General features: G+C 70.6%; 40 protein-coding genes (1 of these 40 running past the window's edge). 20 read left to right on the forward strand and 20 right to left on the reverse strand.

The window, feature by feature from the left end; all coding sequences use genetic code 11:
• A protein-coding gene (locus tag ABT063_RS07805) for a glycoside hydrolase family 3 protein (protein ID WP_351056301.1) crosses the window boundary here: on the reverse strand, window positions 1-1,443 show its 5' portion. 369 nt of this gene lie to the left of the window's left edge; the window shows 1,443 of its 1,812 coding nt (coding positions 1-1,443); it begins with the start codon at window positions 1,441-1,443; its stop codon lies beyond the left edge, outside the window.
• 500 nt (window positions 1,444-1,943) lie between these two features.
• Between ABT063_RS07805 and aroA the strand changes: the two genes are divergently transcribed.
• Together aroA and ABT063_RS07815 are read left to right on the forward strand one after the other, a co-directional pair.
• Window positions 1,944-3,206, forward strand: coding sequence for a 3-phosphoshikimate 1-carboxyvinyltransferase (gene aroA / locus ABT063_RS07810; RefSeq protein ID WP_351056302.1), 1,263 nt, complete (start codon window positions 1,944-1,946; stop codon window positions 3,204-3,206).
• Window positions 3,207-3,218: 12 nt separating this feature from the next.
• Window positions 3,219-3,848, forward strand: a complete 630-nt coding sequence (locus ABT063_RS07815) for a GNAT family N-acetyltransferase (RefSeq protein ID WP_351056303.1) — start codon at window positions 3,219-3,221, stop codon at window positions 3,846-3,848.
• 109 nt (window positions 3,849-3,957) lie between these two features.
• Here ABT063_RS07815 and ABT063_RS07820 read toward each other — a convergent pair whose 3' ends face one another.
• The 3 genes from ABT063_RS07820 to ABT063_RS07830 all read right to left on the reverse strand — a co-directional run bounded on the left by ABT063_RS07820 (window position 3,958) and on the right by ABT063_RS07830 (window position 7,281).
• Entirely contained in the window at window positions 3,958-4,758 is an 801-nt protein-coding gene (locus ABT063_RS07820; protein ID WP_351056304.1) for a sugar phosphate isomerase/epimerase family protein, read from the reverse strand.
• 111 nt (window positions 4,759-4,869) lie between these two features.
• Entirely contained in the window at window positions 4,870-5,799 is a 930-nt protein-coding gene (locus ABT063_RS07825; protein ID WP_351056305.1) for a bifunctional helix-turn-helix transcriptional regulator/GNAT family N-acetyltransferase, read from the reverse strand.
• 435 nt (window positions 5,800-6,234) lie between these two features.
• Complete coding sequence (locus ABT063_RS07830) at window positions 6,235-7,281, reverse strand: LacI family DNA-binding transcriptional regulator (protein ID WP_351056306.1); 1,047 nt, start codon at window positions 7,279-7,281, stop codon at window positions 6,235-6,237.
• A 293-nt stretch (window positions 7,282-7,574) separates the two neighbouring features.
• Between ABT063_RS07830 and ABT063_RS07835 the strand changes: the two genes are divergently transcribed.
• The 3 genes from ABT063_RS07835 to ABT063_RS07845 are packed head-to-tail and all read left to right on the forward strand — an operon-like array spanning window position 7,575 to window position 10,719.
• Window positions 7,575-8,726 (forward strand): Gfo/Idh/MocA family protein, encoded by a 1,152-nt coding sequence (locus ABT063_RS07835; RefSeq protein WP_351056307.1) that lies wholly within the window; start codon window positions 7,575-7,577, stop codon window positions 8,724-8,726.
• Window positions 8,723-9,892 carry a dihydrodipicolinate synthase family protein gene (locus tag ABT063_RS07840; RefSeq protein ID WP_351056308.1) on the forward strand — a complete coding sequence of 390 codons (1,170 nt, stop codon included), beginning with the start codon at window positions 8,723-8,725 and terminating at the stop codon, window positions 9,890-9,892. The genes ABT063_RS07835 and ABT063_RS07840 overlap by 4 nt, the downstream gene beginning before the upstream one ends.
• Before the next feature lie 29 nt (window positions 9,893-9,921).
• Window positions 9,922-10,719, forward strand: a complete 798-nt coding sequence (locus ABT063_RS07845) for a sugar phosphate isomerase/epimerase family protein (RefSeq protein ID WP_351056462.1) — start codon at window positions 9,922-9,924, stop codon at window positions 10,717-10,719.
• 384 nt (window positions 10,720-11,103) lie between these two features.
• Here ABT063_RS07845 and rbsD read toward each other — a convergent pair whose 3' ends face one another.
• The 6 genes from rbsD to ABT063_RS07875 form a co-directional block, all read right to left on the reverse strand.
• Window positions 11,104-11,493, reverse strand: coding sequence for a D-ribose pyranase (gene rbsD / locus ABT063_RS07850; RefSeq protein ID WP_351056309.1), 390 nt, complete (start codon window positions 11,491-11,493; stop codon window positions 11,104-11,106).
• Entirely contained in the window at window positions 11,490-12,392 is a 903-nt protein-coding gene (locus ABT063_RS07855) for a ribokinase (RefSeq protein WP_351056310.1), read from the reverse strand. The genes rbsD and ABT063_RS07855 overlap by 4 nt, the downstream gene beginning before the upstream one ends.
• A 67-nt stretch (window positions 12,393-12,459) precedes the next feature.
• Complete coding sequence (locus ABT063_RS07860) at window positions 12,460-14,406, reverse strand: ABC transporter permease/substrate-binding protein (RefSeq protein WP_351056311.1); 1,947 nt, start codon at window positions 14,404-14,406, stop codon at window positions 12,460-12,462.
• Window positions 14,396-15,919, reverse strand: coding sequence for a sugar ABC transporter ATP-binding protein (locus ABT063_RS07865; RefSeq protein ID WP_351056312.1), 1,524 nt, complete (start codon window positions 15,917-15,919; stop codon window positions 14,396-14,398). The genes ABT063_RS07860 and ABT063_RS07865 overlap by 11 nt, the downstream gene beginning before the upstream one ends.
• Complete coding sequence (locus ABT063_RS07870; RefSeq protein ID WP_351056313.1) at window positions 15,916-16,974, reverse strand: LacI family DNA-binding transcriptional regulator; 1,059 nt, start codon at window positions 16,972-16,974, stop codon at window positions 15,916-15,918. Before ABT063_RS07870 ends, ABT063_RS07865 begins: the two co-directional genes overlap by 4 nt.
• A 236-nt stretch (window positions 16,975-17,210) precedes the next feature.
• On the reverse strand, window positions 17,211-18,383 hold the full coding sequence (locus ABT063_RS07875; protein WP_351056314.1) for a mannosyltransferase family protein: 1,173 nt from the start codon (window positions 18,381-18,383) through the stop codon (window positions 17,211-17,213).
• 788 nt (window positions 18,384-19,171) lie between these two features.
• Here ABT063_RS07875 and ABT063_RS07880 point away from each other — a divergent pair.
• From ABT063_RS07880 to ABT063_RS07890, 3 genes are all read left to right on the forward strand, one after another.
• Window positions 19,172-19,537, forward strand: coding sequence for a cupin domain-containing protein (locus ABT063_RS07880; protein ID WP_351056315.1), 366 nt, complete (start codon window positions 19,172-19,174; stop codon window positions 19,535-19,537).
• Between the two features lie 30 nt (window positions 19,538-19,567).
• Window positions 19,568-21,811, forward strand: a complete 2,244-nt coding sequence (gene recD2 / locus ABT063_RS07885) for an SF1B family DNA helicase RecD2 (RefSeq protein WP_351056316.1) — start codon at window positions 19,568-19,570, stop codon at window positions 21,809-21,811.
• Between the two features lie 243 nt (window positions 21,812-22,054).
• A complete protein-coding gene (locus ABT063_RS07890; RefSeq protein ID WP_351056317.1) occupies window positions 22,055-23,344 on the forward strand; it encodes a citrate synthase in 1,290 nt (429 codons plus the stop codon).
• A 603-nt stretch (window positions 23,345-23,947) separates the two neighbouring features.
• Here ABT063_RS07890 and ABT063_RS07895 read toward each other — a convergent pair.
• Window positions 23,948-26,173, reverse strand: a complete 2,226-nt coding sequence (locus ABT063_RS07895) for a heavy metal translocating P-type ATPase (protein ID WP_351056318.1) — start codon at window positions 26,171-26,173, stop codon at window positions 23,948-23,950.
• Between the two features lie 74 nt (window positions 26,174-26,247).
• Entirely contained in the window at window positions 26,248-26,487 is a 240-nt protein-coding gene (locus tag ABT063_RS07900) for a heavy-metal-associated domain-containing protein (protein WP_095750238.1), read from the reverse strand.
• Between the two features lie 160 nt (window positions 26,488-26,647).
• On the opposite strand from ABT063_RS07900, the gene ABT063_RS07905 reads away from it, so the two are divergent.
• Window positions 26,648-27,691: a zinc-dependent alcohol dehydrogenase family protein gene (locus tag ABT063_RS07905; protein ID WP_351056319.1), complete on the forward strand. Its 1,044-nt coding sequence runs from the start codon at window positions 26,648-26,650 to the stop codon at window positions 27,689-27,691.
• A 58-nt stretch (window positions 27,692-27,749) separates the two neighbouring features.
• On the opposite strand, the gene ABT063_RS07910 is transcribed toward ABT063_RS07905, so the two are convergent.
• The 3 genes from ABT063_RS07910 to ABT063_RS07920 all read right to left on the reverse strand — a co-directional run bounded on the left by ABT063_RS07910 (window position 27,750) and on the right by ABT063_RS07920 (window position 30,491).
• Window positions 27,750-27,950 (reverse strand): helix-turn-helix transcriptional regulator, encoded by a 201-nt coding sequence (locus ABT063_RS07910; protein ID WP_351056320.1) that lies wholly within the window; start codon window positions 27,948-27,950, stop codon window positions 27,750-27,752.
• Window positions 27,951-28,444: 494 nt separating this feature from the next.
• A complete protein-coding gene (locus ABT063_RS07915) occupies window positions 28,445-29,386 on the reverse strand; it encodes a helix-turn-helix domain-containing protein (protein WP_351056321.1) in 942 nt (313 codons plus the stop codon).
• A gap of 187 nt (window positions 29,387-29,573) precedes the next feature.
• Window positions 29,574-30,491 (reverse strand): sugar phosphate isomerase/epimerase family protein, encoded by a 918-nt coding sequence (locus tag ABT063_RS07920; protein ID WP_351056322.1) that lies wholly within the window; start codon window positions 30,489-30,491, stop codon window positions 29,574-29,576.
• Window positions 30,492-30,616: 125 nt separating this feature from the next.
• On the opposite strand from ABT063_RS07920, the gene iolC reads away from it, so the two are divergent.
• From iolC to mmsA, 5 genes are read left to right on the forward strand one after another with little or no spacing between them, the layout of a single operon-like run.
• On the forward strand, window positions 30,617-31,591 hold the full coding sequence (gene iolC / locus ABT063_RS07925) for a 5-dehydro-2-deoxygluconokinase (protein WP_351056323.1): 975 nt from the start codon (window positions 30,617-30,619) through the stop codon (window positions 31,589-31,591).
• Window positions 31,588-32,469 carry a Cgl0159 family (beta/alpha)8-fold protein gene (locus ABT063_RS07930; RefSeq protein ID WP_351056324.1) on the forward strand — a complete coding sequence of 294 codons (882 nt, stop codon included), beginning with the start codon at window positions 31,588-31,590 and terminating at the stop codon, window positions 32,467-32,469. Before iolC ends, ABT063_RS07930 begins: the two co-directional genes overlap by 4 nt.
• 7 nt (window positions 32,470-32,476) lie before the next feature.
• Window positions 32,477-33,292: a 5-deoxy-glucuronate isomerase gene (gene iolB, locus ABT063_RS07935; RefSeq protein ID WP_351056325.1), complete on the forward strand. Its 816-nt coding sequence runs from the start codon at window positions 32,477-32,479 to the stop codon at window positions 33,290-33,292.
• Window positions 33,289-35,181: a 3D-(3,5/4)-trihydroxycyclohexane-1,2-dione acylhydrolase (decyclizing) gene (iolD, locus tag ABT063_RS07940; RefSeq protein WP_351056326.1), complete on the forward strand. Its 1,893-nt coding sequence runs from the start codon at window positions 33,289-33,291 to the stop codon at window positions 35,179-35,181. The genes iolB and iolD overlap by 4 nt, the downstream gene beginning before the upstream one ends.
• 14 nt (window positions 35,182-35,195) lie before the next feature.
• The gene (mmsA, locus tag ABT063_RS07945) at window positions 35,196-36,698 is read left to right on the forward strand and encodes a CoA-acylating methylmalonate-semialdehyde dehydrogenase (protein ID WP_351056327.1); all 1,503 of its coding nucleotides are present in this window, start codon (window positions 35,196-35,198) and stop codon (window positions 36,696-36,698) included.
• A 104-nt stretch (window positions 36,699-36,802) separates the two neighbouring features.
• Here mmsA and ABT063_RS07950 read toward each other — a convergent pair whose 3' ends face one another.
• Together ABT063_RS07950 and ABT063_RS07955 are read right to left on the reverse strand one after the other, a co-directional pair.
• The gene (locus tag ABT063_RS07950; RefSeq protein WP_351056328.1) at window positions 36,803-37,936 is read right to left on the reverse strand and encodes a methyltransferase domain-containing protein; all 1,134 of its coding nucleotides are present in this window, start codon (window positions 37,934-37,936) and stop codon (window positions 36,803-36,805) included.
• Between the two features lie 13 nt (window positions 37,937-37,949).
• A complete protein-coding gene (locus ABT063_RS07955) occupies window positions 37,950-38,732 on the reverse strand; it encodes a radical SAM/SPASM domain-containing protein (RefSeq protein WP_351056329.1) in 783 nt (260 codons plus the stop codon).
• Between the two features lie 148 nt (window positions 38,733-38,880).
• Between ABT063_RS07955 and ABT063_RS07960 the strand changes: the two genes are divergently transcribed.
• From ABT063_RS07960 to ABT063_RS07975, 4 genes are all read left to right on the forward strand, one after another.
• Window positions 38,881-40,329 (forward strand): tyrosine-type recombinase/integrase, encoded by a 1,449-nt coding sequence (locus ABT063_RS07960; protein WP_351056330.1) that lies wholly within the window; start codon window positions 38,881-38,883, stop codon window positions 40,327-40,329.
• Window positions 40,323-42,071 carry a hypothetical protein gene (locus ABT063_RS07965; RefSeq protein WP_351056332.1) on the forward strand — a complete coding sequence of 583 codons (1,749 nt, stop codon included), beginning with the start codon at window positions 40,323-40,325 and terminating at the stop codon, window positions 42,069-42,071. The genes ABT063_RS07960 and ABT063_RS07965 overlap by 7 nt, the downstream gene beginning before the upstream one ends.
• Before the next feature lie 62 nt (window positions 42,072-42,133).
• Window positions 42,134-44,293: a hypothetical protein gene (locus tag ABT063_RS07970; protein WP_351056333.1), complete on the forward strand. Its 2,160-nt coding sequence runs from the start codon at window positions 42,134-42,136 to the stop codon at window positions 44,291-44,293.
• A 2-nt stretch (window positions 44,294-44,295) separates the two neighbouring features.
• A complete protein-coding gene (locus ABT063_RS07975; RefSeq protein WP_351056334.1) occupies window positions 44,296-44,802 on the forward strand; it encodes a hypothetical protein in 507 nt (168 codons plus the stop codon).
• A 78-nt stretch (window positions 44,803-44,880) separates the two neighbouring features.
• On the opposite strand, the gene ABT063_RS07980 is transcribed toward ABT063_RS07975, so the two are convergent.
• Genes ABT063_RS07980 through ABT063_RS07990 form a run of 3 tightly spaced genes read right to left on the reverse strand, consistent with a single transcriptional unit; the run spans window position 44,881 to window position 45,868 of the window.
• Window positions 44,881-45,075, reverse strand: coding sequence for a hypothetical protein (locus tag ABT063_RS07980; protein WP_351056335.1), 195 nt, complete (start codon window positions 45,073-45,075; stop codon window positions 44,881-44,883).
• Window positions 45,072-45,581 (reverse strand): hypothetical protein, encoded by a 510-nt coding sequence (locus tag ABT063_RS07985; protein ID WP_351056336.1) that lies wholly within the window; start codon window positions 45,579-45,581, stop codon window positions 45,072-45,074. Before ABT063_RS07985 ends, ABT063_RS07980 begins: the two co-directional genes overlap by 4 nt.
• On the reverse strand, window positions 45,578-45,868 hold the full coding sequence (locus ABT063_RS07990) for a hypothetical protein (protein WP_351056337.1): 291 nt from the start codon (window positions 45,866-45,868) through the stop codon (window positions 45,578-45,580). The genes ABT063_RS07985 and ABT063_RS07990 overlap by 4 nt, the downstream gene beginning before the upstream one ends.
• A gap of 369 nt (window positions 45,869-46,237) precedes the next feature.
• Here ABT063_RS07990 and ABT063_RS07995 point away from each other — a divergent pair, with 369 nt between their 5' ends.
• Both ABT063_RS07995 and ABT063_RS08000 read left to right on the forward strand, forming a co-directional pair.
• A complete protein-coding gene (locus tag ABT063_RS07995) occupies window positions 46,238-46,570 on the forward strand; it encodes a hypothetical protein (RefSeq protein WP_351056338.1) in 333 nt (110 codons plus the stop codon).
• A gap of 271 nt (window positions 46,571-46,841) precedes the next feature.
• On the forward strand, window positions 46,842-49,031 hold a 2,190-nt coding region (locus tag ABT063_RS08000; protein ID WP_351056339.1), incomplete at its 3' end, for a tetratricopeptide repeat protein.

Below are 49,031 nucleotides of genomic sequence, written 5' to 3' on the forward strand. Positions count from 1 at the left end.
CAGGGCGGTGGCCGTGAAGCCGAGCTCGGTGAGGGCGGCGGCGAGCACGCCGGTGGGCGGGCCGGTCGTCCCGGAGGGCGAGGCGGGGTCGGCGCCGACGACGAGGAGCTTGGGGTGCTCGCGGCGGGACAGGGGCAGCAGTCGCCGCCGGTTGACCAGCAGCGTCGTCGTCCGCTCGGCGATCCGGTCGGCGGCCGCCAGGTGTGCGGCGGTGCCGACTGTCCGGCTGACGCCGGCCTGGCTGACGTACGGGGACTCGAACAGCCGCAGTTTCGCCTTGAGCCGCAGAATCCGCAGGATGGACGCGTCGAGCCGCTCCTCGGTCAGCTCCCCGTCCTGTACGGCCTTCAGGACGGCGTTCCAGGCGACGGCCAGGGAGGGCGGGTTGAGGAGCTGGTCCACGCCGGCCTTGAGCGCGAGCACGGGGACGCGGTCGTCGCCGTACTTGGTCCGCACGCCCTCCATGCCGAGCGAGTCGGTCACCACGACCCCGTCGTAACCGAGCTCCTCGCGCAGGATGCCGGTGAGGATCGGGCGGGAGAGGGTGGCCGGGTCGCCGGAGGCGTCGAGGGCCGGGAACTGGATGTGCGCGGTCATGATCGAGTCGATGCCGGCACGGATGGCGGCCCGGAAGGGCGGCGCGTCGAGTTCGTCCCACTGCGCACGCGTGTGGGTGATGACCGGGAAGCCGTAGTGGCTGTCGACGGCGGTGTCGCCGTGCCCCGGGAAGTGCTTGGCGGTCGCGGCGACGGACGAGCGCTGGTACCCGGTGACTTCGGCGGCGACCAGGCCGGCCACGGCGTCCGGTCCGGAGCCGAAGGAGCGTACGCCGATGACCGGATTGGCCGGGTTGACGTTCACGTCGGCGACGGGGGAGTAGTTCTGCCGGACGCCGATCGCGCGCAGCTCCGCGCCGGCGATACGGCCGAGGGTGCGGGCGTCGGCGCGGGAGCCGCCGGCGCCGATGGCCATGGCACCGGGGAAGAGGGTGGCGGGCTCGCCGACGCGGCAGACGATGCCGTGCTCCTGGTCGGTGGAGATGAGCACGGGCAGGCCTCGGGGCTGGGTGAGGGAGGCCTGCTGGATGCCGTTCGACAGGTCGGCGATCTGGTGCGGAGAGCGGGTGTTGTGCGCCCAGGAGAAGTAGATGATCCCGCCGACCCGGTACCGGGCGACCAGCTCGGCGGCCGTGCGGACGCCGAGCTCCTTGAGGTTGGCGTCGATGTCGGCCTGGTCGGGGGCGGTGGCGGAGTGGCCGTACACCCGCGTCACGAAGAGCTGGCCGACCTTGTCGGGGAGGGGCATGCGGGAGATCAGGGCGCGGAGTTGCGTGTCGTTCTCGTCGCTCTTGTCGTCGGGGGTGCCCGCGTAGGCGTGGCTGCCGATCGTCAGGGCCGTGGTGATGCCTGCGGTACCGGCGAGAAAGGTGCGTCTGGAGGGCATGTGCGCTCCTTCCGGAATCCATTGAAGGAAACTTCCGAGGAGCCAGCAGTATCCGGGAAGTTTCCGCCAGTCAAGGGAGCGCACAGTAACGCGGGAAGGGGCCCGGAACCGGAAGGCGGGGCTCTCGGTGCTCTCGGGGAGGGGCCGCCATCGGCGCTGTTGGAGGGGGGCGCGCCGATGGCGGCATGCTGCCGGCCGCGGCGCGGCGGAGAGGGTTGGTCAGCGATCGCAGCCAGCAGCGAGGGCCGACACCGCACCACGGTGACTCTCCGGCAGCTCGCGGGTTGGACGAGCGGGAGCGGGGCGGGGTTCCCGGCTCCGTCCGGATTTACCGAAGTTGGTGAGGGCGGGGGTGGTGGGTTCAGAGGGTGGTGGGTTCAGGGAGTGGCGGGTGCAGGGGGCGGGTCGATTCAGCGGGGTGGTGGGGGCGCTGCGCGGGACCGGGTCCATCTCGTGGACTTCCCGCCGCGGGAGGTGGCCGGCGGGCGATCATGAGGGGCATGCCCGTAGTCGTCATCCCCGGTTCCAAGTCCATCACCGCCCGCGCCCTCTTCCTGGCGGCCGCGGCCGACGGTGTCACCACCCTCGTACGCCCCCTCCGCTCGGACGACACGGAGGGCTTCGCCGAGGGGCTGGTACGGCTGGGCTACCGGGTCGGACGAGCCCCGGAGGCCTGGCAGGTCGACGGCCGCCCGCGGGGCCCCGCGGCCCCGGAGGCGGACGTGTACTGCCGGGACGGCGCGACGACGTCCCGCTTCCTGCCGACCCTCGCGGCGACCGGCCACGGCACCTACCGCTTCGACGCCTCGCCCCAGATGCGGCGACGCCCCCTGGGCCCGCTGTGCAGGGCCCTGCGCGACCTCGGCGTGGACCTGCGGCACGAGGAGGCGGAGGGACACCATCCGCTGACGGTGCGGGCGGCCGGCGTGGAGGGCGGCGAGGTGACGCTCGACGCGGGCCAGTCCTCGCAGTACCTGACGGCGTTGCTGCTGCTGGGCCCGCTGACGCGGAAGGGACTGCGGATCGTGGTGACCGACCTCGTCTCCGCGCCGTACGTCGAGATCACGATCGCGATGATGCGGGCGTTCGGGGTCGAGGTGGGCCGGGAGGGAGACGTGTTCGTCGTCCCGCCGGGCGGCTACCGGGCGACGACGTACGCGATCGAGCCGGACGCGTCCACGGCCAGTTACTTCTTCGCCGCGGCGGCCGTGACGGGCGGAGAGGTGACGGTTCCGGGACTGGGCTCGGGGGCCCTCCAGGGCGACCTGGGCTTCGTGGACGTACTGCGGCGGATGGGGGCGGAGGTGTCCGTCGGCCCGGAGAGCACGACGGTCCGGGGCACGGGCGAACTGCGCGGCCTCACGGTCAACATGCGGGACATCTCCGACACCATGCCGACACTGGCGGCGATCGCACCCTTCGCGTCCGGCCCGGTACGGATCGAGGACGTGGCGAACACGCGGGTGAAGGAGTGCGACCGCCTGGAGGCGTGCGCGGAGAACCTGCGGCGGCTCGGGGTGGAGGTGGCGACGGGCCCGGACTGGATCGAGATCCACCCGGGGACGGTCGCGGAAGGGACCGCCTCGGAGCGGGCGGTCTCGAAGGGGGCGGAGATCAAGACGTACGGCGACCATCGCATCGTGATGTCCTTCGCTGTCACCGGCCTGCGGGTACCGGGTATTTCGTTCGACGACCCCGGCTGCGTACGGAAGACTTTCCCGGGTTTCCACGAGGAGTTCGGGGCGCTGCGCGCACGACGGTGAGGGACGGCGAGGGTGAGCTTCAGGCTGGAGGGGCCGGTTCTGGAGGGCGCGTTGGTGCGCCTGGAGCCGCTGGAGCACCGGCACGCCGCTGAGCTGGCGGTCGCGGCGGAGGAGGACCGGGGGACGTACGCGTACACGTGGGTGCCCAGGGCCGACGAGGTGGGGTCGTACGTGGACCAGCAGCTGGCCCGTGCGGCGACGGGACGGCTGGCGCCGTACGCGCAGGTGTCGGTCGCCACGGGGCGGGCGGTGGGCGCCACGTCGTACTGGGAGCCGCGTTCCTGGCTGACGGACGATCAACTCGACGCGGTCGAGGTCGGATTCACCTGGCTCGCCCGGTCGGCCCAGGGGACGGGAATCAACGCCGAGGCCAAGCTCCTCCTCTTCCGGCACGCCTTCGAGGAGTGGGGCGTGTCCCGGGTCGACCTGAAGACGGACGCCCGCAACGAGCGCTCGCGCGCCGCGATCCAGAGCGTGGGGGCCCGCTTCGAGGGCGTGCTGCGCAACTGGTCCCGCTCCTGGGCACCGGGCGAGGCCGGCCGACTACGCGACTCCGCGATCTTCTCGCTCACGGCGGCGGAGTGGCCGGCCCGCAAGGCGCGCCTGGAGCAGCGGGTGGCGAGCTTCCTGTCGCGGGCGTAGGTGTGCGGGGGGAATTGGCAGAACTGTTCCACCTCGCGAGGGGAAAACCCCAGGTCACGTGGTGGTGCCGGTGGAACAGATCTGCCAATCGCCGGTGCTGCTCAGGCGGTCACGCTGAGTCGTTGAGGAGGCGGGACAGGTGGTCGTGGCCTGCGGCCAGTAGGTCGGGCAGCGGGGTGGCCGCCTCGTACCAGCGCTTCTCGTACTCCCAGCACAGCCAGCCGTCCCACTGGTGGCGGGAGAGGACGTCCACGCACTCGGTGAGCGGCAGGACGCCGGTGCCCAGCGGGAGCGGGGTCGTGTCGTCGGCCGAGGCGATGTCCTTGACCTGGACGTATCCGAGGTACGGCGAGAGCGCCGCGTACGTCTCCGAGGGCTGCTCGCCGCCCAGCCAGGTGTGCATGATGTCCCAGAGCGAGCCGACGTGGCGGTGGCCGACCAGTCCGAGGATCCGGATCGCGTCGGCGCCGGTGCGGTGCGAGTCGTGGGTTTCGAGGAGTATGCGTACGCCGAGGTCGGCGGCGTACTCCGCGGCCGTGCCGAGCCTCCGGGCGGCCGTGGCGTCGGCCTCCTCCCGGCTCTGTTCGGCTGCGGCGCCGGGGAATACCCGGACGAACGGGGCGCCGAGGTCGCGGGCGAGTTCGAGCAGGCGGTGGATCTCCTCGATGACGGGCTCGTCGTCGCCCGGCGCGGCCACGCGCGCGTACCCCGCGAGGCCGAGGAGCTCCACTCCCGCTGCCTTGAATGCGGCCGCCGTATCGGTACGTCCGGTCAGGTCGAGGCCGGTGTGCACCGGCTCCTCCGGATGCGCGCGCAGTTCGACGCCGTGGTAGCCGTGGGTGGTCGCGAGCCGCAGCACTTCCGGGAGGGGGAGGCCGGGGACGCCGAGGGTGGAGAACGCCAGTTTCATGGTCCCTACTGTCACTCGCCGGTGTGCTCGGGTCCAGACGGGGGCCGCCTCGTGTCGGTCCCGACCCTCGCTCGCCCCCGCCGCGCGGGCCCGGACGGGGCGGCTCGCCGGTCACTCTTCCGCGCCGTGCAGCTCCAGACGCCAGTCCTGGCCGGTGAGGTCCTTGCCGAAGGAGCGGTGGGGTTTCTCGGCGACGAGGACGAAGCCGTGGCGCTGGTAGATGCGGCGGGCGGACGTGAGGACGTCGTTGGTCCACAGGACGAGATCGCGGTAGCCGACCCCGCGGGCGAAGTCGATGACGGCCCGGACGAGCCGGTCGCCGATGCCGAGGCCGCGGGCGTCCGGTTCGACGAGCAGGAGCCGCAGGCGGGCGGTGGCGGGCGCCTCGTCCCGTACGCACATCACGCACCCCACCGGACGCCCGTCCAGCTCGGCGATCCACACCCTCTCCAGATGCGGATCGTGATCCTCGGCGAAGTCGGCGACGATCCTCGCGACCAGCCCCTCGTAGTCGGTGTTCCAGCCGTACTCGGCGGCGTACAGGGCGGCGTTGCGCTGCACGATCCAGCCGAGGTCGCCCGGGCCCGGTTCGCGCAGGACGGCGTCCTCGCGGCGTGGGCGGCCGTCGGAGAGGATCTCGCGGACGGTCCGCATCGCCTCGGACAGGCGGGGGCGGTCGGCGGACGGGACGGTGGCGAGCAGCGCGCCGACGCTCTCGTTCGCGCGCTCGGCCAGCAGGTCGGCGGTCTCGCGCCCGCGCGCGGTGAGCGTGATGCGGCGACGGCGGGGGTCGCGCAGGGACGGGGCGCGCTCGACGAGCCCGTCCTGCTCGAACTTGTTCAGGATGCGGCTCAGGTACCCGGCGTCCAGGGAGAGCTCGGTGCGCAGATCGGCCGCGTCCGTGCGCGGGGAGTGCGCGAGCTCGTACAGGACGCGGGACTCGGTGAGGGTGTAGGGGGCGTAGAGGTGGCGGCTGTAGTCGAGGGCGCCGATGACGTTCGTATAGAAACGGTTGAAGGCACGGATGTCCTGGACGCTCATGATCGTCGACCCCAGTGGTAGTCCTGGCTACGTTTCCGGATGGTTGACTCAGTCAGAGATACCGTTGGGTCGAGCGTAGGACGAGGGGCGCCGTGCGTCCATGGTTTTACGGTTTTACGGCGCCCGGTGCCCCGCCGTCGCTCTCCGTGCCGGGGGGGGCTGGGGTGGGCGCGGACCGACGGCGGGGGCGCGGTCCCCGGCGCAGCGGCAACTTCTCGGCCGGCCGAGTCCGGCGGCGGCCATCGCGCTGCGGGGGGTCTGGAGGCGGAGCCCCCAGGGCACGGCAGCTTCTCGGCCGACCGAGTCGGCTGGTGGGGTGGGCATAGGCCCGGGGTTCTGGGGGCGTAGCCCCCAGCGAGGCCCGCACCAACGCCGGCCACCCCTCAAAGCAGCGGCGTGATCATTCCCGCAGCGCCCCGGAGGGCAACGGCACGATCAGTCCCGCGGCCCCCCGGAGGACCCCCGCACCATCAGCTCCCCCCGAACCGTCGCGATCCCCCCGGGCGGCGGCTCCTCCCGCCCCATCGCGATGCGCCCGGCCCGCGCCCCCGCCTCCGCCAGCGGCAACCGCACCGTCGTAAGAGAAGGCACCGCGTCGATGCTGAACGGCAGGTCGTCGAAGCCCGCGACCGACACGTCCTCCGGAATCCGCAGCCCGGAGTCCCGCAGCGCCGCGCACGCCCCCAGCGCGACGGAGTCGTTCGCCGCGACCACGGCCGTCAGGGACGGGTCCCGCCGCACCAGCTCCAGCGTGGCCTCGTAGCCGGACTGCCGGTCATACCGCCCGTGCACGGTCCAGCGCGGGTCCTCCTCGATTCCGTGGGCCTCCAGCGCCGACCGGTGTCCCTCCAGGCGGTGGCGGGTGGTCGTACGCTCCTCCGGACCCGCGATGTAGCCCAGCCGCCGGTGCCCCAACCCGATCAGGTGTTCCGTCAACTCCCGCCCGCCCCCGCGGTTGTCGAAGGTCAGCGCGATCGCCCGGGTGTCCGGCGCCGGCGGCCGCCCGCACAGCACCACCCGCGTCCCCGCGTCCTCCAGCCTCCGCAGCTTCGCCGACATCGCCGCCCTGTGCGCCGCGTCCTCGATGGCCCCGCCGGTCAGCACGACCGCCGCCGCCCGCTGCCGCTGGAGCAGCGTCAAGTACGTCAGCTCCCGCTCGGGAGAGCCCCCGGTGTTGCACACCACCGCCAGCCGTTCCCCGCCGGCCCGCCCGCCCGGTCCCCCGATCTCCGACTGGATCGCACCGGCCATGATCCCGAAGAACGGGTCGGCGATGTCGTTCACCAGGATCCCGACCAGGTCGGACGTGGCCGCGGCCAGCGAGCTCGCCGGGCCGTTCAGTACGTAGTCAAGCTCGTCCACCGCCCGTAGCACCCGCTCACGGGTCGAGGCGGCGACGGGATAGTTCCCGTTCAGTACGCGCGACACCGTCGCAGGGGAGACCTGGGCGCGGGCCGCCACGTCCGCCAGGGTCACCGTCATCTCGTCGTCCTCCGGTCGCGCATCTCGTCGTACCTCGTCGTACCTCGTCGAACACGGGCCAACGGCCCCCACCGGTTCCCTCACCCATGGTGTCGAGCAGACCTTAAAGCCCCCGACCCCCGCTGTTCGTCCCCTCGAACAACTCAACCTCGTCACGGTCTTGTCCAGACCGCTGGTCAGAGGCTAGCTTCTCATTGGATAGAAAGCGCTTGCTGCAACGCTCATCAGTGGGGGCGTACGCGGCGCACACACTCGCGTACGACGCTGCGTACGACGCCTACGAAGGGAACGACGTGACACGCAAGACGGTGCGTATCGCCATGAACGGTGTGACCGGGCGCATGGGCTACCGCCAGCACCTGGTCCGCTCCATCCTGGCCCTCCGCGAGCAGGGCGGCCTCGACCTCGGCGACGGCACCGTGCTGTGGCCGGAGCCGATCCTGGTCGGCCGCCGCGAGCACGCCCTGAGGGCGCTCGCCGAGCAGCACGGTCTGGAGCACGTCTCGACGGACGTGGACGCGGTCCTCGCCGACCCGACCGTCGACCTCTACTTCGACGCCCAGGTCACCTCCGCCCGTGAGGAAGCGATCAAGAAGGCGATCGCCGCGGGCAAGCACATCTACACCGAGAAGCCCACGGCCACGGGGCTGGAAGGCGCCCTGGAGCTCGCGCGCCTCGCCGCCGACGCCGGCATCAAGCACGGCGTCGTCCAGGACAAGCTCTTCCTCCCGGGCCTGCTCAAGCTCAAGCGCCTCATCGACGGCGGCTTCTTCGGCCGCATCCTGTCCATCCGCGGCGAGTTCGGCTACTGGGTCTTCGAGGGGGACTGGCAGGCGGCCCAGCGCCCCTCCTGGAACTACCGCTCCGAGGACGGCGGCGGCATCGTCGTCGACATGTTCCCGCACTGGGAGTACGTGCTCCACGAGCTGTTCGGCCGCGTGAAGTCCGTCCAGGCCATCGCCACCACCCACATCCCGCAGCGCTGGGACGAGAACGGCAAGCCCTACGACGCCACCGCCGACGACGCCGCCTACGGCATCTTCGAGCTCGAGGGCGGCGCCATCGCGCAGATCAACTCCTCCTGGGCGGTCCGCGTCAACCGCGACGAGCTGGTGGAGTTCCAGGTGGACGGAACCGAGGGCTCGGCCGTCGCGGGCCTGCGCAACTGCCGCGTCCAGCACCGCTCGGCCACCCCCAAGCCGGTCTGGAACCCCGACATCCCCGCCACCGAGGTCTTCCGTGACCAGTGGCAGGAAGTGCCCGACAACGCCGAGTTCGACAACGGCTTCAAGGCCCAGTGGGAGCTGTTCCTCAGGCACGTCTACGCCGACGCCCCCTACCACTGGGACCTGCTCGCCGGCGCCCGCGGCGTCCAGCTCGCCGAGCTGGGTCTGGCGTCGTCTGCCGAGGGCCGCCGTATCGACGTACCGGAGATCGCGCTGTGACCATCCAACTGCCGGGTGCCGACGGGGTGCTGAGGTCCTACACCCCGCGCACCGAACCCCTCGCCCTCGCCACGGGCGCCCCCTTCACTTCCCGTACGGTCTTCTCCGCCGCCCACGTCGTGGCCGACCCGTACGCCGACGTGTCCCCCGACTCGCCCGCCGCCGTCGACTGGGACGCCACCCTCGCCTTCCGCCGCCACCTGTGGTCGCACGGGCTGGGCGTGGCGGAGGCCATGGACACCGCCCAGCGCGGAATGGGCCTGGACTGGGCGGGCGCGGCCGAGCTGATCCGCCGCAGCGCCGCCGAGGCGAAGGCGGTCGGCGGCCGGATCGCGTGCGGCGTGGGTACGGACCAGCTGGCCCCCACGGAGATCGGCTACCCGTACAGCCTCGACGAGATCCGGGCCGGGTACGAGGAGCAGCTCGCGGTGGTCGAGGAGTCGGGCTCCCAGGCCATCCTCATGGCCTCCCGGGCCCTGGCCGCCGTGGCCAAGAGCCCCGAGGACTACATGGAGGTCTACGGCCATCTCCTGCGCCAGTCCTCCGAGCCCGTGATCCTGCACTGGCTGGGCCCGATGTTCGACCCGGCGCTGGAGGGCTACTGGGGTTCGACCGATCTGGACGCGGCCACGAACACCTTCCTGGAGGTCATCGCCGCCCACCCCGACAAGGTCGACGGCATCAAGGTCTCCCTCCTGGACGCCCAGCGCGAGATCGACCTGCGCCGCAAGCTCCCCGACGGCGTCCGCTGCTACACCGGCGACGACTTCAACTACCCCGAGCTGATCGCGGGCGACGAGCAGGGCTTCAGCCACGCGCTGCTCGGCATCTTCGACCCGCTGGGGCCGCTGGCGGCCGAGGCGGTACGAGTCCTGGACACGGGCCACGTGCAGGGCTTCCGCGAACTCCTCGACCCCACCGTCGAGTTGTCCCGCCACCTCTTCCAGACCCCCACCCGCTTCTACAAGACCGGCGTGGTGTTCCTGGCGTGGCTCGCGGGCCACCAGTCGCACTTCACGATGGTCGGCGGCCTCCAGTCGGCCCGCTCCCTCCCGCACTTCGCCCGCGCCTACGAACTCGCCGACGGCCTGGGCCTGTTCCCGGACCCGAAGCTGGCGGAGGAGCGGATGAAGAGCCTGCTGAGCCTGTACGGAGTGAGCCAGTGACCGGCCTTGAACGCTTCTCCATCAACCAGATGACGGTCAAGCAGCTGTCGATGCCCGAACTGGTCGACGCCTGCGGCCAGTTGGGCGTCGCGAACGTCGGCCTCTGGCGTGAACCGGTCCAGTCGTACGGCCTGGAGGCGACGGCCAAGCTGGTCCGCGACGCGGGCCTGACCGTCACGACCCTCTGCCGCGGCGGCTTCTTCACGGCGATCGACCCGGCCGAGCGGGCCAAGGCGCTGGACGACAACCGCCGGGCGGTCGACGAGGCCGCCGCCCTCGGCACCGAGGTGCTGGTCCTGGTCTCCGGCGGTCTGCCGGCCGGCTCGAAGGACCTGCACGGGGCTCGGGAGCGGATCGCGGACGCCCTGGGGGAGCTGGGCCCGTACGCGGAGGACCGCGGCGTGAAGCTGGCCATCGAGCCGCTGCACCCGATGTACGCCTCCGACCGCTGTGTCGTCTCGACCCTCACCCAGGCCCTGGACCTCGCGGAACGCTTCCCGGCGCACCAGGTCGGCGTCACGGTGGACACGTACCACATCTGGTGGGACGACACGGCCCCGGAACAGATCGCCCGGGCCGGTGCCTCCGGCCGCATCCACACCTTCCAGCTCGCCGACTGGACCACGCCGTTGCCGGAGGGCGTCCTGACCGGCCGCGGCCAGATCGGCGACGGCTCGATCGACATGCGGGAGTGGAAGGGGTACGTGGAGGCTGCGGGGTACTCCGGGCCCATCGAGGTGGAGCTGTTCAACGACGGGCTGTGGGCGCGGGACGGGCGAGAGGTGCTCGCGGAGACGGCGGAGCGGTTCGTGGAACACGCGGGGTAACCGCTGCGCGTCCAGGAGGGAAGTCCCGCCCGCTGTTCTCCCGAGGACGGCGGGCGGGGCTTTCAGCCGCACCACGATCCGCCCGCCGGGCACGGCACGGGGACGACGACGGGACCGCTCTCCGATCCGTGGCAGTAGTGCCGACGACGCGTCGAACCAGCCCGTGACGACCGCCCGAGAAAAATTCCGCGGAGACAGTGCAACCCTCCCCCCACCCCGCGGGTCGTACTTGGCATCAGGACTTCTCGGAGGGGGATCTGGGGGGATCGCGGGGGTTCTGATGGGGGAGGGAAAGCCCGAGGGAGCCCGGTCGACGTACCGGGCTCCCTCGAAGCATCTGAGGCCGTCGGCATAGGACGGGGCCGTCAGAGGGGACGGGCGCCGTCAGAAGAAGACCCCGCACCTCAGCAGCACATTCGCGTACGGCCGCGCCTCCCCGGTGCGTACGACCAGACGCGCACCCCCCGACAGCTCCTTGAGCTTCTCGTGCGGAACCAGCGTCAGCTCGGGAAAGTGAGCGGACAGCAGCGCCGAAGCCGCCGGATTGGCGTGCCGTACCTCCGCCGCCGCCGTCGCGCCCTCCACCACCAGCTCGGCCAGCAGACCGTCCAGCACCTCGGCGAAGGACGGCACCCCGGCCCGGAAGGCGAGGTCCACGACCCGCGGGCCGTCGGGTATCGGCATGCCGGCGTCGCACACCAGCACCCCGTCCCCGTGGCCCAACTCGGCGAGCGCGCCGGAGAGATGGCGGTTCAGGATTCCTGACTTCTTCACGGCGCCTCGACCTCCGCCGCCGTAGGAAAGGAGTCCTGCGCGCCCTGCTTGGTGACGGCCGCCGCCCCGACCCGGGCCGCGTACGCCGCCGCCTCCGGCAGGGACGAGCCCGCGCCCAGCCGCCAGGCCAGCGCCGCGGTGAACGCGTCGCCCGCGCCGGTCGTGTCCACGGCGTCCACCCGCACGGACGGGACCCGGGTCACGCCCTCCGCGGAGGCCACCAGCGCGCCCTCCGCGCCCAGCGTCACCACCACCGACCGCGGCCCGCGCGCGAGCAGGATCCGCGCCCAGTCCTCGGGGGCCTCACCCACCCGCGCCTCGCCCAGGATCACCTTCGCCTCGTGCTCGTTGACGATCAGCGGGTCGCAGGCCGCCAGCACCTCCGGGGGCAGGGGCCGCGGCGGCGACGGGTTCAGCACGAAGCGGCTGTCCGGCGCCAGGTTCCGTACGACCTCCACGACCGTCTCCAGCGGGATCTCCAGCTGCGTCGAGACCACCCGGGAGGCGTGGAAGAGGCTGCCCGCTGCCCGGACGTCCTCGGGCGTCAGCCGGCCGTTCGCGCCCGGCGAGACCACGATGCTGTTGTCTCCCGACGGGTCCACCGTGATCAGCGCGACCCCGGTCGGCGCCCCGCCGACCAGCACGCCCACCGTGTCCACGCCGGCCGCCCGCTGCGAGTCGAGCAGCAGCCGGCCGTACGCGTCGTCGCCGACCCGGGCCAGCAGGGCCGTACGGGCCCCGAGCCGGGCGGCCGCGACCGCCTGGTTCGCGCCCTTGCCGCCCGGGTGGACGGCCAGGTCGGAGCCGAGCACGGTCTCCCCGGCCTCGGGCCGGCGCTCGACACCGATCACCAGGTCGGCGTTGGCCGACCCTACGACCAGGAGGTCGTAGTCGTACATGAGATGTCTCCCCGCATAGATGGCTTGGGGCGGACGGCCGAAGCGACCGCCCGCCCGTTCCCCGATGTCAGCCGCTGAACCCGGCCACGTTCGCCTCCGTGACCACCTTCACCGGCACCTTCACCGTCTGCTCGACCTTCTTGCCCTGGAGCGCCTTCAGCGCGTTGTCCACGGCGATCTTCCCCAGCTGGGTCGGCTGCTGTGCCACTGACGCGTACAGCGTGCCGTCCTTGACCGCGTTCAGGCCGTCGGGCGTGCCGTCGAAGCCGACCACGGAGACCGACTTGCCGGCCTTGGAGCCCAGCGCCTTGATCGCGCCGAGGGCCATCTCGTCGTTGGCGGCGATGACGCCCTGGACGTCCGGGTGCGCCTGGAGCAGGTTCGACATCACGTCGAGGCCCTTGGTGCGGTCGAAGTCGGCCGGCTGCTGGGCCACGACCTGGATGCCCGGGTAGGCCTTCAGGCCCTGGGCGAAGCCCTCGGCGCGCTCGCGGGCTGCGGACGTACCCGCCTGGCCCTGGAGGATCACGATCTTGCCCTTGCCGCCGAGCTTGTCCGCGATCGTCCTGGCGGCGAGCTCACCGCCGGCGACGTTGTCGGAGGCGACCAGCGCCTCCGTCGTGGCCTTGTTGACGACTCGGTCGACGGCGATGACCGGGATCTTCGCCTTGTCGGCGGCCCGCACCGACGGGCCCGCCGCGTCCGAGTCCACCGGGTTGACGATGATCGCGTCGAAGCCCGAACTGGTGAAGTTCTGCAGCTGGTTGGCCTGCTGGGAGGCGTCGTTCTGGGCGTCCGTGACGGTCAGGTCCACGCCCTGCTTCTTCGCCTCGGCCTGGGCACCCGCCCGGATCTGCACGAAGAAGGGGTTGTTGAGGGTGGACAGGGACAGACCGACCTTCGGCGTCGACGCGGACGAGGAGCCGTTGTGCAGGAAGGAGGTCGCGCCGACGATCGCCACGGTGACCACGGCGGCCAGCGCGTATGTCGTCGCCTGCTTGCCCTTGCCGCCACCCGTGCCCGCGGCCACCGGGGTCGCCCCGGCCTTGCGGCGCAGGGTGTCGAGCAGCACCGCCAGCGCGATCACGACACCGATGACGACCTGCTGCCAGAAGGCGGACACCGACAGGAGGTTGAGCCCGTTCCTCAGCACCGCCAGGATCAGCGCGCCGATCAGTGTGCCGGACGCCTTGCCGGTGCCGCCCGCGAGGGAGGCGCCGCCGATGACGACCGCGGCGATCGCGTCCAGCTCGTAGCCGTCGGCTGCCTGCGGCTGCGCGGACGACAGCCGGGAGGCGAGCACGACACCCGCGGCGGCGGCGAACACGCCGGACAGGGCGTAGATGGCGAGCTTCTGCTTCTTCACGCGCAGGCCGGACAGCCGGGCGGCCTCCTCGTTGCCGCCGATCGCGTACATGGAGCGGCCGATGTACGTCCGGCCGAGCACGAACGCGGCGATCAGACCCATCACGACCATCACGAGCACCGGCACCGGCAGCCAGCCGCCGAGCGTGTCCCCGAGGTGCGAGACGGAGTCGGGGAAGGCGATCGGCGAGCCCTCGGAGATCACCAGCGACAGACCGCGGGCCACCGACAGCATGGCGAGCGTCGCGATGAACGGCGGCAGCTTGCCGTAGGCGATGAGGAAGCCGTTGACCAGGCCGGCCGCGATGCCGGTGGCGACGGCCAGGACGACCGCTATGACGACCGGGACGCCGTGCGAAGTGGCGCTCCAGGCGAGGACGGTGGCCGACAGGGCCGCCACCGAGCCGACCGACAGGTCGATGCCCGCCGAGACGATCACGAAGGTCACGCCGAAGGCGAGGATGGCGGTCACGGCCGCCTGGACGCCGACGTTCAGGAGGTTGTCGGTGGTCAGGAAGTCCCCGGACAGCACCGACATGGCGACGACGAGGACGATCAGCGCGGTGAGCGCGCCGTTGTCGAGGAGCAGACGGCGGACCGCCGCGGCGCCACCGGCGCCCGATGTGCTCTTGAGCGTGTCAGCGGCCACGGCCGGCCTCCGGTTCAGTGGTAGTGGGTGTACTGACGGCGAGTGCCATGACCGCGTCCTGCGTGGCCTCGTCGGCGGACAGCTCGCCCGCGATCCGGCCCTGCGCCATCACCAGCACCCGGTCGCTCATGCCGAGCACCTCGGGCAGATCGCTGGAGATCATCAGGACGGCGGCACCGGCGGCCGTCAGTTCGTTGATGAGCTGGTAGATCTCGACCTTGGCGCCGACGTCGATCCCGCGCGTCGGCTCGTCGAGGATCAGCACCTTGGTGTCGGCGAGGAGCCACTTGCCGATGACGACCTTCTGCTGGTTGCCGCCGGAGAGGGTCCGCACGTGCTGGCCGAGTCCGGCCATCCGCACACCCAGCTGCTCGGCGATCCGCGCCGCCGACTCGCGCCGGCCCCTGAGGTCGACGAGCCCCGCGCGGGTCGCGGCGCGCATGGTCACCAGCCCGAGGTTCTCCTCGACGGAGGCGTCCAGTACCAGCCCCTGGCCCTTGCGGTCCTCGGGTACCAGGCCGATGCCCGCGGTCATCGCCGCGTTGACGTCGTACCGGGGGACCGAGGCGCCCAAGACCTTGACGGCCCCCTTGTCGTACGGATCCGCCCCGAACACGGCCCGCACGACCTCCGTACGGCCGGCCCCGACGAGCCCCGCGATGCCGACGACCTCGCCCGCGTGCACCTCGAAGGTGACGTCGTGGAAGACACCGTCCCGGGTCAGCCCCTCGACGGTGAGCAACGCGGCCCCGGCGTCGGCCCGTTCGCGCGGGTACTGCTGCTCGATCGACCGCCCCACCATGAGCCGTACGAGCTCGTCCTCGGGCGTGTCGGCGGAGACCTGCCCGACGCTCCTGCCGTCGCGGATGACGGTCACGCGGTCGCCGAGGGCGGCGATCTCCTCCAGGTGATGCGTGATGAAGACGATCCCGACCCCGTCCTCGCGCAGCTTGCGCACGATCGCGAAGAGCTTCTCCACCTCCTCGGAGGTGAGCACGGCGGTCGGCTCGTCCATGATCAGCACGCGGGCGTTCAGGCTCAGCGCCTTGGCGATCTCGACCATCTGCAGGCGCGCGATGCCGAGTTCACGCACACGCGCGCGTGGGGACACGTTCACGCCGACCCGCTCCAGGAGGACGGCGGCGTCGGCCTCCATCCTCTTGCGGTCGATCATCCCCAGGCGGCGCGGCTGCCGTCCCAGGAAGATGTTCTCGGCGACCGTCAGATCGGGAACGAGGTTGAACTCCTGGTAGATGGTGGCGATCCCGAGGCGCTCGGAGTCCTGCGCACCGTGGATGCGCACCTCCTCGCCGCCGGCCAGGATCCGCCCGGCGTCGGGGGTGTAGGCGCCGGAGAGCATCTTGATGAGGGTGCTCTTGCCCGCGCCGTTCTCACCGAGGAGCACATGAACCTCGCCCCGGCGCAGGTCGAAGTCGACGCCGTCGAGCGCGACCACGCCCGGGAAGGCCTTGCGTATGCCCTCGATGCGCAGCAACTCGTCCGGGTTGCTCACGAGTGACTCCTTCTTACGGGGGACCGCACAGCGGGGGACTGTGCGGGGGGCGGCTCGGGGGGAGCCGGTTCGCCGCACGAGCGGCGGACGACGAGACGGGCGGGGAGGGTGACGGACTCGGGGGGCCGTCCCTCGATGAGGTCGACCAGCGCGCGCACGGCGGCGCGCCCCAGCTCGCCCGTGGGCTGGGCGATCGCGGTGATCGGCGGATCGGTGTGCACGAACCACGGGATGTCGTCGAAGGCGGCCAGAGCGATGCCGTCCGGAACACGCATCCCACGCGCGCGTACGGCGTCCAGCGCGCCCAGTGCCATCAGGTTGTCGGCCGCGAAGACGACCTCGGGCGGCTCGGGCAGGTCGAGGAACCCCTCGGTGACCCGCCGCCCGCTCTCGGCCTGGAAGTCGCCCTGGCCTATGTAGGTGTCGGGGAGGGGGATGCCGTACTCGGCCAGGGCTTCTCGAAAGGCATCGACGCGCTCGCTGCCGGTGGTGGTGGCCGCCGGCCCCGCGATGATCGCGAGCCGCCGGTGTCCCAGCCCGTGCAGATGGGCGACGAGGTCCCGTACGGCGGCCCGCCCGTCCGCCCGTACCACCGGCACGTCCACCCCCGGGATCCACCGGTCCACGAAGACCATCGGCGTTCCCCCGCGCGCGGCGTCCAGCATCAGCGGCGAGCCGCCGTCGGTGGGGGAGACCAGCAGCCCGTCGATACGGCGGTCCAGCAGGTTCCGTACGTGGTGGTCCTGGAGGTCGGGCCGCTCGTCGGCGTTGCCGATGATGACGCTGTAGCCCAGCGCCCGGGCCTCCTCCTCGACGGAGCGGGCCAGTTCGGTGAAGTACGGGTTCATCACGTCGCTGATGACCAGGCCGAGGGTGTGGGTCTGGTCGGTGCGCAGCGAACGGGCGACGGCGTTCGGGCGGTAGCCCAGCGTCTCGACGGCGGCCAGGACGCGCGTGCGTGCGTCCGCGCTGACGGACGGGTGGTCGTTCAGCACGCGCGACACCGTGGCGACGGAGACCCCCGCCTCGGTGGCGACGTCCTTGATGCTCGCCATCGCCGGTCCACCTCCTCGTGGAATCGATTACATCGACGCTCGTGGAGGATTGGAATCGATTACAGGCGATGGGGCAAGACCCCGAGACCGGATCGTGACCTGGGGGTGTGTCAGGCGAGAGCCGTCAGCATCGCAGGCTGTAACTGGCCGGTTACCCTCGCCGGGGGGTGGCATCACTCCTCGTCTCTTTGTCCTGCTTTTCCTGTCGTGAACTTTTGGGCCGGCGGTGGACTGTTCTAAATGGCGTAGCCCCATACGGTGACCATGTAAGCGCCGTACCAGGATCCGAAAAGCGCCACGACGGCCAGCGTGATGATGGCGGTTCGCGCGCGTACGCGGGCGAGGGCGCGGGCGACGGGAATGACGAAGACCAGCGCGGGAATCAGCAGGCGCAGCTTGGAGTGGTAGTAATTGCTCTGCCCGAGCGTGGTGATCAGGACGGCGGTGCCGTAGACCACCAGGGGTGGCCAGATGTCGTCGGACCAGGCGATCACGGTGGCGGCCACGAGGGCGAGGATCAGCAGGGCCGTGCTGACGGGGACCCAGCCGTCGCCGCCGGAGAGGGTCCTGACGAGGAATTCGGTGAAGGCGTTGCCGTTGTCCCAGCGGGTGCTCCAGCCCGCCTCCTGGATCCTGAACCAGGCGTCGGACTGTCCGGTGCGCAGACCCACCCATCCCACGTACGCGGGAATGCCGCAGTAGGACAGCAGCAGGGCGGTCGGCGGGCGCCAGGTGATGCGGCGCTCACGGCGCAGGTGCAGGACGACGGCGACGCCCAGGGCCACGATCAAGGCGACGGCGACGGGCCGGGTCAGGCCGGCCAGCAGCGTGAGCACGCCCGCTGTCAGCCAGGCCTTCCGGTGGGTCGCCAGCAGCGCACCGGCCGCCAGGGCGAGGAAGAGGGACTCGCTGTAGGCCATGAAGAACACCAGCGCCATCGGCTGGGCGCAGGCCAGCAGGAAGGTCGCGATGCCCGCGGTCCGCCGGTCGTACAGGCGGAGCAGGAGCCGGTGGACGCATATGAGCCCGGCCAGCAGGGCGGCATGGGAGGCGACGAGTGCGGCGGCCTCGTAGTCGAGTCCGGTCAGGGTGTGAACGACGCGGACGAGGAACGGGTAGGCCGGGAAGAAGGCCAGGGTGCCGCCGGTGAGGCCGTCCGCCGTGAAGGAGAAGTCCCGGGGATAGCCGTTGCGCGCGATGTCCAGGAACCACTGGCCGTCCCACGACAGCAGCCGGTCGTGGACCCCCGGGCCGTCCGGCGGGTTCATCACGGCCAGCATCACGAGGTGCAGCAGGAGCGCCGCTCCGTAGACGGCGAGGGGGAAGCGCGACGCGTGAGCGATCCGGAGCCATCGTTCCCGGTACGGCGGTACCGGCGGTGGCGCGTCGGACGGCTCGGTCCGCGGCACCGCGGGCGGGGCCGGTTCAACCGGGGCCGGTTCAGCGTCTGTCGCTGTGACGGGGGACGCGGTCGCGGCAGGAGGGGGAACGGTACTTCCGGCCGGTCGCTTCTGTTCGGCGAGGCAGGGGTGTGACGACATGTGGGGGGTTCACGTTTCTTGCTTCGGAATGCGCTGATCTAGTGCTTCGAATTCACTGGAAAATGCTGAGTCAACCCGGTCCGGGACTTGGAGCGGGGCGCGCTTTTGCGTTCGGCGTGAGAGGCGCGGGGAGAGTTCCGGGGGTGTTCTCATTTAGTGCGGAACGCCCCGGGGCCACGGTCGATGGGTTCTTCGAAAGCGCCGGTGATATCACGAGAAAGATCAGCGTGACGGCTGCGCACAAGCCGACGAGAAAGACCCCTGTGGCGTATCTGCGCCGACGCTTCTGACGGCTCGCAGGGAAAGTGTCGTCCCGGCTCTGTGGAGGCAGTGGCATTGCGGCTTCTCCGGGTGTGGATCGGCGGGGGGATCCTCCAAGGGCCGGATTCCGCTTGGAGGCGATCGCGAGTCTGCTCCTCTTGGTGAGCCCTTGAAGCCTCTCATAGGAAGGTCGAAAGAAAGGCGTAAATTGATTGCTTGAAGTGTAAAGTTGTGAGTTCTAATTGTGAATTGATTGTGAAAGGCAAGCCTCTTTCCGGTTACTGACCGGTCGTTTTCCATGGGTCGCTTTCCGGTCGCCTGCCGGGCGGAGGCGGTCCACGCTGGAGGTATGGAGCGGTTTCCTCGAGGTCCTGAGGGGCCGGAGCGGAGGAGTCATGACGGCGGCGACTCGCGACGACGTACCCGTCGCTCTCGAAGGCGACGGCGTGGAACTGCGGCTGATGCCGATCGGCGGCGGCCTGTCGGTCGGCTACATCCGCCTCCCACAGGGCACGGACATGGGCCCGGCCCTCAAGGGCATGCCCGACGACGCGTGCCAGTGTCCGCACTGGGGCTACCTGTTGAAGGGCCGGCTGAGGATGCGGACGGCCGAGGGTGAAGAGATCTACGAGGCGGGGCAGGCGTACTACTGGGCGCCCGGCCATGTCCCGACAGCCCTGGAGGACTGCGAGTTCGTGGAGTTCTCCCCGACGGACGACTTCAAGAAGGTGATCGACCACGTGGTGGCCCAGTCCGGATGAGCTGTCGGTGCCGGGCGGTACCGTCGGATCATGGCCCAACCAACGGGGAGCGAAGAGCGTCGACCGGCCGTGCTCGAAGGCGTCCTGGAGCGGATCACGTACGCCAACGAGGAGAACGGCTACACGGTCGCGCGCGTGGACACCGGCCGAGGCGGCGGCGACCTTCTCACGGTCGTCGGCGCGCTGCTCGGGGCCCAGGTCGGCGAGGCCCTGCGCATGGAGGGCCGCTGGGGCTCCCATCCGCAGTACGGCAAGCAGTTCACCGTCGAGAACTACACGACCGTCCTCCCGGCCACCGTCCAGGGCATCCGCCGCTACCTCGGCTCCGGCCTGGTCAAGGGAATCGGCCCGGTCTTCGCCGACCGCATCACCCAGCACTTCGGCCTGGACACCCTGAGGATCATCGAGGAGGAGCCGAAGCGGCTGATCGAGGTCCCCGGCCTCGGCCCCAAGCGCACCAAGAAGATCGCCGACGCCTGGGAGGAACAGAAGGCGATCAAGGAGGTCATGCTCTTCCTCCAGACCGTCGAGGTGTCCACCTCGATCGCGGTGCGCATCTACAAGAAGTACGGCGACGCCTCGATCTCGGTCGTCAAGAACCAGCCCTACCGCCTGGCCGCCGACGTCTGGGGCATCGGCTTCCTCACCGCCGACAAGATCGCCCAGTCCGTCGGCATCCCGCACGACAGCCCGGAGCGCGTCAAGGCGGGCCTGCAGTACGCCCTGTCGCAGTCCACCGACCAGGGCCACTGCTACCTCCCCGAGGAGCAGCTGATCGCGGACGCGGTGAAGCTGCTCCAGGTCGACACGGGCCTGGTCATCGAGTGCCTCGCCGAGCTCGCGGCGCCCCCGGAGGAGGGGGAGGACCCCGGTGTCGTACGGGAGAAGGTCCCCGGACCGGACGGCGATCCCGTCACGGCCGTCTACCTCGTCCCCTTCCACCGGGCCGAACTCTCCCTCTCCGCCCAGCTGTTGCGCCTGCTGCGCACCGACCAGGACCGGATGCCCGGCTTCAGGGACGTGGCCTGGGACAAGGCGCTGGGCTGGCTCGCCTCCCGCACGGGGACCGACCTCGCCCCCGAGCAGGAGGCCGCCGTCAAGCTGGCGCTCACCGAGAAGGTCGCGGTCCTCACCGGCGGCCCCGGCTGCGGCAAGTCCTTCACCGTCCGCTCGATCGTGGAGCTGGCCCGCGCCAAGAAGGCCAAGGTCGTGCTCGCCGCCCCCACCGGCCGCGCCGCCAAACGCCTGTCCGAGCTCACCGGCGCCGAGGCCTCCACCGTCCACCGCCTGCTGGAGCTCAAGCCCGGCGGCGACGCGGCCTACGACAAGGACCGCCCGCTGGACGCCGACCTGGTGGTGGTCGACGAGGCCTCCATGCTGGACCTGCTGCTAGCCAACAAGCTCGTGAAGGCCGTACCCCCGGGCGCCCGTCTCCTCTTCGTCGGGGACGTGGACCAGCTGCCCAGCGTCGGCGCCGGCGAGGTCCTGCGCGACCTGCTCGCCGACGGCGGCCCCATCCCGGCCGTGCGCCTCACGCGCGTGTTCCGTCAGGCCCAGCAGTCGGGGGTGGTGACCAACGCGCACCGGATCAACTCCGGGCAGCACCCGGTCACCGACGGCATGAAGGACTTCTTCCTCTTCGTCGAGGACGACACGGAGGCGGTCGGCCGGCTCACGGTGGACGTGGCGGCCCGGCGGATTCCGGCCAAGTTCGGCCTCGACCCGCGCCGGGACGTGCAGGTGCTCGCGCCCATGCACCGGGGGCCGGCCGGCGCGGGCACCCTCAACGGCCTGCTCCAGCAGGCCATCACCCCGGGCCGCCCCGACCTGTCGGAGAAGCGGTTCGGCGGCCGGGTCTTCCGCGTCGGCGACAAGGTCACCCAGATCCGCAACAATTACGAGAAAGGCGAGAACGGCGTCTTCAACGGCACCGTGGGCGTGGTCACCTCGCTCGACCCGGTCGACCAGCGCCTGACGGTGCTGACGGACGAGGACGAGGAGGTGCCGTACGAATTCGACGAGCTGGACGAACTGGCCCACGCGTACGCGGTGACGATCCACCGTTCACAGGGAAGTGAATATCCGGCGGTGGTGATCCCGGTCACCACCAGTGCCTGGATGATGCTTCAGCGCAACCTGCTGTACACGGCGGTCACCCGCGCCAAGAAGCTGGTCGTGCTCGTCGGTTCACGCAAGGCGATCGGCCAGGCGGTGCGCACGGTGTCGGCGGGACGACGCTGTACGGCCCTGGACTTCCGGCTCTCGGGCGCCTGACCCGACGGCTTCCGGCCACTTCGGACAGGCATCCCCAAAAAATGATCGATCAAATGAGTCGTGAAGGTCACAGAGCCTTTCCAGATGGGGAACAGAGGGGGCAGGATGAGGTAGTTGGCGGCACTGAGTGCCGCCGATAAGCCCAATGGCCGACCCCGAGTGCACTCTCCTGCGCCAAATGGGGGATGGTAGAGACAGTCAGGGCAACCTCGAAGATGAGGCACAACGTCGGTGAGGGAAGACGTGAGCGACAACTCTGTAGTACTGCGGTACGGCGACGGCGAGTACACCTACCCGGTGATCGACAGCACCGTCGGCGACAAGGGCTTCGACATCGGCAAGCTCCGCGCCCAGACCGGTCTGGTGACGCTGGACAGCGGCTACGGCAACACCGCCGCCTATAAATCCTCCATTACGTACCTGGACGGCGAGGCCGGCATCCTCCGGTACCGCGGCTACCCGATCGAGCAGCTGGCCGAGCGCTCCACCTTCCTGGAGGTCGCCTACCTGCTCATCAACGGCGAGCTGCCGACCGTCGACGAGCTTGCCACCTTCAGGAACGACATCACGCAGCACACCCTGCTGCACGAGGACGTCAAGAACTTCTACAAGGGCTTCCCGCGCGACGCTCACCCGATGGCCATGCTGTCGTCGGTCGTCTCGGCGCTGTCGACGTTCTACCAGGACAGCCACAACCCGTTCGACGAGCGCCAGCGCAATCTCTCCACGATCCGTCTGCTCGCCAAGCTCCCGACGATCGCGGCGTACGCGTACAAGAAGTCGATCGGTCACCCGTTCGTCTACCCGCGCAACGACCTCGGCTACGTCGAGAACTTCCTCCGCATGACCTTCTCGGTCCCCGCGCAGGAGTACGAGCTCGACCCGACCGTGGTCTCCGCCCTGGACAAGCTGCTGATCCTGCACGCGGACCACGAGCAGAACTGTTCGACGTCGACGGTCCGCCTGGTGGGTTCGTCCCAGGCCAACATGTTCGCGTCGATCTCGGCCGGTATCAACGCGCTCTGGGGCCCGCTGCACGGCGGCGCCAACCAGTCCGTCCTGGAGATGCTCGAGGGCATCCGCGACGCCGGCGGCGACGTCGACTCCTTCATCCGCAAGGTGAAGAACAAGGAGGACGGCGTCCGTCTGATGGGCTTCGGCCACCGGGTCTACAAGAACTTCGACCCGCGCGCCAAGATCATCAAGGCGGCGGCGCACGACGTGCTCTCGGCCCTCGGCAAGTCCGACGAACTGCTGGACATCGCGCTGAAGCTGGAGGAGCACGCGCTCTCCGACGACTACTTCGTCTCGCGCAGCCTCTACCCGAACGTCGACTTCTACACCGGCCTGATCTACCGCGCCATGGGCTTCCCGACCGAGATGTTCACGGTCCTGTTCGCCCTCGGCCGCCTCCCCGGCTGGATCGCCCAGTGGCACGAGATGATCAAGGAGCCCGGCTCCCGCATCGGCCGCCCGCGCCAGATCTACACGGGCGTGGTGGAGCGCGACTTCGTTCCGGTCGAGGCCCGCTGAGCCGTACACCCTGGGCCCCGCGCCCGACTTCGGTCGGGTGCGGGGCCTTGTCGGTTGTCACCGCACGCATCACCGCTGTCACCGCATACAGCAGAAGGCGCCCTGGCGTCGGTCCCCCCACGGGCCGACGTCCAGGGCGCCTTCCCGTGTCCCGGTACGGATTCCCCCCACGGGATCCGGCCGGGCGTCTGGAGAACCAGCGCCTGAATCGCTGTGTTGCGGTACTGCTTGGTGCTGCCGTTGAGCAGAACGAGCAAAACTCCTCGTACTACTCGTGTGTGCGGTCTGCCGGGACAGCGCACGCCGGGAGGGCCGCTCAAAGCTTCCCGGTGTACGTGCCCCGGCAACGCATCTCTGGGGAAGTCCCCCAAGACATCCCCAGATGCCAGTCTGCGCCCCCCAAGACGCTTCCTGACATCGTCAACTTAGACCTTCGAACCCCTTCGATGGTTACGTTCACATCACTGTGATCTGCGTCTCTTGCATATGTCCGTTAGATACGCAAGAGCCCGGTTACGTCGAACGGGACCCAAGCGTAAGGATGATGCGCGAGCCTTGTGAAGAGCTTATGTGAGGGCGGCGCCGGACTCCAGAGGGGGTCCTTCATCGGAATGCCCGCAACCGGAGGCTGTTGGTCACCACGAACACCGACGAGAAGGCCATCGCCGCCCCCGCGATCATCGGGTTCAGCAGCCCCGCGGCGGCCAGCGGCAGCGCGGCCACGTTGTAGCCGAAGGCCCACACGAGGTTGCCCTTGATCGTGGACAGCGTCCTGCGGGACAGCCGGATCGCGTCCGCGGCCACCCGCAGGTCCCCGCGCACCAACGTCAGATCGCCCGCCTCGATCGCCGCGTCGGTCCCGGTGCCCATCGCCAGGCCCAGATCGGCGGTGGCGAGCGCGGCCGCGTCGTTGACCCCGTCACCGACCATGGCGACGGTCCGGCCCTCGGCCTGGAGCCGCTTGACGGCGTGCACCTTGTCCTCGGGCAGAACGTCCGCGACGACCTGGTCGATCCCGACGGCCCGGGCGACCGCCTCCGCCACCACCCGGTTGTCCCCGGTCAGCAGCACGGGCGTGAGCCCCAGCGCGCGCAGCTCGCGCACCGCCTCGGCGCTGGTCTCCTTGACCGCGTCCGCGACGGCCAGCACGCCGCGTGCCGCTCCGTCCCAGCCGACCACGACGGCCGTACGACCGCTCCTCTCGGCCTCGTCCTTCGCGCGGGCCAGCTCCTCGGGCAGGTCGTCGAAAAGGCGGCCCACGGCCACCTCACGGCCCTCCACGCGCCCGCGTACACCTCGACCGGGCACGTTCTCGAAGTGTTCGACGTCCGGCAGCGGCCCGACCCGTTCCTCGGCGCCCACGGCGACCGCCCGGGCGACGGGATGCTCGGAGGCGTGCTCCAGGGCGCCCGCGAGCCGCAGTACCTGCTTCTCGTCGGCCTCCTGGGCGGCGTGGACCTCCTGGAGGGTCATGCGGCCGGTGGTGACGGTGCCGGTCTTGTCCAGGACGACGGTGTCGACGCGGCGAGTGGACTCCAGTACCTCGGGTCCCTTGATGAGGATGCCGAGCTGGGCCCCGCGCCCGGTGCCGACCATCAGCGCGGTCGGTGTGGCCAGGCCCAGCGCGCAGGGGCAGGCGATGATCAGCACCGCGACGGCCGCGGTGAACGCGGCGACCGTGTCACCGGTGGCGCCGAGCCACCCGCCGAAGGTGGCCACCGCGATCGCGATGACCACCGGCACGAAGACCGCGGAGATCCGGTCGGCCAGCCGCTGCACCTCGGCCTTGCCGTTCTGCGCGTCCTCCACCAGCTTCGCCATCCGCGCGAGCTGCGTGTCGGCGCCGACACGGGTGGCCTCCACGACCAGCCGGCCGCCGGCGTTGACGGTGGCGCCGGTGACGGTGTCGCCGACCGTGACGTCCACCGGGACGGACTCGCCGGTCAGCATGGACGCGTCCACCGCGGAGGCGCCCTCGACGACCGCGCCGTCGGTGGCGATCTTCTCCCCGGGCCGGACGACGAACCGGTCGCCGACGGCCAGTCGCGCCACCGGAATCCGCACCTCCCGCCCGTCCCGCAGGACGGACACGTCCTTCACGCCCAGCTCCATCAGCGCCCTGAGCGCCGCCCCCGCGCGGCGCTTGGCGCGGGCCTCCAGCCAGCGGCCGAGCAGGATGAAGGCGGTGACTCCGGCGGCGACCTCCAGGTAGATCGTGGAGGCGCCGTCCATGCGGGAGACGGTGAACTCGAAGCCGTGACGCATGCCCGGCATGCCCGCGTCGCCGAAGAACAGCGCCCACAGCGACCAGCCGAACGCGGCCAGCGTGCCGACCGAGACGAGCGTGTCCATGGTGGCCGCGCCGTGCCGGACGTTCGCCCAGGCGGCCTTGTGGAACGGCCATGCGCCCCAGACCACGACCGGCGAGGCCAGTGTGAGCGACAGCCACTGCCAGTTGTCGAACTGCAGCGCCGGGACCATGGAGAGCAGCACGACGGGGACGGCGAGGAGGACGGAGACGAGGAGCCGCTGCCGGAGGGAGGCGAGCTCGGGGTCCTCCTCGGGGGCGGGGGCCTCCTGGGGCGGCGCCGGCTCCTGAGCCGTGTACCCGGTCTTCACCACGGTCGCGATCAGATCGGCGACTCCGACGCCCGCGGGATAGGTGACCTTCGCCTTCTCCGTGGCGAAGTTCACCGTGGCGGTGACCCCGTCGATGCGGTTGAGCTTCTTCTCGACGCGGGCCGCGCAGGAGGCGCAGGTCATGCCGCCGATGAGGAGTTCGACCTCCGACGTGTCGGTTATCGGGGTCTGTGCGGTGGTGCTGGACATGTCCGTGACTCCAGGGAGCGGACCGGGTCGTGCCGTGCCCGTGTCGGCCGGCACGACCCGGGGGTCAGTGTGCGTCAGGCCTTGCCGACCAGCTCGTATCCGGCCTCGTCGACGGCCGCGCGCACCGCCTCCTCGTCGAGCGGGGCCGCGGACACGACGGTGACCTCACCGGACGACGCGACGGCCTGCACCGAGCTGACGCCGGGAATCTCGGAGATCTCGCTGGAAACGGAGCCCTCGCAGTGCCCGCAGCTCATGCCGCTCACCTTGTAGACGGTGGTGACGGAGCCGGGGGTTTCGGTCTGGGCGCTCATGTCGTTCTCCTCGTCGAGGCGTGTGGGGCTTGCGTGACCCACGGTGGGGCCCGCATGTCTCACACTATACCCCTAGGGGGTACCTCTCCAAAGGGGGTACGGTGGCGCACCGACGAGGGCGGGGCGTTAGCGTTCCGTCGGAAGCCTGGAAGGGGTGCTCATGCGGGCTGTGGTGTTCGAGCGGTACGGGGAGCCGGCCGAGGTGCGGGAGGTGGCGGACCCGGAGCCCGCGGAGCACGGGGTCGTGGTGCGTGTCGAGGCCACGGGGCTGTGCCGTAGCGACTGGCACGGATGGCAGGGCCACGACCCGGACATCACGCTGCCGCACGTGCCGGGGCACGAACTCGCCGGAGTCGTCGAGGCGGTGGGCTCCCGGGTGACCGCCTGGGGCCCCGGCGACCGGGTCACCGTGCCCTTCGTGTGCGCCTGCGGCAGCTGCGGGGCGTGTGCGGCGGGCGACCAGCAGGTGTGCGAGCGGCAGACCCAGCCCGGCTTCACCCACTGGGGCTCCTTCGCCCAGTACGTGGCGCTGGACCACGCCGACGTGAACCTCGTCGCCGTACCGGAGGAGATGTCCTTCGCGACGGCGGCCTCGCTCGGCTGCCGGTTCGCCACGGCGTTCCGCGCGGTGGTCCAGCGGGGCCGAGTGGCGGCGGGGGAGTGGGTCGCGGTGCACGGCTGCGGGGGCGTGGGCCTCTCCGCGGTGATGATCGCGGCGGCGTCGGGCGCCCGGGTGGTCGCCGTCGACGTGTCACCGGCAGCCCTGGACCTGGCGCGGAAGTTCGGCGCGGCGGAATGCGTGGACGCCTCCCGCACGCAGGACACGGCGGAGGCGATCCGTGACCTGACGGGCGGCGGCGCCCACCTCTCGCTGGACGCCCTCGGCTCGCCCGCCACCTGCGCCGCCTCCGTGGGCGGCCTGCGCCGCCGCGGCCGGCACGTCCAGGTCGGCCTGCTGCCCTCGCCCGACGGCACGACACCGGTCCCCATGGCCCGCGCGATCGCCCTGGAACTCGAACTGCTCGGCAGCCACGGCATGGCCGCCCACGCCTACCCGCCGATGCTGGAGCTGGTCCGGGCGGGTGTGGTGAGGCCCGACCTGCTGGTCACGTCCACGGTTTCGCTGGCGGCGGTCCCGGCCGCCCTGGCGGCGATGGGGACGGCGCCGGGTGCGGGGGTCACGGTCATCGAGCCGTGGAGCTGAGGGTCGTGGGACGACCGTGCCCCGCGCGGCAGGCGGGGCACAGTTTGTTTCCCGGAGGTCAGTCCCGTCTGCGGCCGCGGTTGCCCGGGCGGGACGCCACCCAGGCCCGGACGGTCTCCGGGTACCAGAAGGGCTTGCCGGCCTCGACGTGGTCGGGCGGTGGCAGCAGTCCGTGCTTGCGGTAGGAGCGCACGGTGTCCGGCTGCACCCGGATGTGCGCCGCGATCTCCTTGTAGGACCAGAGCCGTCGGTCGGTCATGTTGCACCTCCCCGCGCGTACCGCGGCAGCGGCCGGGAGCGGCCGGCGGGGGAGCCGGGTACTGCGCTGGCGATCACAGAGTCTGTGCCCGGTGAACGACGCGGCCCGAGGGTGGGGCAGGGCCTGTGCGCCGGGTGTGACGCAAGGCCCGCATACACGCGACATGTGTGACACCAAGGGGGCGTTTGTGACACGAGCGGGACAAAGGCGTACGCCGGTTCAAGGGCGCGGCGCGTTGACTCCGACGGCCACGGCCCCCACCAAGAGCGGCAGGACGCAGCAAGACGGGCCGGACCCGCTGCGCCGGGCCCGGCCCGTCGGCTTCCCCGCATCCCCCGTGCAGCCGCCCGCTGCATCCCCCGGGTGCATCCCCCGATCAACCGGCCGGAGACACAGTGTGCCTGCGGCGTACCCCGCCGGTCTTGGAGAAATCCGCACTACGGTCCGCACTGGGTCCGCACCACGTTGGTCCGCACCACGTTCTGCGTCACGTTCTACGTCCGTCCGGGCGGCGCGAGGACGAGGCTCGTCGCCTCCCCGCTCATCCGGTCGCCGGCCGGCGCACCGGCCTCGACCGGCCCCTGCCGGGCCACCATGAACTCCCGGGGCGTACACCCCGTCATCGCCTTGAACTCACCGCTCAGATGCGCCTGGTCGTAGAAGCCGCAGACCGCGGCCGTCTCCGCCTGTCCCCGCCCCGCCGCCAGCAGCCGCCGGGCCCGTTGCAGCCGCAGCACCCGCGCCGCGGCCTTCGGGCCGAGCCCGATCTGCTCCCGGAAGCGGTTCTCCAGGTGCCGTACGCTCCAGCCGACCTCGTCGGCGAGCCGTCGTACCGGCATCGCGCCGCCCATGCGCACCAGCTCCGACCAGGCCCGCACCACCCGGGCCGAACTCGGCGTGCCGACCTCCCGCCAGCGCGCGAACACGTCGTCGAGCAGCCCGAAACGGTCCTCCCACGTCGGCAGCGAGGCCAGCGCGGCGGACAGTTCGCGGACGCTGCGCCGCCGGTCGCCCGCCCGGCGCGAGGCCAGGGCGTGCGGCAGCTGGTCGGGGTCGACGGTGCGGTCGGCGAGTTCGTACTGCGGGGTGCCGAAGAGGGTGAACGCGGCCCAGGGGGTGAGCAGTACCTCGATGCCGGACAGCCGTCCGCCGTGCTCACCGACGGCCGGGGTGGTCGTGGGCCCGCAGTACACCGACACGAGCGTGTCCGTGGGGCGGCCGGCGCGCGAGATGCGGACGGGCTGCTCGAAGCCCAGCAACAGGGTCGCCGCGCCGATGGGCGCCTCCAGCCGGCGGCGCGGCCGGTCCATGGCCAGCCGGATCCCGCGGTAGCTCAACACGCCGGGCCGCAGCCGAGGATGGGGCGGGGCGACAGCGAACTCCCAAGAGCCACCGGCCCCCTGCCCGGACCGCACCTGCACCACGCCCGCAGCCATCCGCCCCTCCCGCGCCCGCCTCCAGAGAGGGCACCCATGGTGCTACGGCCGACGTAGTGCCGCCAGGGGCGCGGGACGGTGTCAATGTGCGGCTCCGCCGCGTGGGCGCGACAAGACACACACATGCCGCACCCGCACACTCACAGCACCCGGCACCCCAATAGGCGCCCCGCCCACCCCCGGAGGGCTACGCCCCGCACGACCTGAGGAACGCCCGCGTCCGCCGAGCAATGGGCAACGGAGTGTCCGGCTCGCACGGGTACATGTCCTGCTCGACGATCGCGAACAGGTCGACGTCCAGCTTCTGCGCCGCCTCCAGGACGGGCCCCAGCGCGGGCACCCCGGCGGGCGGCTCGCACATCACGCCGCGGGCGACCGCCGGTCCGAACGGGACCTCGTTCGCCCGCACCTCCGCCAGGATCTCCGGGTCCACCTGCTTCAGGTGCAGGTACCCGATCCGCTCGCCGTAGGTCTCGATCAGCTTGACGCTGTCGCCGCCGCAGTAGGCGTAGTGCCCCGTGTCCAGGCACAGCGACACCACCGACGAGTCCGTCCCGTCGAGGAAGCGGACGACGTTCTCCTCGCTGTCGATGTGGGTGTCGGCGTGCGGGTGGACGACGATCCGCAGGCCGTACCGCTCCCGTACCTCCTTGCCGAGGCGCTCGGTCAGGGAAGTGAGATTCCGCCACTGCTCGGGCGTGAGCGTGTCCGGTTCGAGGACGTCACCGGTCTTGTCGTCCCGCCAGAAGGACGGGATGACCACCAGGTGGGACGCGCCCATCGCCTGGGCGAGGACCGCGTTGTCCGCGACGTGCGCCCAGGTCTTCTCCCACACCGCCTCGCCGTGGTGCAGGCCGGTGAAGACCGTGCCCGCCGACACCTTCAGGCCACGTTGCGCGGTCTCCTCGGCGAGGACGGCGGGATCGGTCGGCAGGTACCCGTACGGCCCCAGCTCGATCCACTCGTAGCCGGAGGCGGCGACCTCGTCGAGGAAGCGCTGCCAGGGGACCTGCTGAGGATCGTCCGGGAACCAGACGCCCCAGGAGTCGGGGGCCGATCCGATCCGGATGCGGGACAGTGAGGGCTGAGGTGACAACGACGTCATGGCCGCCAGCGTGCGGTTCCCGAGCCAGGGGTGTCAAGGCCTGGTCCGAATGTCTGGACAAAACATTGACAGGGCTCCCTGTGCGGGGCTACAAAGCCGTGGAGAGCCGATACGAAGGGAACTCGATGGCGTACGACGTGATCACCATGGGGCGGATCGGAGTGGACCTCTATCCGCTGCAGACGGGCGTCCCGCTGCCGCAGGTGTCGTCCTTCGGCAAGTTCCTCGGCGGTTCGGCCACGAACGTGGCGGTCGCCGCGGCCCGCCTGGGACGGCGGACCGCGGTGATCACACGCACCGGCGACGACCCGTTCGGCGAGTACCTCCACGAGGCCCTGCGCGACTTCGGCGTCGACGACCGCTGGGTCACCCCGGTCCCCGGACTGCCCACCCCGGTCACCTTCTGCGAGGTCTTCCCGCCGGACGACTTCCCGCTGTACTTCTACCGGCAGCCCAAGGCGCCCGACCTGGAGATCGACGCCCACGAGCTCGACCTGGACGCCATCCGTGAGGCCCGCGTCTTCTGGGTGACCGGCACCGGCCTGAGCGAGGAGCCCAGCCGTACGGCGACCCTCGCGGCCCTGGCCCATCGCGCCAAGGCCGGCACGACGGTCTTCGACCTCGACTGGCGGCCCATGTTCTGGAGCGGTGACAGCAGCGGCTCCCGCCGCGGGCCCGACGCGGCCCGCCCCTTCTACACCGAGGCCCTGAAGCACACCACCGTCGCCGTCGGCAACCTCGACGAGGTGGAGGTCGCCACCGGAGTGCGCGAGCCGCACGCCGCCGCCCGCGCGCTCCTGGACGCCGGCGTCGAACTCGCCGTCGTCAAGCAGGGCCCCAAGGGCGTCCTCGCCGTCAACAACAAGGGTGAGTCGGCCGAGGTCCCTCCGCTCCCGGTGAACGTCCTCAACGGCCTCGGCGCCGGCGACGCCTTCGGCGGCTCCCTGTGCCACGGTCTCCTGGGCGGCTGGGACCTGGAGAAGATCATGCGGCACGCCAACGCGGCCGGCGCCATCGTCGCCTCCCGCCTGGAGTGCTCGTCCGCGATGCCGACCCCGGACGAAGTGGAAGCGGCACTCGCGGCAGGGGCCGTACGGTGACCATCGACATCGCGGATCTCGTCCGCACCCGCACCCTCCACCCCGAGGCCGTCGCGGAGGCCGCCGCCCGTCGCCCCCGCCGGCCGCTCCTCAATGACGACGGCCGCCTGATGATCGTCGCGGCCGACCACCCCGCCCGCGGTGCCCTCGGTGTCGGCGACCGCAAGTTCGCCATGGCCAACCGCGCCGACCTGCTCGAACGCCTCTGCCTGGCCCTGTCCCGCCCCGGCGTGGACGGCGTCCTCGCCACCGCCGACATCCTCGACGACCTGCTCCTCCTCGGTGCCCTCGACGGCAAGGTCGTCCTGGGCTCGATGAACCGCGGCGGCCTCCAGGGCGCCAGCTTCGAGCTCGACGACCGCTTCACTGGCCACCGCCCCGAGGACATCGAGCGCCTCGGCTTCGACGCGGGCAAGCTGCTGCTGCGGATCGACTACGACGACCCGGGCTCCCTCACCACCCTGGAGTCCACGGCCCGCGCCATCGACGACATGGCCGCCCGCCGACTCCCCATATTCGTCGAGCCGTTCATCAGCCGCCGCACCGACGACGGCAAGCTCCGCAACGACCTCTCCGCCGACGCCGTCACCAAGTCGATCGCCATCTCCTCGGGCCTCGGCGGCACGTCGGCCTACACCTGGCTGAAGGTGCCGGTCACCGAGAACCCCGACGACATGGCCGAGGTCATGGCGACCTCCACGCTGCCCGCCGTCCTCCTCGGCGGCGAGGTCGGCGACGATCAGGACGGCGCCTACGAGAAGTGGCGCGGCGCCCTGCAACTCCCCACCGTCCGGGGACTGGTGGTCGGCCGTTCGCTGCTGTACCCGGCGGACGGCGACGTGGCCGCCGCCGTGGACACCGCCGTAGGACTGCTGTGAGGGCCGCATGACGAGCAACGACCTCTACATCGCGAAGGGCGCCACGAGCAACGCCCAGTACGCCGTCGACATCGACCCCAAGCGGGCCGGCTGGACCCACAGCGGCCTGCGGATCGTCGAGCTGGAGCCTGGTGGCACGCACACCTTCACCACCGGGGACAGCGAGTGGATCGTCCTCCCGCTGCAAGGCGGATGTACCGTGCAAGCAGAGGGCGAAGAGTTCCAACTCTCGGGCCGCGAAAGCGTGTTCAGCGGAGTCACCGACTTCGCGTACGTGCCCCGCGACGCCCGGGCACAGATCGCCTCCGGCGCGGGAGGCCGCTTTGCTTTGGCAGGAGCGAAGTGCGAGCGACGACTCCCCGCCCGCTACGGCCCCGCGCCGGAGGTCCCCGTGGAACAGCGCGGCAGCGGCACCTGCACGCGCCACGTCCGCAACTTCGCCTCGGCCGACGCCTTCGACTGCGACAAGCTGATCGCGGTGGAGGTGATCACGCCCGGCGGCAACTGGTCCTCGTACCCGCCGCACAAGCACGACGAGCACCGGCCGGGCGAGGAGGCGGAACTGGAGGAGATCTACTACTTCGAGATCGACGGCCCGAACGGTTTCGGCTATCAGCGCGTGTCCCCTTCGCGTGAGGGCGGATCGGACGTCCTCGCGGAGGTCCGATCCGGCGACGCCGTCCTCGTCCCCGACGGATGGCACGGCCCGTCGATCGCCCAGCCCGGCCACGACATGTACTACCTGAACGTGATGGCCGGTCCGGGGGAGACTCGGGAGTGGCGGATCTGCTTCCACCCGGACCACACGGAGGGGTACAGATGACTCCGACGACCTCGACGACGAGGCTCACGGTCGCGCAGGCGCTCGTCCGCTTCCTGTCCGCCCAGTACTCGGAGCGGGACGGCGTACGGCAGCGGCTGATCGGTGCGACCTGGGGCATCTTCGGCCACGGGAACGTCGCCGGGCTCGGCCAGGCGCTGATCGAGTACGCCGCCGACATGCCGTACCACCAGGGCCGCAACGAGCAGTCCATGGTGCACGCGGCCGTCGGCTACGCCCGCCAGTCCAACCGCCTCTCCACCCACGCGGTGACGACCTCCATCGGCCCGGGCGCCACCAACCTGGTCACGGGCGCCGCCCTCGCGACCATCAACCACCTCCCGGTCCTGCTCCTCCCGGGCGACATCTTCGCCACCCGCGTCGCCGACCCGGTCCTCCAGCAGCTGGAAGTGCCGTACGCGGGCGATGTGTCCGTCAACGACAGCCTGCGACCGGTGTCGAGGTACTTCGACCGGATCACCCGCCCGGAGGCCCTGATCCCGGCCGCCCTGCAAGCCATGCGGGTGCTCACCGACCCGGTGGAGACGGGCGCGGTGACCCTCGCCCTCCCGCAGGACGTGCAGGCCGAGGCGTACGACTGGCCGGAGGAGTTCTTCGCCGAGCGCACCTGGGTCGTACGGCGCCCGGGCGCCGACCCGACCGAACTCGCCGAGGCCGTACGGGCGATCCGGGCGGCCCGGCGCCCGCTGCTGATCGCCGGCGGCGGCGTCCACCACAGCCGCGCCGAGGAGATCCTCGCCGAGTTCGCCGAGGCCACCGGCATCCCGGTCGCCTCCACCCAGGCCGGCAAGGGCTCCCTGCGCCACGACCACCCCCAGGACGTCGGCGGCGTCGGCCACACCGGCACGGCCACCGCCAACGAGCTCGCCCGCCAGGCCGACCTGGTGATCGGCGTGGGCACGCGGTACACCGACTTCACGACCGCCTCCGGCACGCTGTTCACGGGTGACGGCGTCCGCTTCCTCAACCTCAACATCGCCCCGTACGACGGCCACAAGCTCGCGGGACTGCCACTGGTGGCGGACGCCGGCCGCGGCCTGGCGGAGCTGACGCAGTCCCTGGGGATGCACGCGCACCGGGTCACGGACACGTACGTCGACGAGTACACCCTGGACAAGGAGCGCTGGGAACAGCGCGTCGACGCCTGCTACGAGGCCGACGAGCCGGACATACGGCCGACGCAGTCGCAGGTCCTCGGCGCCCTGGACGCCCTCGTCGACGAGTCCGACGTGATCATCAACGCGGCCGGTTCGCTCCCCGGCGACCTGCACAAGCTGTGGCGGGCGCGCTCCCGGGACCAGTACCACCTGGAGTACGGCTACTCCTGCATGGGCTACGAGATCCCGGCCGCGATCGGCGTGAAGATGGCCGCTCCCGAGCGCAACGTCTGGGCGCTGGTCGGCGACGGCACGTACCTGATGATGCCGACGGAGATCGTCACGGCCGTGCAGGAGGGGATCGCGATCAAGATCCTGCTCGTGCAGAACCACGGGTACGCGTCCATCGGCGGCCTGTCGGAAGAAACCGGCGGTGAACGCTTCGGCACCGCATACCGCTTCCCGTCCGACGACGGTACGTACACGGGGGCGCCGCTCCCGCTGGACCTCGCCGCCAACGCGGCCAGCCTCGGTATGCGCGTGCTGCGCGCGAAGACCGTACGAGACCTCCGCACCGCCCTCGCCGAGGCGCGGGCCGCGGACACTCCCACATGTGTCTACGTGGAGACCGAAACCGCAGACACAGTGTCGGGCCCGCCTCCGGCGCAGGCCTGGTGGGATGTACCTGTGGCCGAAACCGCGACCCGCGCGTCCGCGGTCAAGGCCCGTGAGCTGTACGAACGGCACGTCTCTACCCGACGCCGCCATCTGTGAAGGAGCACTCGGTCATGACGAAGATCGTCAACCACTGGATCGGCGGCAAGACCGTCGAAGGCGCGTCGGGTACGTACGGGCCGGTCACCGACCCGGCGACCGGCGCGGTCACCACGAAGGTCGCGTTCGCCACCGTCGACGAGGTCGACGCCGCGGTCGCCGCCGCCAAGGACGCGTTCGCCACCTGGGGCCAGTCCTCGCTGGCCAAGCGCACGGAGATCCTGTTCCGCTTCCGCGCCCTGCTCGACGCCAACCGTGACGCCATCGCCGAGCTGATCACCGCCGAGCACGGCAAGGTGCACAGCGACGCCCTGGGCGAGGTCGCGCGCGGCCTGGAGATCGTCGACCTGGCCTGCGGCATCAACGTGCAGCTGAAGGGCGAGCTGTCGACGCAGGTCGCCAGCCGGGTGGACGTTTCGTCGATCCGTCAGCCCCTCGGCGTCGTGGCCGGCATCACGCCGTTCAACTTCCCGGCGATGGTGCCGATGTGGATGTTCCCGATGGCCATCGCGTGCGGCAACACGTTCGTGCTGAAGCCGTCGGAGAAGGACCCGTCCGCGTCTCTCAAGATCGCCGAGCTCCTCGCGGAAGCCGGGCTGCCGGACGGCGTCTTCAACGTCGTCCACGGCGACAAGGTGGCGGTGGACCGTCTCCTTGAGCACCCGGACGTCAAGGCCGTCTCCTTCGTCGGCTCGACCCCGATCGCCCGCTACATCCACACCACCGCCTCCGCGAACCACAAGCGCGTCCAGGCCCTGGGCGGCGCCAAGAACCACATGCTGGTCCTGCCGGACGCCGACCTCGACGCGGCGGCCGACGCGGCCGTCTCGGCGGCGTACGGCTCCGCCGGCGAGCGCTGCATGGCCATCTCGGCCGTGGTCGCGGTCGGCGCGATCGGCGACGAGCTGGTGGAGAAGATCCGCGAGCGCGCCGAGAAGATCAAGATCGGCCCCGGCAACGACCCGACGTCCGAGATGGGCCCGCTGATCACTGCCGTCCACCGCGACAAGGTGGCGTCGTACGTGGAGGGCGCGGCGGCCGAGGGCGCGGAGGTGGTGCTGGACGGCACCGGCTACACCGTCGAGGGCTTCGAGGACGGCCACTGGCTCGGCATCTCGCTCCTCGACAAGGTGCCCACGTCGGCGAAGGCCTATCAAGACGAGATCTTCGGCCCGGTCCTGTGCGTCCTGCGCGTCGACACGTACGACGAGGGCGTGGCGCTGATCAATGCGTCCCCCTTCGGCAACGGCACCGCGATCTTCACCCGGGACGGCGGCGCGGCCCGCCGCTTCCAGCTGGAGATCGAGGCCGGCATGGTCGGCGTGAACGTCCCGATCCCCGTCCCCGTCGGCTACCACAGCTTCGGCGGCTGGAAGGACTCCCTCTTCGGCGACCACCACATCTACGGCAACGACGGCACGCACTTCTACACCCGCGGCAAGGTCGTCACCACCCGCTGGCCGGACCCGGCCGACGCCCCCTCCGGCGTGGACCTGGGCTTCCCGCGCAACCACTGACGGTCGGTCCCAGTGAGTGAAGTCGTCCGCGCGGACGACTTCACTTCGGGGGACGGCTGTAGCGCTCCAGGGTCGCTTGGCGGGGCCCGCGGGAGTCCCGGCGGTCAGTCCACGGTCACCGACCACCCTCCGCGCGAGAGGGCGAGAGTGCCGTCCGGGGTGATCCGGACCCGCGCCCCGTACACCGGCAATCCGCCCTCGCGGTTGAGCCGGTGACGGATCCGCTCCAGCTCATCCCATAGGCGGCGGGGGCCGCCCTGGTGCACCGTCGGGGAGTCGAGGAACCCGGCCGCGGTGGCGCGGGCCCAGGAGCCGTCAGGGTGCAGCATCCACACGGTTCGTTCGTCGCCGTCGACCGCGGTCCGGTGGTCGATGCCGGGCACGAGGAGTTCGAGCATCGACATCACCTCCCACGAGTCCGGCACGTACAGCAGCGGATACCGGCTGGTACTCACGTGCTCACCGCCAGCCCGCTTCACCTGCTCCCACAGCTCATCCGTTGGCCGCTCGTAGTCGTCGCCGTGGCGGGTACGCATGAACCCGGCCGCGTCGGGCTCGACGCGGCCCACGGCGCCGCCGTCCTCGGTCTTGTCCGCGGTGACGATCAGCCCGGTTCCGGCGAGGGTGGTCACGAGCCGTCCGCCAGGCCGCAGGGCGGCCAACCACGAGGCCGGCACGGGTCGTACGGACACCGTGGACACGATCCGGTCGTACTCACCCGGCAGATCCCCGGTGATGTCGACCACGGCCATGTGCGGGTGCAGCCCGATGAAGTCGAGCCGTTCACCCGCGACCTCGACCAGGTGCGGGTCTACGTCCACGCTCGTCACCCGCTCGTCGCCGAGCCGCCGGCAGAGCAGCGCGGTGCCGTAGCCGGTGCCGGTCGTCACCAACACTCGGGAATCGTCGGCGATCACCGCGTGCCGATACATGGTCACCACCAGGCCCGGCAGCGTCGACGACGACGTGGGTTTCCCCGCTGCGATCGTGGCGGCGGGCTCGGCGTGGTCGGCGTGCGCGGAGCCGATGCGGGTCACGAGCGTCCGGTCCGCGTAGGCCGTTTGCATCCACGCTTCGGGATCGGCCAGGCCGTCGCGCAGCTCCCACCCCTGATCGCCGCGCGCCCACCAGCGGGGCACGAACACGTGCCGCGGCGTGGTGGCGAGCGGTTCGTACCAGCGCGACTCAGGCCGGACCACGTCGGCCGCCAGGCGCCGCGCGTGCGCCTCCCAATCCATCCGGGTGCGCCTCCTAGTCGTACGCCGGCTCACAGGCCGGGGTCTCGGCGGGGGAACAGTCGGAGCCGTCCTGATCAGGGTTGCAGCTGTGGGCCTTGCCGGGCGAGGGCATGCAGGAGTCTTCGTCCGGCGTGCATCCGCGACGGCGCACCCGCGGGATGCTCGCGGCGATCTGCGCCCACTGCTGCCCGGCGAACACCTCCGCCAGCGACCCGGCCTTGACGTCACCGGCGGGCAGGAACCGGCCCAGCACGCAGGGGGCAACCTTCCCGTCGGGCAGGATCGCGGCTTTACCGTCCGCGCACCGCCCGCACAGCTGGGACGTGGACGGGATCTGTGTCGTCGCGGCGTTGCCGACGCCGCGCACACGGTCGACGTGCACCCGGGCCACCCCCAACGTGGCCATCTCGGCGCGGGCCTCCTCGGAGCGCTGCCCCTCGCGCATGTGGATGATGCCGACCTTCACGTGAATGCCGCGGCGTACGGCCTCGATGATGTTGGCGCGGGTGGAGTCGTGGGAGCCTTTCCGGCCGGTGATCTGGTCGTGCTCGTCGGGGTCGTCGGAGTAGTACGACGTGCCCAGGGTCACCTGCGGGTGAGAGAACAGCTCCCAGTGCTCCGCGCGCACCCGGTACAAGTTGCTGAACACCTGGACCCGCAAGCCGGCGCTCAGGGCGTGCTCGACGAGCTCCGTGAACTCCGGGTGCATGGTGGGCTCGCCGCCGATGAACTGCACCGTTTTCACGCCGAGCTCCGCGGCCTCGTCGATGACGCGCCGCCAGTCCTCGGCGGTCATGGTGCCGTGGTCCTTCGTCGGCCCGGCCTGGGCGTAGCAGTGCGACGTAGTCCTTGCTTAGTTCTTGTGTCTCTTTGAGGTAGCCCAAGATCAGGAGATTGCGAAAGTCTCTTGCACTCTCTTGAGTCTCAATCATACCGTTCACGGCATGCATCTGATCTTCTACAGCCGAACGGGCTGGGAGAGCTGGGGGCTTGGGCGTCAGCCGCTGATCCCCGAAGGCATGCCGGTCTTGATCGACGAGGACTTGGCCTTCGAGGACGACGGCGTACCCCGGCCCACGGTGGCAGCCAACCGCTGGTTGCGCGATCTCCCTCTCAACGGGGCGCGGTCTAAGAGGACTTGGAAGAACTACGCGCAGGCTCTGCGCTGCTGGCTGGAGTTCCTGGCCAGGATCGGCGTGGATCCGCTCGGGGAGCGGCAGCCTTTGCGGGACGCTCTGAGTGCGTTCTCGGAGTACCGGTTCGCGGGGCCGCTGGAGGCCCGCTGGGACGAGGGCACGTGGGATCAGAACATCAACACCGTGGCCCGCTTCTACGCGTGGGCTGATGATGAGGGCCTCTGCCCCGCCGTGCCGTTCACGTACCAGATGGTCCGGCGGTACACCGAGGCCGGCGTGCAGCTCGCGCGACGGAACACGGCCACGGTGCGGCGGGCGAAGCCGCACGTCACGGTGAAGTATCTGGAGAGCGACTTCCTTGAGCTGTTCCTCCGGGCAGTGGCAGGCCTGCGCCCGGACGGCGAGCCGGACTCGTTCCGCGGCCGTCACCTGGGGCGCAACGCCGCCATGGGGTCGCTCGTGGCATCAAGCGGCCTGCGAGCCCAGGAGTTGACGCACTTGCTGACGTACGAACTGCCTGCCCTCCCGGCCCGCAGCAGCGCGGTTCCGGTCCGGTTCCCGCTGTCCGCGCAGATCACCAAGGGCAAGAAACCCCGGGAAACGTGGGCCAGTTACGCCCCCCTGGCCGACACGCACCAGTACATCGAGCTGGACCGCGCGATCCTGACGGAGGGCCGCCGATACCGTCCCGAGCCGCGCCTGGGCGAGCCGTTGGTGATCACCGAGCCGGACTGGGAGGGCGGGAAGGTGAACGGCCGCCGGGTCTCCTGGCGCAAGCTGACCTTGAACGAGCGGCTGCGGCTGGTAACGCCGGAGGGCACACCCGCGATCATCGCGGTGCAGTCGGACGGAACCCCGTTCACCGACTGGGCGACCGTCTTCCGCCGGACCTCTGAGCGCATCCGGCGGGACTTCGAGCCACGGTTCCCGACGGTCGGCCCCCACGTCCTGCGTCACACGTTTGCGATGGCGACTCTGGAGAAGCTGGTCAAGGGCCACTATCAGCGGGCGGCTGCCCTGGTGGCAGACGCAAGTGAGGACGCCGCGCTCTCGCTGTACCTGACGAAGGCAGACCCTCTTATGGTGCTGCGGGATTTGCTCGGGCATTCCAGCGTGACCACTACGGAAATTTACATCCAGCGCTTGGACGTGCAGCGGATCTACCGCGAGCTCTACGACGAGGCGGGCAGGAACAGCGGCCAAGCCGCCGCCGAGGCGGACGCCGAGTTCGACGACGAGGAGGATGCCACATGGTGACCCGGGTCGAGCACGCCCCGCTGCGCATCGAGTTCACGTTCCCCAACGGCACTGCCTGGACGGGGAACCTGAGCGCCACGGCTAACGAAAGGCTGGCGGAGGACCTCGCCTACGGCCTCGTTCAGATGGTGCACCCGCTGGGCCGCATCACCGCACTTCAGAGCGCGATGGCGTACACATCGACGATCCGCCGGATGGTCGCGGAGCTGGCTGCGATGGGCTTTCACGGGCGCCTGTCGGATCTGCGCACGAGCCACGTCCTGTCGTACTGGATGTCCGTCGGTGGCAGGCGCGTCTTCCACACCCGCCGCCTGCTGGCCGGCTGCGGGGACCGCGTGGACGCGGGTATTCGGGTTCACCTGGAGGGGAAGGCCGTCAAGAGCCCACCTCGAAGCAAGCCTCTGAAGCCGTACACCGACGGCGAGTGGCGGCAGATCGAGGCCGGGCTGCGGGACTATCTACAGCAGGTCATGGCCCGACAGCGCGAGGTCCTTGACCTGGCGGCACTGGGCCCTGACAGCTCCGACCTCGGCCGGAACCGGCAGAACTTCGCGTGGCTGGTGCGCGAGCATGGGCCGCTGAAGGTCAGGGACGCCACCAGGGTTCTGGGTCTGACCGTGGACTACTTCCGCGACGGGATCGGCGGCCAGTTCCGGGCCGTGCGGAATGCCATGTATCCGAAGGTGGACGTGGTGGTGGCGATGCGTCTCCTGTTCGGCGTCTACAGCGGTGTCGTCCCGGACGGGATCCGTGATCTGGGGGTGGACGACTTCACCTGGACTGGGAATCGCACGGTACTGATGGACTACGTCAAGGGGCGGCGGGGGCCGGAGTCGGTGAATCTTCCCGCGCGGGCGGTACGTCTGCTGGAACGCTGGCTGGAGATGTCGGAGCCGCTGCGACGGTTCGCGTCGGAGTCCGTGGCCGGGGACTTGTTCATCTTCCTGAACGGCGACAATGGCCGAGAGGCGCACGGGACTTCTCAGTTGGCAGTGCTGTCCACCCGCATGGCCCCCAAGAGCGGAAACACAGCGCGGCGCCAGCTGGCCCGAGACCTGCAACTGCGGACGGACGCGGGGACGCCGCTGCTGCTGCACTCGGCGCGGATCCGGACGACATATCACAACGTGCTGGCGCGTCGGGGATGGACCGGGCGCACAAAGATCGACCCCAACCACACCGCCGCGGTAGAGGGCAGTCACTACGTTTCGACCACGACGCCCGCCCAGGCCGAAGCGATCGGGTCCATCATCGAGGACGCCCAGGCCGACATTCTGCGCAGGAGCCGGCCGTCGATCGTCCTCGATGACGACGAGGCAGCCGAGTTCGTGACCCAGCAGCCCGAACAGGCCCGCCGCCTGGGCCTGGATGCCGAGGCCATGGCCGAGCTCTTGGGCGGCGAGATGGACGTGTTCACTGCCGCGTGCACCAACCAGCTGGCCGGACTGCACGGCCCGGCGGGCAAGCCCTGTCCGGCCCGGCCGTGGGTATGCCTGCTGTGCCCGCTGGCGGTCTTCACTCCCCGGCACGCGCCCAATCTGCTGCGGCTGAAGGCCTACTTCGCCCGTCAGTCACGGCAGATGACCGTGCAGCAGTTCCTCGCGGTGTTCGGCCCGTACGCCGACCGCCTGGACCACGACATTCTGCCCCGCTTCGACTCCCGCCAACTCGAGGCGGCCGCCGGTGAGGTGGCGGACGTCGATGCCGAGCTGCCGCTGCGGCCCGAGGAAGGAACCCAGTGACCCGCCCTGCCCGTTCCCTGGTCGTTGAGAGCCCCGCTGGTCCGATCCCCCGCGAGTGGGCCATGAAGTCCCCATTCGCGGGCATGAACGTGTGCGCTGAAGCGGGCTGGGACATGCTGCCGGACGGCCCTCACCCGTTGTTCGACGAGGACTTGTGGCCCCTGACGGGGGTGAAGTTCCCCAAGGGGGTGCGGTCCAACGTCAAGCGCCTGGACTTCACCGGGATTATCAATCCCGCGATGCGACTGACCGCCAAGGAGTACATCTTCGCGCTGGTCGTGCCGGATCACGAACGTGTGCTGGCCCTGCCGGACGCCCGGCGCGAACCGTACAGGCCGGAATCGGCATTCAACTTCACGGTCCAGCTCGTACGTTGGATGAACTTCGTGACCGAACAGGGCATGTCCTCACTGAACGAGGTGATGCAGGAGCACTGCGACGTCTACCGGGACATCCGCTCGGTGCGGACCCGTAAGAACCGGCGCGGGACCGGACCGATCACGCCGGCCACCATGCTCACCATTCTGCGGCCGGTTGTAGATCTAGCCGCCTACCGCGAGCTGTTCACGATGGGCTCCTACCGTCCCGATTTCACGCCCTGGCCAGGGCACACGGTCAGCGATGTCGCCGGATGGCAGACCTATGCAATCCCCTCGACGCCGCCCGTGCCTGACGAGGTGTTCCAGCCCACGGTTGCCGCGGCCTTGTACCTGGTGGAGACGCTGGGGCCGTTGGTGGCCGAGGAGTTCGAGCGCATGCTGGCCGTGAGGGCTGACACCTCGGACTCGAGACCGCGGGATTTCGCAGCGAAACACCAGGCTGCTGTGGAGGCCGCCCTGCAGTGGCACCTGCATGAGCATGTGCCACTGGTGTCGCTCGACGCCCGCCACGTCACCCGACGCCTCAACCGAGGCTGGAGACCGGACGACCCGCTGTTGCACATCAACGTCGGGCAGTTCTACGGCAAGGTGACCGGTACCAGATACGCGAGGATGACCGACCAAGTGGTCGAGCAATTCCGCCCGCTGCTGGAGCCGGTGGCGGCCAAGGTGGGAGCCGCGGGCGAGTTCGGCCGGGATGCGCAACTGGTGCCCCGCAGCGACGACTCGCAGCTGATGGTGCCCTGGACGCTTCCGCTGACCGGGGACGAGGTCCGGAGCCTGCAGTTCGTTCTGCTAGCGGCCTGCCGGGTCCTGGTCGCTGCCCTGAGTGGCATGCGGGCCGGGGAACTGGACGAGATGACCGCCGACTCCCCACAGCCGCCGGTCACCGTCTCCGGCGGCGCCCAGCGCTTCAAGTTGGGCAGCAAGCTGATCAAGGGGCAGGAGTTCGGGGGCGTCGCCGAGGAATGGGTGGTACTGGAACCGGCCTGGCGGGCAGTGAAGCTCGCCGCCCGTCTGAACCAGGCCCAGGGAGGTCAGCGGGCCTTCGCCCGCTCGCCCATGGACTTCCTGCACAAGAAGCTGCGGGAGTGGGTCAACAGTCCGGCCGGGCAGCGGCTCGGCCTGGCGGCGATCCCGGCCGGGCCGGTGAACGGACGGATGCTGCGGCGGACGCTCGCCCTGTCGCTGGCCCACCGCCCCGGCGGGCTGCTGGCCGCGAAGATCCACCTCAAGCACGTCTCCGTGGTCACCACCGAGGGCTATGCGAACCGGCCCGGCGGATCCCAGGGCAACCTGTTGGCCGAGGTGGAGCGGGAACAGGACAAACACCACCTGACGCTCACGAAGGAGGCCTTCGAGGACTACCACGCGGGCCGCATGCCCGCAGGCCCCGGGGCCCGCGAGCTGATCAAAGCGTTCGAGCACATCGACGCCCAGCTCAAAGACCACGAGCCCGGCACCGCGGCCGTGCTGGAGGCCGAGAGACGGCTGGAGAACCTGCTGCGGCAGCAGTCCAAGCACCTGCATCTGCAGACCGCGAACTACTGCTGGTTCCGCGACCCGCACAAGGCCCTGTGCCTGAAGCTGGCGGGCACCCCGGACGCAACGAAACCGCTGGGCGGGATGTGCGACTCCGCACGCTGCCCGCAGGCCACCCACCACCCCTGCCACCTGCCGGTGTGGAAGTCCACCGTCGGCAGCGGCCGAGTCTTCCTTGACAACCCGCGCTTCCCCAAGGCGGAGAAGAGGCGGCTCGAGCCCGAGGTGGAGCGGGCCCAGCGGGTCGTGGACGAGATCCTCCAGGCCACGCAGACCGCTGAAGACGAGGAGGTGAGCTGAGTATGGCGAGGATCAGCGACGAGACCCGGGCGCGCAACGAGCAGGCCATCCGCGCGGCGATGGACCGGATGCTGTGCGGCGAGCTGCCGCCCGGCGGCAGGTGCGATCTCAAAACCCTCGCGGCCGAGGCCGGGGTGACCCGCACCGGCTTCTACCCGAAGAAGAACCGTGACGGCACCGAACGGCCCGGCCCCTACCAGCACCTGGCCGAGGAGTTCGAACGCCGCCTGAAGGCTCTGCAGGACGCCGGGGAGGTCCCCGACCCCCGCACCGCGCAGATCGAACGGCTCAAGGCCGAGGTCGCCCAGCTCAAGGACCGCGTCGCCGCCCGGGAGGCGGCTCTGCGCGAGCTGGAGGACTTCCGCGTCCAGGCCGTCTCCCGGCTCGCCGCCCAGCACGAGGAGATCACCCGCCTGCGCGGCCAGGTCGCCCAGGCGGGCGAGGCGGGCAACGTGCGGCGTCTTCCGGGCGCCGGGGACCGCACGGCGCCGTTCGGTTCGTGTAGCTGACCGGCGCGGCACCGGTTGGTCCGCCCGCGCGGCACCGGTTGGTCCGCCCGCGCGGCACCGGCGGACCAACCGGCGTCGTCAGGGGCAGGATGCTCCGCGTGCCAGTCCCGCATCCCACTCCTCACGGTCGGGCTGCGGCAGGGCCTCGATACGCTCGGTCAGCGGCGGCAGGGCCTCGCTCAGGGCTGTGGTGCCGAGGTTCAGGACATATACGCCGTGGTCGCGGTACGGCCGGAACCCCAGGCGGGACCAGGTGCATTGGAGGGCGCTCACGGCGCGGTCGTGGGCGGCGTCGTCCTTGAGGCCGGTGCGGTCCAGCGGTGAGGGGAGCAGGCGGCGCCGCGGGCCCCGGCCCCGAGCCGGGCGATGGCCTTGCCTGCCAGCACCGCGCCGACGCCGAACCCACGCCACGGGCGGGTCAGCTGTGCGGAGTTGAGCAGGAGCATGCCCGAGCCGAACGGCTCGGCGTGCTCGTCCAGGCTGTCGCGGAAGTGTCCGGTGGCCGGGTCAAGGATCGACTCGGCGATCACGCCGATGTCGCCGTCGTAGCCGTCGAGGACGCCGAACAGGTCACGGGTGGCATAGGGGTCGGCGCGGTAGAACTCGAAGTCGCCGACGTGCCCGACGCTCTTGTCGCCCTCCAAGTCATAGAGGTCAGCGGCCACGTGCCAGATCTCCGGCTCGTCCTCGCCGGTGTCCCACCAGCTCTGCTCGCAGGTGTAGGTGAGGCGGATCGCACTGACGGGACCGGGCAGCGCCCGCGGCTCGGTCGCCGTCACGCGTGCACCGCCGCGGCATGGAGGGCTTGGCGTCCGGCGTCGGTGACCTCGACGAGATCGCTGTGGCTGCCGTCCGCGGGCACCACCACGCGCACCAGTTTCCGCTTCCACAACTGCAGCGAGACGCCGTACCAGGCGATCTGCCGCTCGGTCCACGCCTCGTGGCCGGGGTGGTTCTCGTCCATGCCGGGCTCGCCGGGGTTGAGGACGGGGAAGCAGTCGGACATCGCCACCGGCTCGGGCGAGTCGGCAATCATCTGCAACAGGTCACGTTCATCGCTGCTCAAGGCCATGCGCTCCACGCTACGGCAGCTCACTGACGGTTCCGCGCCACGCCTCAGCTTCCATGAGGAGGTGTGGTGGACCAGACCGCGCCGCGCTCAAGGCAGAGACGCAGCCGGTCCTCAGCCGCCTGCACTGCCCTCATCAGGTCACTGCGCAGGCGTGCCGGAACGGTCCCGGCGTCGAGTCCTGCGGTGCGGACCAGGCTGGTCAGGGCCCGGAGCCGGCCGACTGTATAGTCGGTCAAATCTCCCGTTTCTCGTCGTCGTGCTTGCCTATCGTTGGAAGCCTCACGCAACATCAGGGCCTGACGAGCTGTCGGAGAGGGACGGGGAGGGCTGCGCGTGTCGCAACGTTGGAAGATCACGGTTGTCGTGGCTGCAGTGGCTGGCATCGTGTCGACACCGTTGGTCTGGCTGCTGGACAGCCCTGATACCGGCCAGCTGGTCGGCGCCTCAGTCCAGGCTGGCACCGGCATCGCCACCCTGGTCTGGGCACTGCTGCAACGCCCGCCTGCCCCGGGTCCGGGTCCGGCAGACGTGGCCGTCGACACCGGGAATGCCGAGGGAATCGGCGGTGGCACCGCCCAGACCGGTGTGCGGCGCCCCGGCGGTGCGGGAACCGGGTCGGCGGAGGCGAAGCGCACCGGGGACGCCACCGCGCAGGGCCCTGGCAGCAGTGCCGGCACCGGAGTTGACTACAGCTGACCCCAGGCCCACTGCGTTTCACAAGAGGGGAATCCGTCCTGTCATGAAGTGGCGGAAGCGTCGCTCCACGCCCGAATCCGACGAGGTCAGGTCCAAGGCCGAGGGCCGTGTGCCAGAGCAGCCGGTGGTTGTGACGGATACAGGCGATGCCCATGCCCAAGACGGCGGAACCGCGGTGACCGGCTACCGCGGACCAGTCCCAGAGCCCGTCGGCCCTTCGACCGGAGGGGCGGTGCAGGTATCCCGGACCGGGGATGCCATCGCCTCCGGGATGGGCAGCACCGCCATCAGCGGGTACGTCAACGAATTGACCGTGGTGCAGCAGACCGCCCCGCGGGAACGGGCCTCCTGGCCGCACCAGACAGGCCTGATCCCGCCCCGGGCGCAGTCCTTCCAGCACCGGGCCGAGGTCGAGCAGTTGCGGGCGGCGGTCGCCGACGGGGGCACGGCGGTGCTGTGCCAGGTCCTGACGGGAACCGGCGGGGTGGGCAAGACCCAGCTCGCCGCCGACTACGCCCGCGCCGCCTGGAAATCCGGCGGGGTGGACGTGCTGGTGTGGATCACTGTCAGCACCCGCTCGGCGGCCGTGTCCGGGTACGCACAGGCCGGCGTCGAGGTCCTTGGTGCCGACCCGGGTGACCCGGAGCAGGCCGCGAAAGCGTTCCTGGCCTGGCTCGAACCCAAACCCGACGCGAAGCCGTGCCGGTGGCTGGTCGTCCTGGACGACCTCGCCGACCCGGCCGACCTGCGTGGCCTGTGGCCCCCCACCAACCCCTCGGGCCGAACTCTCGTCACCACCCGCCGCCGGGACGCCGCCCTGACCGGTCCCGACCGGCGACTGGTCACCGTCGGCCTGTTCACTCCCGACGAAGCCGCCGCCTACCTGACCGCCACCCTGGCAGGTCACCATCGCCACGAACCGGTCGGCCAGCTCACCGCCCTGGCCGCCGACCTCGGGTATTTGCCGCTGGCCCTGGCCCAGGCCGCCGCCTATCTCGTTGACTCCGGCCTGGACTGCGCCGCCTACCGACAGCTGCTGGCCGACCGGGCCCGGACGCTGGCGGACGTCTTGCCTGAGCCCGACGCGCTTCCCGACGACCACGCCACCACGGTCGCCGCCGCCTATTCCCTGTCCATCGAACGCGCCGACCGCCTACGCCCGGCGGGCCTGGCCCGCCCCATGCTGCAACTGGCCGCGATGCTCGACCCCAACGGCATCCCAGCGCCTGTCTTGGCCGCACCTCCCGCCCTGACCTACCTCACCAGACACCGCACCCGCAGTGAGGACACCGGTAGGAGTGGACGATGGCGAAGGCTCATACGAAGGCAGCGGGTCAGTGTGGAGGAATCGGCTGACGCTCTGCGGTGTCTGCACCGGCTCAGCCTGATCGATCACACTCCGGCCACCGCACACCAGGCGGTGCGCGTGCATAACCTCATCCAACGCGCCGTCCGCGACTCCCTACCCGCAAATCAGCGCGACCAGCTTGCCCGTGCTGCCGCCGACGCACTGGCCGACGCCTGGCCCGAGGTTGAGCGCGATACCGCCCTTGCCAGCGCCCTGCGTGCCAACGTTGAAGCTCTCACCAGCCAGGCCCAGGACACCTTCTGGTGGTGGCTACCCCAGGTCCATGACATCTTCTACCGCGCCGGCAGAAGCCTCGGAGAAAGTGGCCAGGTCACCGCTGCCATCACCCACTTCCGACGCTTGGTGGACGCCACCCGCGATCGGCTGGGTCCGGACCACCCCAACACCCTGACCGCGCGAAACAACCTCGCCCTCTGGCAGGGGACATCGGGGGATGCGGCCGGAGCCGCAGACGCCATGGCCGAACTGCTGCCCGACTTTCTGCGGGTGTTCGGTCCCGATAACCTCAACACCTTGATGGCCAGGGGCAATCTCGCCGATTGGAGGGGGAAGTCGGGGGATGCAGCCGGAGCCGCAGACGCCTTGACCGACCTGCTGCCCGATTATCTGCGGGTGTTGGGTCCCGATCACCCCGACACCTTGACCACCCGGGGTGGTCTCGCCAAGTGGCGCGGGAACGCGGGGGACGCAGCCGGAGCCGCAGACGCCATGGCCGAACTACTGGCCGACTGTCTCCGGGTGTTCGGTCCCGATCACCCGGACACTCTGTCCGCTCGGGGCGGTCTCGCCTTCTGGCGAGGCGAGTTGGGTGATGCGGCCGGAGCCGCAGAGGCCTTCGCCGAACTACTGGCCGACGAAGAGCAGGCGTTGGGTTCCGACCATCCCGAGACCCTGACCACCCGGAACAATCTCGCCTTCTGGCAGGGGAAGTCAGGAGACACGGCCGGAGCCGCAGAGGCCTTCGCCGAACTACTGGCCGACCATGAGCGGGTGTTCGGTTCCGACCATCCCGAGACCCTGACCACCCGGAACAATCTCGCCTTCTGGCAGGGGAAGTCAGGAGACACGGCCGGAGCCGCAGAGGCCTTCGCC

Origin of the sequence: Streptomyces sp. NPDC002838, assembly GCF_040295365.1 — a bacterium.
Classification (GTDB): domain Bacteria; phylum Actinomycetota; class Actinomycetes; order Streptomycetales; family Streptomycetaceae; genus Streptomyces.

What these genes read in the sequence shown, in the direction of transcription:
- ABT063_RS07905 (WP_351056319.1), top strand. Translation starts at nt 26,648, where the DNA reads ATGCGGGCTGTGGTGTTCGAGCGGTACGGGGAGCCGGCCGAGGTGCGG.
- ABT063_RS07830 (WP_351056306.1), bottom strand. Translation starts at nt 7,281, where the DNA reads ATGACGGTGACCCTGGCGGACGTGGCGGCCCGCGCCCAGGTCTCCCCT.
- recD2 (WP_351056316.1), top strand. Translation starts at nt 19,568, where the DNA reads ATGGCCCAACCAACGGGGAGCGAAGAGCGTCGACCGGCCGTGCTCGAA.
- iolD (WP_351056326.1), top strand. Translation starts at nt 33,289, where the DNA reads ATGACTCCGACGACCTCGACGACGAGGCTCACGGTCGCGCAGGCGCTC.
- ABT063_RS07895 (WP_351056318.1), bottom strand. Translation starts at nt 26,173, where the DNA reads ATGTCCAGCACCACCGCACAGACCCCGATAACCGACACGTCGGAGGTC.
- ABT063_RS07915 (WP_351056321.1), bottom strand. Translation starts at nt 29,386, where the DNA reads ATGGCTGCGGGCGTGGTGCAGGTGCGGTCCGGGCAGGGGGCCGGTGGC.
- ABT063_RS07880 (WP_351056315.1), top strand. Translation starts at nt 19,172, where the DNA reads ATGACGGCGGCGACTCGCGACGACGTACCCGTCGCTCTCGAAGGCGAC.
- iolB (WP_351056325.1), top strand. Translation starts at nt 32,477, where the DNA reads ATGACGAGCAACGACCTCTACATCGCGAAGGGCGCCACGAGCAACGCC.
- ABT063_RS07950 (WP_351056328.1), bottom strand. Translation starts at nt 37,936, where the DNA reads ATGGATTGGGAGGCGCACGCGCGGCGCCTGGCGGCCGACGTGGTCCGG.
- iolC (WP_351056323.1), top strand. Translation starts at nt 30,617, where the DNA reads ATGGCGTACGACGTGATCACCATGGGGCGGATCGGAGTGGACCTCTAT.
- ABT063_RS07975 (WP_351056334.1), top strand. Translation starts at nt 44,296, where the DNA reads ATGGCGAGGATCAGCGACGAGACCCGGGCGCGCAACGAGCAGGCCATC.
- ABT063_RS07825 (WP_351056305.1), bottom strand. Translation starts at nt 5,799, where the DNA reads ATGAGCGTCCAGGACATCCGTGCCTTCAACCGTTTCTATACGAACGTC.
- ABT063_RS07855 (WP_351056310.1), bottom strand. Translation starts at nt 12,392, where the DNA reads ATGTACGACTACGACCTCCTGGTCGTAGGGTCGGCCAACGCCGACCTG.
- ABT063_RS07965 (WP_351056332.1), top strand. Translation starts at nt 40,323, where the DNA reads ATGGTGACCCGGGTCGAGCACGCCCCGCTGCGCATCGAGTTCACGTTC.
- ABT063_RS07845 (WP_351056462.1), top strand. Translation starts at nt 9,922, where the DNA reads ATGACGGTCAAGCAGCTGTCGATGCCCGAACTGGTCGACGCCTGCGGC.
- ABT063_RS07870 (WP_351056313.1), bottom strand. Translation starts at nt 16,974, where the DNA reads ATGGCGAGCATCAAGGACGTCGCCACCGAGGCGGGGGTCTCCGTCGCC.
- ABT063_RS07960 (WP_351056330.1), top strand. Translation starts at nt 38,881, where the DNA reads ATGCATCTGATCTTCTACAGCCGAACGGGCTGGGAGAGCTGGGGGCTT.
- ABT063_RS07955 (WP_351056329.1), bottom strand. Translation starts at nt 38,732, where the DNA reads ATGACCGCCGAGGACTGGCGGCGCGTCATCGACGAGGCCGCGGAGCTC.
- mmsA (WP_351056327.1), top strand. Translation starts at nt 35,196, where the DNA reads ATGACGAAGATCGTCAACCACTGGATCGGCGGCAAGACCGTCGAAGGC.
- aroA (WP_351056302.1), top strand. Translation starts at nt 1,944, where the DNA reads ATGCCCGTAGTCGTCATCCCCGGTTCCAAGTCCATCACCGCCCGCGCC.
- ABT063_RS07970 (WP_351056333.1), top strand. Translation starts at nt 42,134, where the DNA reads ATGAAGTCCCCATTCGCGGGCATGAACGTGTGCGCTGAAGCGGGCTGG.
- ABT063_RS07820 (WP_351056304.1), bottom strand. Translation starts at nt 4,758, where the DNA reads ATGAAACTGGCGTTCTCCACCCTCGGCGTCCCCGGCCTCCCCCTCCCG.
- ABT063_RS07900 (WP_095750238.1), bottom strand. Translation starts at nt 26,487, where the DNA reads ATGAGCGCCCAGACCGAAACCCCCGGCTCCGTCACCACCGTCTACAAG.
- ABT063_RS07920 (WP_351056322.1), bottom strand. Translation starts at nt 30,491, where the DNA reads ATGACGTCGTTGTCACCTCAGCCCTCACTGTCCCGCATCCGGATCGGA.
- ABT063_RS07910 (WP_351056320.1), bottom strand. Translation starts at nt 27,950, where the DNA reads ATGACCGACCGACGGCTCTGGTCCTACAAGGAGATCGCGGCGCACATC.